The sequence below is a fragment of the Micromonospora sp. URMC 106 genome (assembly GCF_051386395.1).
Taxonomy (GTDB): Bacteria; Actinomycetota; Actinomycetes; order Mycobacteriales; family Micromonosporaceae; genus Micromonospora.
In genome coordinates, this window is sequence record NZ_JBPQTP010000039.1 from 1 (window position 1) to 52798 (window position 52798).

At 71.2% G+C, this 52798-nt stretch carries 54 protein-coding genes, 4 tRNA genes and 1 pseudogene; 34 read left to right on the forward strand and 25 right to left on the reverse strand.

Annotated elements, in window-relative coordinates:
• Nucleotides 1-266: pseudogene (locus tag ACSNOB_RS14560) on the forward strand (hypothetical protein); the annotation flags it as partial.
• On the forward strand, nucleotides 266-1228 hold the full coding sequence (locus ACSNOB_RS14565) for a complex I subunit 1/NuoH family protein (protein ID WP_436687132.1): 963 nt from the start codon (nucleotides 266-268) through the stop codon (nucleotides 1226-1228). The pseudogene ACSNOB_RS14560 and the gene ACSNOB_RS14565, both read left to right, overlap by 1 nt.
• A 49-nt stretch (nucleotides 1229-1277) precedes the next feature.
• Here ACSNOB_RS14565 and ACSNOB_RS14570 read toward each other — a convergent pair whose 3' ends face one another.
• Nucleotides 1278-2297 (reverse strand): glutathione S-transferase family protein, encoded by a 1020-nt coding sequence (locus ACSNOB_RS14570; RefSeq protein WP_436687175.1) that lies wholly within the window; start codon nucleotides 2295-2297, stop codon nucleotides 1278-1280.
• A 215-nt stretch (nucleotides 2298-2512) separates the two neighbouring features.
• On the opposite strand from ACSNOB_RS14570, the gene ACSNOB_RS14575 reads away from it, so the two are divergent.
• Entirely contained in the window at nucleotides 2513-2947 is a 435-nt protein-coding gene (locus ACSNOB_RS14575) for an ester cyclase (protein ID WP_436687133.1), read from the forward strand.
• On the opposite strand, the gene ACSNOB_RS14580 is transcribed toward ACSNOB_RS14575, so the two are convergent.
• A complete protein-coding gene (locus tag ACSNOB_RS14580) occupies nucleotides 2928-3143 on the reverse strand; it encodes a hypothetical protein (RefSeq protein WP_436687134.1) in 216 nt (71 codons plus the stop codon). The two genes, ACSNOB_RS14575 and ACSNOB_RS14580, sit on opposite strands and share 20 nt — an antisense overlap.
• 8 nt (nucleotides 3144-3151) lie before the next feature.
• Between ACSNOB_RS14580 and ACSNOB_RS14585 the strand changes: the two genes are divergently transcribed.
• From ACSNOB_RS14585 to ACSNOB_RS14620, 8 genes are all read left to right on the forward strand, one after another.
• Nucleotides 3152-3778, forward strand: a complete 627-nt coding sequence (locus ACSNOB_RS14585; protein WP_436687135.1) for a 4Fe-4S binding protein — start codon at nucleotides 3152-3154, stop codon at nucleotides 3776-3778.
• Nucleotides 3775-4401, forward strand: a complete 627-nt coding sequence (locus ACSNOB_RS14590; RefSeq protein WP_436687136.1) for an NADH-quinone oxidoreductase subunit J family protein — start codon at nucleotides 3775-3777, stop codon at nucleotides 4399-4401. Before ACSNOB_RS14585 ends, ACSNOB_RS14590 begins: the two co-directional genes overlap by 4 nt.
• On the forward strand, nucleotides 4398-4781 hold the full coding sequence (gene nuoK / locus ACSNOB_RS14595; protein WP_436687137.1) for an NADH-quinone oxidoreductase subunit NuoK: 384 nt from the start codon (nucleotides 4398-4400) through the stop codon (nucleotides 4779-4781). Before ACSNOB_RS14590 ends, nuoK begins: the two co-directional genes overlap by 4 nt.
• The gene (locus ACSNOB_RS14600; protein ID WP_436687138.1) at nucleotides 4778-6715 is read left to right on the forward strand and encodes an NADH-quinone oxidoreductase subunit 5 family protein; all 1938 of its coding nucleotides are present in this window, start codon (nucleotides 4778-4780) and stop codon (nucleotides 6713-6715) included. The genes nuoK and ACSNOB_RS14600 overlap by 4 nt, the downstream gene beginning before the upstream one ends.
• Nucleotides 6712-8217, forward strand: a complete 1506-nt coding sequence (locus ACSNOB_RS14605; RefSeq protein ID WP_436687139.1) for a complex I subunit 4 family protein — start codon at nucleotides 6712-6714, stop codon at nucleotides 8215-8217. The genes ACSNOB_RS14600 and ACSNOB_RS14605 overlap by 4 nt, the downstream gene beginning before the upstream one ends.
• A 40-nt stretch (nucleotides 8218-8257) precedes the next feature.
• Nucleotides 8258-9739 (forward strand): NADH-quinone oxidoreductase subunit N, encoded by a 1482-nt coding sequence (locus tag ACSNOB_RS14610; protein WP_436687140.1) that lies wholly within the window; start codon nucleotides 8258-8260, stop codon nucleotides 9737-9739.
• 175 nt (nucleotides 9740-9914) lie between these two features.
• A complete protein-coding gene (htpX, locus tag ACSNOB_RS14615; protein ID WP_436687141.1) occupies nucleotides 9915-10790 on the forward strand; it encodes a zinc metalloprotease HtpX in 876 nt (291 codons plus the stop codon).
• Nucleotides 10791-10935: 145 nt separating this feature from the next.
• On the forward strand, nucleotides 10936-12195 hold the full coding sequence (locus tag ACSNOB_RS14620; protein WP_393105701.1) for an MFS transporter: 1260 nt from the start codon (nucleotides 10936-10938) through the stop codon (nucleotides 12193-12195).
• A gap of 97 nt (nucleotides 12196-12292) precedes the next feature.
• Here ACSNOB_RS14620 and ACSNOB_RS14625 read toward each other — a convergent pair whose 3' ends face one another.
• Nucleotides 12293-12736 carry a MarR family winged helix-turn-helix transcriptional regulator gene (locus ACSNOB_RS14625; protein WP_436687142.1) on the reverse strand — a complete coding sequence of 148 codons (444 nt, stop codon included), beginning with the start codon at nucleotides 12734-12736 and terminating at the stop codon, nucleotides 12293-12295.
• Nucleotides 12737-12812: 76 nt separating this feature from the next.
• Between ACSNOB_RS14625 and ACSNOB_RS14630 the strand changes: the two genes are divergently transcribed.
• On the forward strand, nucleotides 12813-14063 hold the full coding sequence (locus tag ACSNOB_RS14630) for a multidrug effflux MFS transporter (RefSeq protein WP_436687143.1): 1251 nt from the start codon (nucleotides 12813-12815) through the stop codon (nucleotides 14061-14063).
• 36 nt (nucleotides 14064-14099) lie between these two features.
• Here ACSNOB_RS14630 and ACSNOB_RS14635 read toward each other — a convergent pair whose 3' ends face one another.
• Both ACSNOB_RS14635 and ACSNOB_RS14640 read right to left on the reverse strand, forming a co-directional pair.
• Nucleotides 14100-14552: a DUF1877 family protein gene (locus ACSNOB_RS14635; protein ID WP_436687144.1), complete on the reverse strand. Its 453-nt coding sequence runs from the start codon at nucleotides 14550-14552 to the stop codon at nucleotides 14100-14102.
• 250 nt (nucleotides 14553-14802) lie between these two features.
• Nucleotides 14803-15441 carry a hypothetical protein gene (locus tag ACSNOB_RS14640; protein ID WP_436687145.1) on the reverse strand — a complete coding sequence of 213 codons (639 nt, stop codon included), beginning with the start codon at nucleotides 15439-15441 and terminating at the stop codon, nucleotides 14803-14805.
• A gap of 94 nt (nucleotides 15442-15535) precedes the next feature.
• Here ACSNOB_RS14640 and ACSNOB_RS14645 point away from each other — a divergent pair, with 94 nt between their 5' ends.
• Entirely contained in the window at nucleotides 15536-15673 is a 138-nt protein-coding gene (locus ACSNOB_RS14645; protein WP_436687146.1) for a hypothetical protein, read from the forward strand.
• A gap of 427 nt (nucleotides 15674-16100) precedes the next feature.
• Here ACSNOB_RS14645 and ACSNOB_RS14650 read toward each other — a convergent pair whose 3' ends face one another.
• Nucleotides 16101-16595: a YajQ family cyclic di-GMP-binding protein gene (locus ACSNOB_RS14650; protein WP_350681660.1), complete on the reverse strand. Its 495-nt coding sequence runs from the start codon at nucleotides 16593-16595 to the stop codon at nucleotides 16101-16103.
• 148 nt (nucleotides 16596-16743) lie between these two features.
• Here ACSNOB_RS14650 and ACSNOB_RS14655 point away from each other — a divergent pair.
• Nucleotides 16744-16827, forward strand: a tRNA-Tyr gene (locus ACSNOB_RS14655).
• A 649-nt stretch (nucleotides 16828-17476) separates the two neighbouring features.
• Here the strand turns inward: ACSNOB_RS14655 and ACSNOB_RS14660 are convergent.
• The 13 genes from ACSNOB_RS14660 to ACSNOB_RS14720 form a co-directional block, all read right to left on the reverse strand.
• A complete protein-coding gene (locus ACSNOB_RS14660; RefSeq protein WP_436687147.1) occupies nucleotides 17477-18868 on the reverse strand; it encodes a tyrosine-type recombinase/integrase in 1392 nt (463 codons plus the stop codon).
• Complete coding sequence (locus tag ACSNOB_RS14665) at nucleotides 18865-19065, reverse strand: helix-turn-helix transcriptional regulator (RefSeq protein ID WP_436687148.1); 201 nt, start codon at nucleotides 19063-19065, stop codon at nucleotides 18865-18867. Before ACSNOB_RS14665 ends, ACSNOB_RS14660 begins: the two co-directional genes overlap by 4 nt.
• A gap of 546 nt (nucleotides 19066-19611) precedes the next feature.
• Complete coding sequence (locus ACSNOB_RS14670; RefSeq protein ID WP_436687149.1) at nucleotides 19612-21195, reverse strand: YfjI family protein; 1584 nt, start codon at nucleotides 21193-21195, stop codon at nucleotides 19612-19614.
• 4 nt (nucleotides 21196-21199) lie between these two features.
• Nucleotides 21200-21907 carry a DNA cytosine methyltransferase gene (locus ACSNOB_RS14675; protein WP_436687150.1) on the reverse strand — a complete coding sequence of 236 codons (708 nt, stop codon included), beginning with the start codon at nucleotides 21905-21907 and terminating at the stop codon, nucleotides 21200-21202.
• Nucleotides 21904-22812 (reverse strand): bifunctional DNA primase/polymerase, encoded by a 909-nt coding sequence (locus ACSNOB_RS14680; protein ID WP_436687151.1) that lies wholly within the window; start codon nucleotides 22810-22812, stop codon nucleotides 21904-21906. Before ACSNOB_RS14680 ends, ACSNOB_RS14675 begins: the two co-directional genes overlap by 4 nt.
• A gap of 179 nt (nucleotides 22813-22991) precedes the next feature.
• The gene (locus ACSNOB_RS14685) at nucleotides 22992-23324 is read right to left on the reverse strand and encodes a MazG-like family protein (RefSeq protein WP_436687152.1); all 333 of its coding nucleotides are present in this window, start codon (nucleotides 23322-23324) and stop codon (nucleotides 22992-22994) included.
• Nucleotides 23321-23620, reverse strand: coding sequence for a hypothetical protein (locus ACSNOB_RS14690; RefSeq protein ID WP_436687153.1), 300 nt, complete (start codon nucleotides 23618-23620; stop codon nucleotides 23321-23323). The genes ACSNOB_RS14685 and ACSNOB_RS14690 overlap by 4 nt, the downstream gene beginning before the upstream one ends.
• Nucleotides 23621-24002: 382 nt before the next feature.
• Nucleotides 24003-26216, reverse strand: a complete 2214-nt coding sequence (locus ACSNOB_RS14695; RefSeq protein ID WP_436687154.1) for a cell division protein FtsK — start codon at nucleotides 26214-26216, stop codon at nucleotides 24003-24005.
• Nucleotides 26217-26312: 96 nt separating this feature from the next.
• Nucleotides 26313-26483, reverse strand: a complete 171-nt coding sequence (locus ACSNOB_RS14700) for a hypothetical protein (protein ID WP_436687155.1) — start codon at nucleotides 26481-26483, stop codon at nucleotides 26313-26315.
• 89 nt (nucleotides 26484-26572) lie between these two features.
• Nucleotides 26573-27040, reverse strand: a complete 468-nt coding sequence (locus ACSNOB_RS14705; RefSeq protein WP_436687156.1) for a DUF3307 domain-containing protein — start codon at nucleotides 27038-27040, stop codon at nucleotides 26573-26575.
• 95 nt (nucleotides 27041-27135) lie between these two features.
• Complete coding sequence (locus tag ACSNOB_RS14710) at nucleotides 27136-28005, reverse strand: ABC transporter permease (protein ID WP_436687157.1); 870 nt, start codon at nucleotides 28003-28005, stop codon at nucleotides 27136-27138.
• Complete coding sequence (locus ACSNOB_RS14715) at nucleotides 28002-28376, reverse strand: RRQRL motif-containing zinc-binding protein (RefSeq protein WP_436687158.1); 375 nt, start codon at nucleotides 28374-28376, stop codon at nucleotides 28002-28004. Before ACSNOB_RS14715 ends, ACSNOB_RS14710 begins: the two co-directional genes overlap by 4 nt.
• The gene (locus ACSNOB_RS14720; protein ID WP_436687159.1) at nucleotides 28376-28627 is read right to left on the reverse strand and encodes a DUF6284 family protein; all 252 of its coding nucleotides are present in this window, start codon (nucleotides 28625-28627) and stop codon (nucleotides 28376-28378) included. Before ACSNOB_RS14720 ends, ACSNOB_RS14715 begins: the two co-directional genes overlap by 1 nt.
• Nucleotides 28628-28962: 335 nt before the next feature.
• On the opposite strand from ACSNOB_RS14720, the gene ACSNOB_RS14725 reads away from it, so the two are divergent.
• Together ACSNOB_RS14725 and ACSNOB_RS14730 are read left to right on the forward strand one after the other, a co-directional pair.
• Entirely contained in the window at nucleotides 28963-29826 is an 864-nt protein-coding gene (locus ACSNOB_RS14725) for a GntR family transcriptional regulator (RefSeq protein WP_436687160.1), read from the forward strand.
• Nucleotides 29826-30524: an HAD family hydrolase gene (locus tag ACSNOB_RS14730; protein WP_436687161.1), complete on the forward strand. Its 699-nt coding sequence runs from the start codon at nucleotides 29826-29828 to the stop codon at nucleotides 30522-30524. Before ACSNOB_RS14725 ends, ACSNOB_RS14730 begins: the two co-directional genes overlap by 1 nt.
• A 94-nt stretch (nucleotides 30525-30618) precedes the next feature.
• Here ACSNOB_RS14730 and ACSNOB_RS14735 read toward each other — a convergent pair whose 3' ends face one another.
• The 4 genes from ACSNOB_RS14735 to ACSNOB_RS14750 all read right to left on the reverse strand — a co-directional run bounded on the left by ACSNOB_RS14735 (nucleotide 30619) and on the right by ACSNOB_RS14750 (nucleotide 34940).
• Nucleotides 30619-31227 carry a DUF4145 domain-containing protein gene (locus ACSNOB_RS14735; RefSeq protein WP_436687162.1) on the reverse strand — a complete coding sequence of 203 codons (609 nt, stop codon included), beginning with the start codon at nucleotides 31225-31227 and terminating at the stop codon, nucleotides 30619-30621.
• 157 nt (nucleotides 31228-31384) lie between these two features.
• On the reverse strand, nucleotides 31385-32092 hold the full coding sequence (locus ACSNOB_RS14740; RefSeq protein ID WP_436687163.1) for a hypothetical protein: 708 nt from the start codon (nucleotides 32090-32092) through the stop codon (nucleotides 31385-31387).
• Between the two features lie 496 nt (nucleotides 32093-32588).
• Entirely contained in the window at nucleotides 32589-33257 is a 669-nt protein-coding gene (locus ACSNOB_RS14745; protein ID WP_436687164.1) for a hypothetical protein, read from the reverse strand.
• Between the two features lie 222 nt (nucleotides 33258-33479).
• Nucleotides 33480-34940: an MrcB family domain-containing protein gene (locus ACSNOB_RS14750; protein WP_436687165.1), complete on the reverse strand. Its 1461-nt coding sequence runs from the start codon at nucleotides 34938-34940 to the stop codon at nucleotides 33480-33482.
• 367 nt (nucleotides 34941-35307) lie between these two features.
• Here ACSNOB_RS14750 and ACSNOB_RS14755 point away from each other — a divergent pair, with 367 nt between their 5' ends.
• Nucleotides 35308-36066: a tyrosine-type recombinase/integrase gene (locus ACSNOB_RS14755; protein ID WP_436687166.1), complete on the forward strand. Its 759-nt coding sequence runs from the start codon at nucleotides 35308-35310 to the stop codon at nucleotides 36064-36066.
• A 44-nt stretch (nucleotides 36067-36110) separates the two neighbouring features.
• Here the strand turns inward: ACSNOB_RS14755 and ACSNOB_RS14760 are convergent, their stop codons facing one another.
• Together ACSNOB_RS14760 and ACSNOB_RS14765 are read right to left on the reverse strand one after the other, a co-directional pair.
• Nucleotides 36111-36362: a hypothetical protein gene (locus tag ACSNOB_RS14760; protein ID WP_436687167.1), complete on the reverse strand. Its 252-nt coding sequence runs from the start codon at nucleotides 36360-36362 to the stop codon at nucleotides 36111-36113.
• A gap of 960 nt (nucleotides 36363-37322) precedes the next feature.
• Entirely contained in the window at nucleotides 37323-37994 is a 672-nt protein-coding gene (locus tag ACSNOB_RS14765; RefSeq protein ID WP_436687168.1) for a hypothetical protein, read from the reverse strand.
• 543 nt (nucleotides 37995-38537) lie between these two features.
• Here ACSNOB_RS14765 and ACSNOB_RS14770 point away from each other — a divergent pair.
• From ACSNOB_RS14770 to rpoB, 17 genes are all read left to right on the forward strand, one after another.
• A complete protein-coding gene (locus tag ACSNOB_RS14770; protein ID WP_393105642.1) occupies nucleotides 38538-38678 on the forward strand; it encodes a hypothetical protein in 141 nt (46 codons plus the stop codon).
• Between the two features lie 52 nt (nucleotides 38679-38730).
• Nucleotides 38731-41259 (forward strand): putative bifunctional diguanylate cyclase/phosphodiesterase, encoded by a 2529-nt coding sequence (locus ACSNOB_RS14775; protein ID WP_436687169.1) that lies wholly within the window; start codon nucleotides 38731-38733, stop codon nucleotides 41257-41259.
• A gap of 96 nt (nucleotides 41260-41355) precedes the next feature.
• A tRNA-Thr gene (locus ACSNOB_RS14780) sits at nucleotides 41356-41428 on the forward strand.
• Nucleotides 41429-41453: 25 nt separating this feature from the next.
• Nucleotides 41454-41526, forward strand: a tRNA-Met gene (locus ACSNOB_RS14785).
• 131 nt (nucleotides 41527-41657) lie between these two features.
• Complete coding sequence (rpmG, locus tag ACSNOB_RS14790; RefSeq protein ID WP_013288652.1) at nucleotides 41658-41825, forward strand: 50S ribosomal protein L33; 168 nt, start codon at nucleotides 41658-41660, stop codon at nucleotides 41823-41825.
• A 125-nt stretch (nucleotides 41826-41950) separates the two neighbouring features.
• On the forward strand, nucleotides 41951-42397 hold the full coding sequence (locus ACSNOB_RS14795) for an FAS1-like dehydratase domain-containing protein (protein ID WP_436687170.1): 447 nt from the start codon (nucleotides 41951-41953) through the stop codon (nucleotides 42395-42397).
• Between the two features lies 1 nt (nucleotide 42398).
• Complete coding sequence (locus tag ACSNOB_RS14800; protein WP_436687171.1) at nucleotides 42399-42791, forward strand: MaoC family dehydratase; 393 nt, start codon at nucleotides 42399-42401, stop codon at nucleotides 42789-42791.
• A 126-nt stretch (nucleotides 42792-42917) separates the two neighbouring features.
• Nucleotides 42918-42990: transfer RNA gene (locus ACSNOB_RS14805), tRNA-Trp, on the forward strand.
• A 211-nt stretch (nucleotides 42991-43201) separates the two neighbouring features.
• Nucleotides 43202-43594 (forward strand): preprotein translocase subunit SecE, encoded by a 393-nt coding sequence (gene secE / locus ACSNOB_RS14810; RefSeq protein ID WP_393105634.1) that lies wholly within the window; start codon nucleotides 43202-43204, stop codon nucleotides 43592-43594.
• 38 nt (nucleotides 43595-43632) lie between these two features.
• Nucleotides 43633-44355: a transcription termination/antitermination protein NusG gene (gene nusG / locus ACSNOB_RS14815; RefSeq protein WP_393105632.1), complete on the forward strand. Its 723-nt coding sequence runs from the start codon at nucleotides 43633-43635 to the stop codon at nucleotides 44353-44355.
• A gap of 183 nt (nucleotides 44356-44538) precedes the next feature.
• Complete coding sequence (rplK, locus tag ACSNOB_RS14820; protein ID WP_350681614.1) at nucleotides 44539-44970, forward strand: 50S ribosomal protein L11; 432 nt, start codon at nucleotides 44539-44541, stop codon at nucleotides 44968-44970.
• Nucleotides 44971-45053: 83 nt separating this feature from the next.
• Complete coding sequence (gene rplA / locus ACSNOB_RS14825) at nucleotides 45054-45770, forward strand: 50S ribosomal protein L1 (RefSeq protein ID WP_393105630.1); 717 nt, start codon at nucleotides 45054-45056, stop codon at nucleotides 45768-45770.
• 76 nt (nucleotides 45771-45846) lie between these two features.
• Nucleotides 45847-46674: an ABC transporter ATP-binding protein gene (locus ACSNOB_RS14830; RefSeq protein WP_436687172.1), complete on the forward strand. Its 828-nt coding sequence runs from the start codon at nucleotides 45847-45849 to the stop codon at nucleotides 46672-46674.
• Entirely contained in the window at nucleotides 46671-47360 is a 690-nt protein-coding gene (locus ACSNOB_RS14835) for a hypothetical protein (protein ID WP_436687173.1), read from the forward strand. The genes ACSNOB_RS14830 and ACSNOB_RS14835 overlap by 4 nt, the downstream gene beginning before the upstream one ends.
• 409 nt (nucleotides 47361-47769) lie before the next feature.
• On the forward strand, nucleotides 47770-48315 hold the full coding sequence (gene rplJ, locus ACSNOB_RS14840; protein WP_393105624.1) for a 50S ribosomal protein L10: 546 nt from the start codon (nucleotides 47770-47772) through the stop codon (nucleotides 48313-48315).
• Nucleotides 48316-48369: 54 nt separating this feature from the next.
• Nucleotides 48370-48756: a 50S ribosomal protein L7/L12 gene (gene rplL, locus ACSNOB_RS14845; protein ID WP_393105622.1), complete on the forward strand. Its 387-nt coding sequence runs from the start codon at nucleotides 48370-48372 to the stop codon at nucleotides 48754-48756.
• Between the two features lie 570 nt (nucleotides 48757-49326).
• Nucleotides 49327-52758, forward strand: coding sequence for a DNA-directed RNA polymerase subunit beta (rpoB, locus tag ACSNOB_RS14850; RefSeq protein WP_436687174.1), 3432 nt, complete (start codon nucleotides 49327-49329; stop codon nucleotides 52756-52758).
• The last annotated feature ends 40 nt before the right edge of the window (nucleotides 52759-52798 follow it).

Genomic DNA, 52798 nt, shown 5'->3' on the forward strand with positions numbered 1-52798 from the left:
CGCGGAGGGCGTCCGACCAGGCCCCCGGGGCCCGTCCGACCCGTACCGCCCGGCCCGCCGGCGCCGCCGACGGCCCGGCACCGGCCGCCCCGACCGCCGCCGACGGCGCGGCGCCCGCCGGCCCGACCGCCGCTGAGGCTGGTCCGCTGCCGGGCGCGCCGGGTGGGCGCGGCGAGGGGACCGCCCGCTCCGGCCCGCCGGCCGACCGGCCGTCGCGGGAGGGACCGGCCGCGACCGAGCGGACCGACGACGGAGGTACGCCCTGATGCCGCTGTGGTTGGAGCTGGTGATCCGGGTGGGCGGCGTGCTGGTCGCCTTCCTCACCCTGCCGCTGCTGGTCGGCCAGGTCGAGCACAAGGTGATGGCGCACATGCAGGGCCGGCTCGGCCCGATGTACGCGGGCGGCTTCCACGGCTGGGCCCAGCTGATCGCCGACGGCGTGAAGTTCGTGCAGAAGGAGGACGTCACGCCCCGCGAGGCGGACCGGGCCGTCTTCCGGCTCGCCCCGGCGGTCGCGCTCGTGCCCTACCTGCTGGTCCTGCTGGTGATCCCGCTCGGCCCGGGCGACCTGGTCGGGCAGCCGCTGGACATCGGCCTGTTCTTCGTGCTCGCCGTCGTTGGGGTGGGCGTGGTGGCGGTGCTGATGTCGGCGTGGGCGTCGGCCAACAAGTACAGCCTGCTCGGCGGGCTGCGCGGGGCGGCCCAGCTGCTCGGGTACGAGCTGCCGCTGGTGCTGGCCGCCGCGTCGGTGGCGATGGCCGCCGGCACGCTCAGCCTCTCCGGGATCGTGTCGGCGTGGCAGCCGTGGTGGCTGCTCTGGCAGGCCCCCGCCATGGTCGTCTTCTTCCTCGCCGGGCTCGCCGAGATCCGCCGGCCGCCGTTCGACATGCCGGTCGCCGACTCGGAGCTGGTCTTCGGCTACATGACGGAGTACACGGGCCTGCGGTTCGCCTTCTTCCTGCTCGCCGAGTACGTCGGCATCGTGGTGATCGCCGCGCTCACCACCGTGCTCTTCCTGGGCGGCTGGCAGGGCCCGTTCGCCGACGCGCAGCTCGGCTGGCTGTGGACCCTGCTGAAGGTCTTCGCCGTCTCGTTCCTGATCATCTGGCTCCGGGTCTCCTACCCCCGGCTGCGCGAGGACCAGCTCCAGCGCCTCTGCTGGCTGGTCCTGGTCCCCGTCTCCCTCGGCCAGCTGGTCCTCACGGCCGCCGTCCGCGTGGCCCTGTGAGGCAGGGGGCGCCGGGCGCCCTTGCCCTCCCCCGCCAGCGGGCGCGCCGTCAGCGCAGCGGGGTGTGGGCGGGGTCGACCCGCTCGGCGGCCGGAGGTGGCGGGGGCGGCGTGCCGTCGCCGAAGGGCCGGCCGCCGAGGGCCTCCCGACCGTGCGGCGTGAGCCAGTTCGCCAGATCCGGCCCGAGCGGCACCACCCCGGTCGGGTTGATGTCGCGGTGCACCTCGTAGTAGTGCCGCTTGATGTGGTCGAAGTCGACGGTGTCGCCGAAGCCGGGGGTCTGGAACAGGTCCCGGGCGTACGCCCACAGCACCGGCATCTCCGTCAGCTTGCTGCGGTTGCACTTGAAGTGGCCGTGGTAGACCGGGTCGAAGCGGACCAGCGTGGTGAACAGCCGCACGTCGGCCTCGGTGATGGTGTCCCCGACGAGGTAGCGCTGCCCGGCCAGCCGCTCGCTCAGCCAGTCCAGCCGGTCGAAGAGCCGGTGGTACGCCTTCTCGTACGCCCCCTGGTCGCCGGCGAAGCCGCACCGGTAGACGCCGTTGTTGACGTCCCGGAACAGCACCGCGCTCACCTCGTCGATCTCGTCGCGCAGCCGTTCCGGGTAGAGCTGCGGCGCGCCCGCCCGGTGGTACGCCGTCCACTCGGTGGAGAGGTCGAGGCTCATCCGCCCGAAGTCGTTCGTGACCACCTGCCCGGTCGGCACGTCCACGATCGCGGGCACGGTGATGCCCCGCTCGTACCCGGGGAACCGGGCGAAGTACGCCTCGGCCAGCCGCTCGATGCCGAGCACCGGGTCGCGCCCGCCCGGGTCCAGGTCGAACGTCCAGCTCCGCCTGTCGTGGGTCGGCCCGGCCACGGCCATCGAGATCGCGTCCTCCAGCCCGAGCAGCCGGCGGACGATGATCAGCCGGTTCGCCCACGGGCAGGCGCGGCTGACCGCCAGCCGGTACCGGCCGGGCTGTACCGGCCAGCCGTCCCGGCCGTCGGCGGTGATCCGGGTGGCGATGTAGCGCTGGTCCCGGGTGAACTCGCCGCCCGGCTCGACGTACTTGCCGCCGGTCCGCATCAGCACCTCGTCGCCGCTGCCCGCCGGGCCGCCGCCCGTCGTACCGCCCTCGGTCGTGCCGCCCACGCCCCGCCCCTTCCGCCGTCACCTGTCGCTCGTCCCATCATGGCGGCTCCGCCGTCCGGCGGCGCACCGAGCGCCGACCTCCGCCGGGCGCCTCGCCGGTGGTCGGGCGCCCCCGCCCGAGTCGGCCGGTCGGCGGCTACGCTGCCGCGATGACCGATCTGGGGGCGGTGGCCCGCCGCTTCGTCGCCGACGTGTGGAACGCCGCGCGGGAGGAGTCCGCGTACGAGCTGGTCGCGCCGGAGTGCCCCGGGCTGGGCGGCGCCGGCCCGGAGGCGACGCTGGCCTGGCACCGGGACCGCCGCGCCGCCTTCCCGGACCTGCGCTACAAGATCGTGGACGTGGTGGCCGCCGGGGACCGGGTCGCGGTGCGCTGGCGGGCCGCCGGCACCCAGGCCGGCCAGTTCGGGCCGGTGCCGCCGACCGGGCAGGTGGTCAGCTACTCGGGGGCGACGTTCCTGCGCTTCGACGACGCGGGCCGGATCGTCGACGTGTGGAGCTGCAACGAGCTGTTCCAGCTCCTCCAGCAGCTCGGTGTCGAGATGCTTCCGCCCGCGGCGGGTGGGATCAGCGGGACCGGGGCGTGATCCCGCTGAGCCGGATGCCGATCTCCCACGGCTCCGGGACGAGGATCCCGTCGGTCATCCGGGCCTGCCCGACGTAGACCCGCTTCGCCGGGTCGAGCTTGTGGCATGCACGCCCCGACTTCTCGGTGCGCCGTTCTCTCCGGAGGCACGGTACCGCCGGCAGACCCCGGGTGGTGGTCGCGCGCGCCGGGGCCACAGGGCAGGATGGTCGGCATGACCGACCGCAGCGAGCGCAGCGAGCCGGGCGGCGCCGGCGGAGACCGTGGCCTGCCGGGCGCGGGCCTGGTCAAGGGGCTCGCCGTCACGTTGAAGACGATGACCCGGCGCACGACCACCCAGCAGTACCCGGACGTCGCCCCCGAGCTGCCGCCCCGCTCGCGCGGGGTGATCGCGCTGCTGGAGGAGAACTGCACGGTCTGCATGCTCTGCGCCCGCGAGTGTCCGGACTGGTGCATCTACATCGACTCGCACAAGGAGGAGGTGGCGGTGCCCGGCGCCGCCCGCCCCCGCCAGCGCAACGTGCTCGACCGGTTCGACATCGACTTCTCGCTCTGCATGTACTGCGGCATCTGTGTCGAGGTCTGCCCCTTCGACGCGCTCTACTGGTCACCGGAGTTCGAGTACGCCGAGTACGACATCAAGGACCTGCTGCACGACAAGGACCACCTCGGGCAGTGGATGGGCACCGTCCCGCCGCCGCCCGCGCACGACCCCAACGGCGAGCCGGCCAAGGAGGAGACCACCGCCGCGCGCAAGGCCGCGGTTCCGGCCGCCCCCGCCGCCCGTCCCGCCGCCCCGCCCGTACGCCCCGAGCCCGAGGCCGGCGCATGACCGGTGCGGACGTGCTGCTGCTCGCCCTCGGCGCGGTGGCGGTCGGTTCGGGGGTGCTGGTGGTGGCCACCCGGCACCTGGTCCGGGCCGGCCTCTACCTGGTGGTGTGTCTCGGCGCGCTGGCCGGGATGTACCTGGTGCTCACCGCCGAGCTGGTGGCCTGGGTGCAGGTGCTGATCTACGTCGGCGCGGTGGTGGTGCTGCTGCTCTTCGCGGTGATGCTCACCCGCGCCCCGATCGGCGCCTCCGACGACCTGGACCGGCCGGGCTGGCCGGCCGCGCTGATCGGCGGCGGCACCGGGCTCGGGCTGGCCGCCCTGCTGGTCGACGCCTACCGCTGGACGGCCGTGGAGCTGCCCGACGCGGGCACCGCGGAACGCCTGGGCGACCAGCTCTTCCGCAGCTGGGTGCTCCCGTTCGAGGTGCTCTCGGTGCTGCTGCTGGCCGCCCTGGTCGGCGCGATCGTGCTCTCCCGCCCCGACATCGGCCGGCCGAGGGCAGATCGGCCCGGCGCCGGCCGGTCCGGCACGGGCAAGCCCGGCGCCGGCCGGCCCGCCACGGACCGGTCGGGTACGGCGGTCACCGGGAGCGGACCGGGCGGCGACGGCGGGCGGTCGCGGTGAGGCCGGTCATCCCGTACGTCACCGCCGCGCTGCTGTTCGGCCTCGGCGTCTACGGCGTGCTGCGCCGACGCAACGCGGTGCTGGTGCTGATGGCCGTCGAGTTGATGCTCAACGCGGTCAACCTGATCCTGGTCACCGCCGACACCACCGTACGGGCGCAGTTGCCGCACGGCGGGCAGGTGTTCGCGCTCTTCGTGATCGTGCTGGCGGCCGCCGAGATCGGGGTCGGCCTGGCGATCGTGCTCCAGCTCTACCGGCTGCGGGCCAGCGTCGCCGTCGACGAGGTTCCGCTGACCGAGCGCGCGGCGGAGACGGTCGCGGCCGGGGGCCCCGTGCGGGCCGCCGCCGATCCCGTCGACCGACCGGAGGGGGAACGGTGAGCACGACCACCCTGCTCGGCGCGCTGCTGCCGGCCGTGCCGCTGGCCGCGGGTCTGCTCGGCCTGCTGCTGCCGCCCTCGCCGCGCGGCGCCGGGCCGGGCGGGGACCGGGCCCGGCGGGTGGCGATCGCGCTCGGCGTGGCCGGGGCGGCCGGCGCGCTGGCGCTCGCCGTGGCCCTGCTGGTCACCCTCGACCGGCCCGCGGAGGCGTCCACCACCTGGGTCGACCTGGGCGGGCTGACCGTGACCCTCGGCGTCCGGCTGGACCCGGCCGCCGCGCTGGTCGCCGTCGCGGTCGCCGCGGTGGCCCTGGCCGTGCAGGTCTACTCGATCGGCTACCTGCGCCGGGGCCCGCACGACGACGTCGACACCGACCACCGCTACCCGCCGTACGCGGCGCAGATCAGCCTCTTCACCGCCGCCATGCTGCTGGTGGTGGTCGCCGGCGACCTGATCCTGCTGCTGGTCGGCTGGGAGGTGATGGGCATCTGCTCCTACCTGCTCATCGCCCACGACCGCCGGCTGCCGGAGGCGCCGGCCGCCGCGATGAAGGCGTTCCTGGTCACCCGGGTCGGCGACGTCGGCTTCCTGCTCGGCATCGCGCTGCTCGGCGTCTCGGCCGGCACCTTCCGGATCGGGGACGTGCTCGCCCACGACCACGCCACCGGCACGCTGACCGCCGCCTGCCTGCTGCTGCTCGCCGGGGTCGCCGGCAAGAGCGCCCAGTTCCCGCTGCACACCTGGCTGCCGGACGCGATGGCCGGCCCGACGCCGATCTCGGCGCTGATCCACGCCGCCACCATGGTCGCCGCCGGCGTGTACGCGGTGACCCGGCTCTACCCGCTGTTCGAGGCGACGCCCGTCGCGCTGGCCGTGCTGGGCGTCATGGCCTCGGTCACCCTGCTGCTCGGCGCGTTCGCCGCCACCGCGCAGGACGACCTCAAGCGCGTGCTGGCCTGGTCGACGGTCTCCCAGATCGGCTACATGACCGGCGCCCTGGCGGTCGGCTCCACGCCGGCCGCGCTGTTCCACCTGCTCACCCACGCCGCGTTCAAGGCGCTGCTCTTCCTCGCCGCCGGCGCGGTGATCCACGCCGTCGGCACCACGCTGATGTCCCGCATGGGCGGGTTGCGCCGCAGCATGCCGGTCACCTTCTGGTGCACGGTGGTCGGGCTCGGGGCGCTGGCCGGGGTGCCGCCGCTGTCGGGCTTCTGGAGCAAGGACGGCGTGCTGGCCGCCGCCGGGGAGGCCGCCCTGCACAGCGCCGGCCCGGCACCGTCCTGGGTGGGCTGGCTCGTCTGGCTGGCCGGGCTCGTCGGCGTCGCGGTCACCGCCTGGTACGCCACCCGCCTGCTGCTGCGCACATTCTTCGGCCAGACGCGGATCCCGCTGGCCCACCCGCACGACCCGCCCGCCGTGATGCGCTGGCCGGTGCTGCTGCTCGCCGTGCCCGCCGCCCTGCTCGGCCTCGCCGGCTTCGCCCGGGCCTTCGCCCGCCGGCTGCTGCCCCCGCCCACCGCCGGCGAGCCGACCGGGGAGCAGGCCCTGATCCACGTCGGCCCGGAACTGCTGCTGCCGCTGGCGCTGCTGGTGCTCGGCGCGGGGCTCGCCTGGGCCCGCTGGCGGCGGGACCCGGCCGCCGACCCGGCCACCGCGCTCGGTCCGCTGCGGCCGGTGCTCGCCGCCGCGTTCCGGCTCGACGACGTCCAGCACGCCCTGGTCGTACGCCCGACCAAGGCGCTGGCCCGGGCGGCGCGTACCGCCGACGAGGTGGTGGTGGACGGCGCGGTCGAGGGCAGCGGCCGGGCCGCGCGCGGCCTCGGCGGCGGGCTGGCGGCCCTGCACCGGGCCGCGCTGCCGCGCGCGGCCGCCGGGGTGCTGGCCGGCGCGCTGCTGATCGGGCTGGCGGCCGCGCTGATCGGAGGGGCCGCATGAACCTGGGGGAGTTCCTGCTGGTGGCGGTGCTGGCGCTGCCGGCGTTGGGCGCGCTGGCGGTGGCGGCGACGCCCCGGGACCGGGCGGCGCGGGTGGTCGGCACGGCCGTCGCCGCGCTGACCCTGGTGGCCGCCGCGCTGCTCTTCCTCGGCGACCGCACGTGGACCACGTACGCGGCCGGCGCTCCCGCCGTGCGCCCGTGGCACCGGCTGGACCTGCCCTGGGTGCCCGGCCTGGACCTGCGCTTCCACCTCGGGGTGGACGGCATCTCCTGGCCGCTGGTGGTGCTGACCGCCCTGCTCACGCTGCTCTGCTGCGGCTACACGCTGTGGCGGGCGCCCGAGGGCGGCAGCGGGCGGGCGCTGGTGGCGCTGCTGCTGGTCGTGGAGGTCGGCATCCTCGGCACCTTCCTCGCCCTCGACCTCGTGCTGTTCTTCGTCTTCTTCGAGGTCGTCCTCCTCCCGATGTACGCGGTCATCGCCGGCTGGGGCGGTGCGGACCGGCGGCGGGCGGCCCGCAAGTTCGCCCTCTACACGCTCCTCGGCTCGGTGCTGCTGCTGGTCGGGGTCTACACGGTGGTGGCCGCCGCCGGCACCGCCGACATCGTGGCGCTCACCGGCGGGGCCGGCCTGTCCCGGGGCACCCAGCTCGCCGCCTTCACCCTGCTCGGGCTGGCCTTCGCGGTGAAGAGCCCGCTCTGGCCGCTGCACTCCTGGCTGCCCGACGCGCACACCCAGGCGCCCACCGTCGGCAGCGTGATCCTCGCCGGGGTGCTGCTCAAGATGGGCACGTACGGGCTGATCCGGATCGCGGTCGGGGTGACGCCGGAGGGCGCCCGCTGGGCCGCCCCGGTGCTCGGCGTGCTCGCGGTCGCGGCCATCCTGGTCGGCTCGCTGGTCTGCCTCGCGCAGCGCGAGCTGAAGCGGCTGATCGCGTACTCCAGCGTCGGGCACATGGGCTTCGTGCTGCTCGGGGTGGCCACGCTCACCGCCACCGGCATCCAGGCGGCCCTGATCGGCAACGTGGCGCACGGGGTGATCACCGGCCTGCTCTTCTTCCTCGCCGGGGCGATCAAGGACCGTACGCACACCGGGTCGCTGGACGAGCTGTCGGGGCTGCGGGAGACCGCGCCCCGGCTCGCCGGGCTGCTCGGCTTCGCCGCCGTCGCCTCGCTCGGCCTGCCCGGGCTGGCCGGCTTCTGGGGCGAGGCGTTCGCGGTGGTGGCCGCCGTCGAGGTCGGCGGGGCGCTCTGGACCACCCTCGGCGTGCTGGCCGCGGTCGGCGGGGCGCTCACCGCGGCGTACCTGCTGCGGCTGTTGCGGCGGGTGACGCACGGGCGGCCCAGCCCGGCGGTCGGGCGACTGGCCCCCGGCCTGGCCCGCGCGGAACTGGTCGCGTGGGCGCCGCTGGTGCTGCTCGCGCTCGCGGTCGGCCTGGCCCCGACCCTGGTGCTCGGCGTCGCCGAGGCCCCGGTCGACGCCCTGGTGGAGGTGCTGCGATGAGCGAGGCGGGCCGGCGGAGCGGACGCGGCGAGGTGCCGGCGTGAGCGTGGTGCAAAGCGTCGACAACGTGGCGCTGCTCCCGGCGTACCTGGCCGCCGGGACGGCCGTGCTGGTGCTGCTCGCCGACCTGCTGGTCGCCCGGGCCCGGGTCACGCTGGCGACGGCCGCCGCCGGCGCGGTGGCCACGGCCCTCGGCGCGGCCCTGGTGGGCGCCGGGGAGGAGCGGCGCACGTTCTGCGTCGGCCCCGACTGTTCGTACGTCTTCGGGGGCCGGGCCGCCCTGGTCGCCGTCGTCGTCGCCCTGCTCACCCTCGGCGTGCTCGCGCTGTCGGGGCCGCTGCTGCGGGCGGGGCAGTCGCCGGCGGGGGAGTACGCCTTCCTCCTCGCCTGCTCGATGACGGGCGGCGTGGTGCTCGGCGCGGCCGGCGACCTGATCACCCTGATCGTGGCGCTGGAGACGCTCACCCTGCCGCTCTACGTCCTGGTCGGCCTGCGCCGGGACAGCCTGGCCAGCGCCGAGGCGGCCGTCACGTTCTTCGTGGTCAGCGTGGTCGCCACGACGCTGACCCTGCTCGGGGCGGCGCTGCTCTACGCGGCCACCGGCGGGCTGCACCTGGGCCGGATCGGCGCGCTCCTCGCCGACCGGCCGGACCTGCTGGATCTGCCGCTGACCACCGCCGCCGTGGCGCTGGTCGTGCTGGGGCTGGCGTTCAAGGTGGCCGCGGTGCCGTTCCACGCCTGGGTCCCGGCCACCTACGACGGCGCGCCCCTGCCGGTGGCGGCCTACCTGTCCACCGCCTCCAAGCTGGGTGGCGTGGTGGCCCTGCTCGCCGTCGTGCGGCACGCGCTGCCGGCCGACGTGACCGGCCCGGTGCTCGCCCTGCTCGCGGTGCTGACGATGACCGTCGGCAACCTGGTGGCGCTGCGCCAGCGGCGTACGGTCCGGCTGCTCGCCTGGTCCTCGGTGGCCCAGGCCGGCTACATCCTCGCCCCGCTCGGCGCGCTGGCGCTGGCCGCCGGGCGCACCACCGACGCCCGCGACGCCGCGTACGCGGCCGCCGTCGCGTACGCCGTCTTCTTCGTGGTGCTGGAGCTGGCGGCCTTCGCGGCCGTGGTGGCGCTGCGCCCGGCGGGCGCGGACGGCGGCACGGTGGCCGACCTGCGCGGCGCGGGCCGGCGGCACCCGTGGCGCGCGGCGGCGCTCGGGCTGGCGCTGATCGGGCTCGCCGGGCTGCCGCCGGGCCTGGCGGGCCTCTTCGCCAAGGTGACCGTGGTCCGTTCGCTGCTGGACGGTGGCGCGGGTTGGCTGGCCGTGGTGGTGGCCGTGAACGCGGTGATCGGCCTCGCCTACTACCTGCGCCTCACCGCCGCCCTCTGGGCAGCCCCGGCCGCCTCGCCCGCGTCTCCGGCCGCCCCGGTCGTGCGCGCGCGGACGGTCGGCGCGGTGCTGGTCGTGGCGACGGTGGTCGCCGTGGTGATCGGCTTCGCCCCGCAGCTCGTGCTCGACGTCGCCGCCCGCTGAGCGCTCCCGGCAACCGGCTCCCGCGCCCGGATTCCCGGTGTTCGCGGCGGTAATCGCCGGTGGGCGACTCCGGACATCCCAGGCAACTCACAGTCATGAGACGGATGGTTGGCGGGTACCGGGTTGTTGAACCGGTCAGCGGATCCCGCGTGGTCCGTGCACCGAAGGAGTGACCGTGCATCACAACCGTCTGAAGACCGCCGCGCTGCTCGGCCTGCTCACCTCGCTGATCCTGGCGGTGGGCTACTGGTTCGGCGGCAGTGGCGGACTGGTCATCGCCGTCGTCCTCTCGCTGGCGATGAACGGCGTCACCTACTTCTACTCCGACAAGCTCGCGCTGCGCTCGATGCGGGCGCAACCGGTCAGCGAGGCGGAGTTCCCCGAGCTGTACCGGATGGTCCGCGAGCTGGCCACCGAGGCCGGCCAGCCGATGCCGCGCCTCTACGTGAGCCCGACGTCCCAGCCCAACGCGTTCGCGACCGGGCGGAACCCGCAGCACGCGGCCGTCTGCGTCACGCAGGGGATCACGGAGATCCTCGACCAGCGCGAGCTGCGCGGGGTGATCGGGCACGAGCTGTCGCACGTCTACAACCGGGACATCCTCATCTCCAGCGTGGCGGCCGGTCTGGCCGGCATCGTCACCACGCTGGCGAACATCGCCTGGTTCATCCCGCTCGGCGGCGGCGACGACGAGGACGCCCCGAACCCGGCCGTGCTGCTGCTCACCATCATCCTGGGCCCGATCGCCGCGACGATCATCCAGCTCGCGATCAGCCGCAGCCGGGAGTTCCAGGCGGACGCCTCCGGCGCCGCGCTGACCCGCGACCCGCTGGCGCTGGCCAGCGCCCTGCGGAAGATCCACATGGGCACCCAGCGCCGGCCACTGCCGGCTCAGGGGCAGCTCACCAGCACCGCCCACCTGATGATCGACAACCCGTTCCGGGGCGGCGGCGTGGCCGCCCTCTTCTCCACCCACCCGCGGATGGAGGAGCGGGTCGCCCGCCTGGAGCAGTTGGCCGTGAGCGGCGGCCCGGCGCGGTTCCCGCGCTGAGGCGCTGATCACCCGGTCCGCCCGTGCCCGGTCTCCCGGGCGCGGGCGGACCGCTGTGTGACCGCGTTAACCGTTTCGCCCGCCCGGCGCGCGGCGTTAGGGTCGAAACGTTTCCCGCTCATTACATGTCCCCTGGAGGTCGACCGTGGCCGCACTGCGCCAGTACCTGGGCGTCTGGCGGATCCCCGGAGCGCCGATGCTGCTGGTCACCGGCATCATCGGTCGGCTCGGGATCGGGATGACGCCGCTGGCGCTGCTGCTGGTCGTCGAGCAGGTCACCGGTCGCTACTCGCTGGCGGCCGTCGCCGGGGGCATCTACGCCCTCGCCGGCGCCGCGCTCAGCCCCGTGGCCGGCCGGATCGCCGACCGGATCGGCCCCAGCCCGGTGCTGCTCGGCACCGCGGTCGCCCACCCGCTGGCCCTGCTCGGCCTGCTCTGGTCCGCCCGCTCCGACGCCGGCAGCCTGGCGCTGGTCTTCGTGGCCTCCGGCGTGGCCGGGGCCACGTACCCGCCGCTGACCGCCGCGATCCGGGGCGCGTGGAACGACCTCACCTCGCCCGCCTCCGGCCGGCGGCACCTGCGCAACACCGCGCTCGCGGCCGAGACCACCCTCTTCGAGATCGTCTTCGTGCTCGGCCCGCTGCTGGTCGCCGGCTTCATCCTGGTCGCGGACGCCGGGGCGGCCCTGGTCGGTTCGGCCGTGGTGACCCTCGTCGGCACCACGGCGGTGGCGCTGGGCCGGGTGATGCGCGGCTGGCAGCCGCACCCGCGCGAGCACCAGACCAGGGGGCTCGGGCCGCTGCGCGTCGCCGGCTTCCCGGCGTTGCTGCTCTGCGTGGGCAGCCTGGGCATCGCCTTCGGGGCGGCCGGCGTGACCGTGCCGGCGTTCGCGACCGACTACACCTCCGACGACCCCGACAGCCTCGCCGGCGTGCTGCTGGCGGTCTGGGGCGTCGGCAGCGCGGTGGGCGGGTTCTGGTTCGGCGTCCGCAAGCCGGCCCGGAACATGACCCGGCAGTTCGCGTGGCTGCTCGCCGCGGTGGCCGCCAGCTTCGCCGTCTTCGCGGTGATGCCCACCCCGGCGGCGCTGGGCACCGCCCTGGTGATCGGCGGCGCCACGATCGCCCCCGCGCTCACCCTGGAGAACACCCTGGTCGGCCGGGTCTCGCCGACGAGCATGCTGAACGAGGCGTACACCTGGGTGGTGACCATGTCGGTGGGCGCCAGCGCCGCCGGCGGCGCGGTGGCCGGCCTGATCGTCGACCACGCCGGCGGGGTGCCCTGGGCGTTCCTCTTCGCCGGGGCGGCGGTCGCCGTCGGGGCCGGGATCGCGGCCCTGCCCGCCGGGCCCATCGCCCGCGCGGAGGCCACCGCGGTACGCGCCGAGGAGCTCGTCCGCGCCTGAGCGGCGGCGAACCCCGTCCCTGACGGCGGCGCCGAACCCGGCCGGTTGCGCCGGCTACGCCGCCGGGCGCGGGCCTGCACCCGCCCGCCGCGACGCCTCAGCGCTGCCGCGTCACCCGGTCGGCCAGGCGACGCAGCGCCGGCACGGCGGCGAGCAGCGCCTCCCGGTCCGGGTCGTCCAGTTCGGTGAGCGCCGCGTCGAGCAGGTCGCGCCGGTGCCGCCCGTACGCGGCGATCCGCTCCCGCGCCGCGTCGGTCAGCTCCAGCCGGACGGTCCGCCGGTCGACCGGGTCGCGTTCGCGGTGCAGCAGCCCGGCGGCCGTCAGCTCGCCGACCAGCGTGCTGACCGTGTTCGGCGCGGTGCCCAACCGATCGGCGGCCGCACGGACGCCGATCCCCGGCTGTCGCTGCACCAACCGGAGCACCTCGACCTGGGCGTCGGGCAGCGCGACCCGGCCGGCCCGCTGGCTGGCCGCCCGCCGCAGCACCCGGTGCAGGTCGCCGAGGGCGGCGCCGAGCTGGTCGACCGTCTCGTCCGTCACAGGGCACTCTCCACGCTTCAACAACTCTGTAGGCAGAGCTATCGTAAGCGGGCCAGCCGTCACCGAGGGGACCTCCATGCCGCACGCCACCGCGCCGCCCGTACGCCCGGACGAGCGCGTCGCCGCGCCGACGGGACGGGCCGCCGCCGTGCTGCTGGTGCTGCTCGGGACGATCACCGCGTTCGGGCCGCTCTCCCTGGACACGTACCTGCCGGCGTTCCCCGAGATGACCCGCGACCTCGCCGCCGGTCAGGCGCAGATCCAGCTCTCCCTGACCACCTGCCTGATCGGCATGGCGCTCGGCCAACTGGTCACCGGGCCGCTCAGCGACCGCTGGGGGCGGCGCCGGCCGGTGCTCGTCGGCGTCGGGGCGTACACCCTGCTGTCGCTGGTCTGCGCGGCGGCGCCGTCGGCCGAGGCGCTCGCCGCGGCGCGCTTCGCCCAGGGCTTCGCCGGCGGCATGGGCGTGGTGGTCGCCCGCGCCGTCGTCCGGGACCTCTACGCCGGGCGGGACGCCGCGAAGTACTTCTCCCGGCTCACCCTGGTCTTCGGCATCGCCCCGATGGCCGCGCCGGCCTTCGGCAGCCTGGTGCTGCGCTTCGGCTCCTGGCGTACCGTCTTCGTCGCCCTCGCGGTGATCGGCGCACTGCTCGCCGCCGCCGTCGCGTGGCGGCTGCCGGAGACGCTGCCCGCGACGCGGCGCAGCACCGGCGGCCTCGCCGCCACGGCCGCCGCCGGCCGCGCGCTCTTCACCGACCGGATCTTCCTGGGGTACGCGCTGGCGCAGGGCCTCGCCTTCGCCGGGCTGTTCGCCTACATCTCGGGGTCGTCCTTCGTCTTCCAGGACGTCTTCGGCGTCTCGGCCGGCACCTTCAGCCTGATCTTCGGTGTCAACGCGCTCGCCCTGGTCGCCGTCGGCCAGGTCAACGCCCGCCTGCTGGACCGCTTCGAGCCCCGCAGGCTGCTGCTCACGCCGCTGGGGGTGGGAGTGCTGGCCGCCGTCGGGGTGCTCGCGGGCGCACTGCTCGACGCCCTGCCGCTGGTCGTGGTGGCACTGTTCGTCTTCGTCGGGTCGCTCGGCATGGTGACGCCGAACGGCACCGCGCTCGCCCTGGATCGGCACGCCGCCCACGCGGGCACCGCAGCCGCCCTGCTGGGCGCCATCCAGTCGGTGGTCGGAGCGGCGGCGGCGCCGCTGGTCGGACTGGGCGGCGAGGGCAGCGACGTCCCGATGGCGGTGGTGATCACCGGCGCGGCGGCCGCCTCCCTCGCCGTCGTCCTCACCCTGGCACGCGCGCCCCGGCCGGCCACCCCCGCCGCGGGCTGACGGTCGCCGCGCCGCGCGCTCCCCGCGCCGGCGGCGTCAGAAGTTGAAGTACCGGATCGCGGCGTCGCCCGAGGCGGCCGTCGCCGCGAAGAACTCGACCAACTCGGCGTGGTGGTGCTCCAGGTAGTCGAGGTCATCGTCGTCCCAGAGTTGGGGGTAGACCTTCCGCTCGGTCATCCGCTCCGGGTCGAAGTGACGGGCCAGCACCTCGAACGGCGCCGCGCTCAGCGCCCGAGCGGCGTCGGCGACCATGCCGGCGTCCCACGCGAGGAGGGTGCACTCCTCGTCGATGACGTCGCCGTCCTCGTAGAGGTCGACTCTCACCCCCGCCGCGTCCAGCAGGAACTGGATGCCGGCCCAGGCCTTGTCGAGGTAGCAATCCGGCCGGTCCTCGTCGTCGACCACCCGCTCCATCGCCCACTCCGGGTCCGCCATCGCCCGGTCCAGTTCCTCCGGGGTCACCCGGATGAACGACAGGACACTGCCCATGGATCCACCACTCTCGCGTCGGCCGGTCGAACGGCGGCCATTCTGGCAGCCTCCTCCGACAACCCCGGCTGCAGCGACCTCGGCCAAGGTCCCGAACCAGCAGTTCACCGACGAACGGGGGCACCGATCGGCGCGTCTGCCTTGCCGGCGTCTCGACTCGCCGCCGTCGAGGGGTGCGGGCGCGAGCAGCACTCCGCAGGCCGGGACGAGCCGACCACCGCCGCCGACGACCACGTGGCGAGGTCTCACCTCACCCCGGGGGCCGCATGCCGGATCCGACGAGGCTCTCTGCCGCCAGGCAGGCCAACTCCCCTGGCTGCGTCTGGACGTCGGCAGGGTGCCATGCCTCCACCCTCCCGGTGCGGATACGCGCGAAGACGCATCCGTACCGCCCACTCTCTTCAAGCGGGAAGCGCAACGCCACGCCCACTGCCCCGCTCCCCGTCGCCACGTCGACCCGGACTGTGGCGTCGACGGAGAGCCTGGCGAGCGCCGCGCGTACGCCGGCCTCGTCAGCGGCGGTCGCCGAGAGCGCAGCACGCAACTCGTCCGGCGATGGCACCCTCGGCCTGGCAGGCGGGGGGAAATCCAGCCTGGCGGCGGGCGAGGGGCAGGGGACGCTCGGTGGGGACGTCGGAGCGGTGGGGGCGAAGCGCAACTCGAAGCAGAAGTCCTCGACGACCCACTCCGGTTCCAGCCACGAGCCGTCCGTGCCCCTGCCGGCGATTCGGAGCACGGCGGTGACGCCGCCAGGACGGGCGGTGTCCGATCCCGAAATCGCTATCAGGTCGGCCTCCGAACGACCAGCCAGTGTCCGGCCGATCTCGTCGGCCGTACGTGGGTGGGAGTTGGGTCGGACCTGGAGATCGGCGACGACCTGGGCAACCACGTCCCGGGCGTTCGCTTCAGCCTCGGCGGTGCGTGCGGGTGAATCCTCTGAGACGCCGCATCCCGCCATGACTCCGGCAAGAACCGCCGTCCCCGTGACGACGCTCCATCCGCGCCATGTCGAGATCGACAGCCGATCGCATCGGCGCGGGCCGAACGGCCACCTCGGCGCCAAAGCGGTGACCTTCGTGCTGGGCGAGTGTGGCCGGCTGCTCAAGGTAGGCAGCCGGTAGCTTGCAGCGGCACCGCTGACCTGGAGATCAGCTCGCCATCGATGGAAGGCACGAGGGCAGGATCTCGTAGGTCCCACCCGGCCGCACGAGTACCGCTACCCATCCCGTACCGGTCGGCTGGACTGCTCGTGCTTGACGCAGCGGTCGACACCGGCGCATGGAGATCCGCCACGCAGAGCGTGGCCGTCCCGCCGGTGCCTCGACCGCCAGCCGACACCGAGCCTGAGGCCGAGATCCGTGTCCGGTCCCAAGCTCATGTCAGCCGTCCGGCCGTGCTGGCGGAGTCTGCTCGTGGACAGCGTCAGCCCAGGCCGCCGCCAGGGTCGTCGAACGTCAGCCAGGGCATGACGAACGACGACCGGCGGCGAACATGTTCGCGTACGTCACGGGGCGTAACCAGGTTTCTGGCCAGCGCCACGCCTCACGACTACCTGTAGTTGGTGAACTGGAGGGCGACGCCGAAGTCCTCACCCTTGAGCAGCGCGATGACGGCCTGGAGGTCGTCCTTCTTCTTGCCGGTGACCCGGAGCTGGTCGCCCTGGATCTGCGCCTGGACGCCCTTCGGGCCCTCGTCGCGGATCTTCTTGCTGATCGCCTTGGCCTTGTCCGAGTCGATGCCCTGGATGACCTTGCAGTCGATCTTGAAAGTCTTGCCCGACGAGCGCGGGTCGCCGGCGTCCAGCGACTTGAGCGAGATGTTCCGCTTGACCAGCTTCTCCTTGAACACCTCCAACGCCGCCCGCACCCGCTCCTCGGTCTCCGCCTGGAGGCTGATCGCCTCCTCGCCCGACCAGGAGATCTCGGCGCCGGTGCCCCGGAAGTCGAACCGCGTCGCGAGCTCCTTCTCCGCCTGGCGGAGGGCGTTGTCGACCTCCTGGCGGTCGACCTTGCTCACGATGTCGAACGACGGGTTGGCTGCCATGCTCATGCTCCTGCTGTCCGGCGGTTTGTGGTCGTGTGTCCCCCGCTGACCAGCGGTACGACCCCCTGACGGTACCCGGTTGCGCTCCTGCCGGGGGGAGCCGCTATCCTTGCTTCCGCCGCCGCGTTGCGACGCGGTGGGGTGCCCTGGCGGGTTGCCCGAGCGGCCAATGGGAGCGGACTGTAAATCCGTCGCGAAAGCTACAGAGGTTCGAATCCTCTACCCGCCACCAGGTGCAGAAAGAGGCCCTTGACCAGCGCGAACGCCGGTCAAGGGCCTCTTTCGTGAGTCTCACTCGGTCCTGCTCCAGCCCGCTCAATCTCGCTGGCTGTGTCGCATGCGTGTCGCCGACCGGTAGCTAGAGGAACAGCCGCAGGAGACCGGTCACGGCCCCGATCACCATGGCGAGGCCGGTGAGTGCTCCCGGTAGCGCCTTCACCCAGTCGGTCGGGTGGCTACACCGTCTCTTGCTCCGGCGACGCTGCACATTGCTTCGTGTCACCGGTCTTGCTAGCTTCGCCACGCGGCCTCCTTGCTCTCATGACCTCACCAGGGCATTTCGAAGCAGAGAGCCGGAGCGGCATCCGGGGTCCAGCCGGGTGCCGCTTTTCGTGGTCGAAGCCTTGCCGACTCTCCGCGTCGCCCATTGATTGGAGCGCGCCAGGCCACGCGTTGCAAGCACGGAGAGTTATATAGCGCGCTATAGAAGTGCACGGAGAGTTACCGAGGCCCGTCCGATTTCGACGGATATTCATCGCCGATTACCGCTTTACAGGCGCTGCCGCGATGCGAACGCTTCGCTGCATTGCGGCAGCATAGTTGCCTCGGGGGTCGGGACTCTGAGTGACGCGCTGACAGTCAATAGTGATCTCGGACACATTCTAAAAACCCTCTTTGAGTGCCGCCTCGATTCGTCGGCGCGCGGCCTCCTCCTGGCCGTAGACGCACTTCGCGTACACCCGCATCAGGACGTGCACGCTGTGTCCGGCCCACTCGGCGACCTGGGTAGCCGGTACTCCGGCGTTGAGCCAGAGCGACACGGCGGCGTGCCGAAGGTCGTAGGGACGCCGGGCCAGCGGTGAGCTTTGCTGAGCCGGCGTGAGCACCTTTGCCCGCGCGTCCCGCCACGCCTTGCCGTACGTGTTGTTCGGGATCGGTTGGCCCGCAGTGGGTACGTACCGTCCGCCGGGGCCGCGTCGGGTGACGAACAGCTTGCCGTTCGATCCGGGCGGGTACTCCTTGATGTGGTGATCGAGTAGCCGCACGAGCGGCGGCGGCACCGGCGCATCTCGCGTGGCCGTCTTCGCCCGGTGTTTCAGCCCTCGATCCTCGGCGGTGTCGTCTCCGTCGCCCCAGTCTCGGCCCACGGCCACCGTCGAGCCGGTCAGGTGCAGCACGCCCCACCCCCCACGCTGGGTGGGCCGCTCGTACTCGTCTTCGCGCAGGTGGAGCACTTCCTCGGGCCGCAGCGCGGCGTAGTACATGCATCCGAAGAACGCTTCCAGCTCGGGCACGGCCCGCCCCGCCTCGGCGAGTAGCGCCCGTGCCTGATCGGGGTTGACCACCGCCCGGCGGTCCACCTCATCCGCCGTCTTCGGGGCGGTCCAGCTCACCAGGGACATCGGGTGTGTGTCGAGTAGCCGCAGCTCGACCGCGTACTTGAGTGCGCCGGAGAAGACGGCCCGCTTGCGGGCGATGGTGCTCGGCGAGGCGGGACCGCCGTCCATCCGTAGGGCTAGCGTGTCGAGAGCCTTGCGGACCAACGCGGCGTCGGCGAGCGCGGCCAGGTCGACGGTGTTGCCCTTCAGCCAGCGGACGGCGGCGGCGAGGTCGGCGGGCGGCTCTCCGGCGTCGCGACGGGCCTTGTTGAACACCCACCCGTAGAGCACGGCACGTAGGGCCTTGTCGCTGGGTACGCCCCGGTCGGTCGCGAGCAGGGCCGGCGTGACGGTCGCCAGCGTCTCGGCGATGCCCTTGCGGTGTTTGGCTGACGCGCGCGGCCACTTCATGTCGACATAGGCCACGGCGTGCTCGTACCACGATCGGGTGTTGAGCGCCCGCGCCATCGGCTCGGGCAGGCCGCTGGCCTCATCGAACGCGACGCCTTCCCGCTGGGCTACGACCAGTTTGGATCGGTAGCTCTCGGCCAAGGCGCGGGTCGCGAACGTCTTGCGGAACGCGCGGCCGGCCACCTTCCACCGGACCACGTAGGAGTAGCCCTTGGCGAGTTGGTTCTTGAGGATGCCGTGTACGCGGACGTCGTAGGTGCTCATGCTGCCTCTTCGTGGTCGTTGAGCCAGTTGTCCAGGTCGCGACGGCGGACGTACAGGCTGCCGTTCGGGTACTTGATGGTCTTGGGTGCGCGGCCGGTGGCCTTCCAGCGGAAGAAGGTCGACCGAGGCACGCGGAGTTCGTCCAGGACCTCGGCGAGGGTGAGGAGGTTCCCGGTCGGGGTGCGGCGGGTGGTCATCGGCGGGTGTCCTCCCTCGGGGTGGCGTCGAGGTAGATGCGCTGAAACATTGGGGATCGGCGGTCGGGGTAGGGCCGGGAGACGGAGCGGATGCGCAGCACTCGGGCGATGGCGTCGAGCGCTGCGGCTGTTTCAGCGGGTGTGCCGTGCAGCCTGATTCGCATCGTGGGTGCCTTTCGGGTCGGTGCTGGTTACTTGTGGAGGGTTGGGGAGGCATCGCCGCGAAACGGCGTAGAGCGGGCCGCTGAGAGCGCCGTAGACGCAAGATCTGGGCAGGGTTGGGGTAAGGCATAGGGCCGATCCGTCTGTGTGGCTTTCAGCGGGCCGTTTCCGGGTGCCGGTGGGTGGCCGACGGCTCGGTCGCGGCCGGGAAGGGCCGAGAGGCGGTGACACGGTGACAATCGGTCGGTTGGTCGGGTGTTTGTGCTGGTCAGCCGTGGTTTCGGACTGTCGCCGGGTGGCGGTGACAGGTGTTGACAGCGGTGACAGCCGCCGGGGACTGTCACCGCTGTCACCGCCCTGTCATGGAGGGGTGGTGACAGGGGTTCAGGTGGTGTGAGCTGCGGAAACGTGGCCGGCGGGCGGGGTTGTCACCGTGTCACCGCTGTCACCACCCCCGGCGGTGAGGTCGGCGGCGCGGGGGTGGACCTCATAGGTGCCGGTGCCGGTGGCGCGGATCCAGCCGTGGGCGGTGAGCACGTCCAGGACGGCGGTCACGTCGGCGGCGCGGGGTAGTTGCCGGTGACAGCGGCGGTGCAGCTCGCGGCGGGTGAAGGTGGTCATGCCCTTGGCCGTGACGATGGCCAGGACGCGGCGGGCGGTTTCGGTGGTGGCGTCGGCGCTGATGGTGGCGACGGCGGCCCGGTAGTGGGCGGCGAAGAACTCGGCCAGGCGAACGGCGTCGGCCATGCGGTCGGCGTCGATGGGGCGTCGCCAGGCGTCGGCGGGGTGGTGGGCGACGTGCAGCAGCCCGGCCAGCCGCAGCGTCGCGCCGGAGAGCTTGTTGCCCCACTCCCGCATGTCGTGCAGGCTCCTGCCGGGCCGTAGCTCGGCTTCCACGGCCTCGGCGGCGGCCCGCCGCACCCTGCCGGCGTCCTCGGTGAGGGTGACCACGGCGGGGTCTTCCCACTCGGCGAAGGTGGCGGCCAGGTCGTGAACGCGGTGCCGGTAGCCGGCGGTCACCTGCTCGGGCACCGGGGGCGTGTCGACGGGCCGGTATCCGGCCATCGACGCGGGCAGCGCGAACAGGAACCGGGCGGGAAGTCCTCGGCCAGCGAGGCCGGCGTTGCCGCCGAACTGGCGCAGCACGACCGGTTGCGCCATCACGCACACCGTCAAAGCGGGCTTGTCGATCGACGCACCTTCGCGGGTCTGCCGTTCGTTGCTCATCGGCTGCCCGGCGTGGCCCTTGAGGTAGGGGTCAAGGTTCGGGGCACCGGAGTAGCGGCCGGCGAGGGTGTCGAAGATCCCGCCCTCATCCGAGATGATCGCCATCCGTCCGCCATTGGCGGCCATCAGGCCGATGAGGGCTTCTGGGGTGGCGTCGTCCACGATCAGCCGGGGCAGGCCGGGGACGGTGATGGCCTCGGCGGCGATGGCGGCGGCTACCGCCTCGGCGGCGGCGTCGTCGCGCTTGGCCGGGTCGGTGGCCTTCGCTGCTTGGGCTTTGGCCTGTTCGGCCTGCCGGTCGGCGATGTCCCGCAGCGCTGCGGCCTCGGCGATTCTCGGCCGCATGGCCTCGGCGAGCGTGGACTGTGCCGCGAACAGGGGCGCGGTCATCGCCCGGTGAACGGGTGACTTGCGTTCGCCGGGGCCGGCGATGACGGCGGCGAACACGTTCACCGGCTCGCGCCACCCGGCCACCGGCTCGACCTCTAGGCGGCCACCCGCGCACGCGGACAGGACGGCGACGGCGAGGGTGCCGGCCATTGCGGGATCGGTGGCGGTGAACCGGGCGACGCCGGTCGCCATGTCGCCGAGCCAGCCGGGGAACACGTCGAGCGGGAAAGGCGGTGGCGCGGTGGCAGCGCCGGTCAGGGGCACTGGAACATCCCACAGCGGGCCGCCCGCGGTTTCCTCGCCGGTGGCTTGCGGGTGGTCGGTGACCAGGTGCAGACGTGCTGGTGTCATGGGGTCACCTGCTTTCGTGGTGGTTGAGGATGATGCGGCCGATGCGTTCGGCGACGGCGGGGACGACGGCGTTGCCGAGGGCGGTAACTCGGTCCACCCGGCCGGGAAGCCCATCAACCACTCGACCCACTCGGGGTTCAGTGGGCCACCGGCTCGCTCGGACAGGGGCCGTCCAGGCAGGTTCCAGCCAGCGCCGCGCCGGCCGTCCCTGGCCGTTGGCGTGGGCCAGGACGAACAGCCTTGGTCGTGGGTGTGGGGCGTCCATCTCGCAAGCGCGGACAACGCCGGGGGTGGGGGTGTATCCGAGTCGTTCGAGGTCTCGGAGCACGAAACGAAGTCCCCGGGTGCGGTGGCCGAGGACGTTCTCCCCGATGACGTATCGGGGGCGAATGGCGTGGATGACGCGGGCCATCTCGGGCCAGAGCCACCGTTCGTCGTCGGTGCCGCGCCGTGGCCCGGCCAGGGATTCGGGCTGGCAGGGGTAGCCACCGGCGACGACATCGACGCGCGGCCGGTCGGTGGAGCGCCACCAGGTGATGGCGGTGCGTACGTCGTCATGGCAGGGCACCTCCGGCCAGTGCTTGTGCAGGACGGCTCGGCAGAACGGGTTGATCTCGACGTGACCGACGATCCGCATCCCGGCCCGCTGCAATCCGAGGGACAGCCCGCCGATACCGGCGAAAAGCTCCAACACGTTCAGCGACTCACTCACGCCGCCACCTGCCGAGGACGGCGGGCACCGGCCCTGAACCCTGACGCGATAGTCCGCAGCACCGCCCGGTGCCGCAGCCCCACGGAAATCCCCGCGTGTTCCAGCGCAGTAGACGCCTCGTCGGCGGACAGCGAACCGCCCGCGACAAGCTGACCGAGAGCCACCGACGCCAGGTACAGGGCGTCGTTGTGGTGGTCCGGGGCGGTGGTGACCCGCGCGCACTCCCGCTCCACAGCGGCCCACACGTAGGCGCGTTCCCGGCCACCGGGCAGGGCGACCATGACCGGCCGTTGCGGCGGCAGCGGCGCGGGTGCCAGCAGCGCGGCGAGCCAGGCCGGCAGGGGCGCGGGGTCGGTGTCCAGGTCGACCGTGTACGGGCGACCGGCCACGGTGCTGCCGGCGGCCACCACGTAGCCGCCGGTGGCGCGGGTGTCGACCATCGGGCCGAGGGCGCCGGCGGTGTTGCGCAGTGCCGGCCCGTCGGCGGGGTGCCGGTAGTAGAGGTGCGTGCCGCCCCGCCCGGTGGTCACGGTGTAGGTGGCGTCGATGCCGGCGGCGTGCGCGGCGGCCAGCTCGGCGAGCGTGTCCAGCCCGGTCGGGCCGGTCGGGGCGTTGCCCTTGGGCACGTCCAGGTCGACCACCACGAGCCGGGACGGCCCGCACGCGATGCCGATGCCGTAGGGCCGGGTCGACCACGCCCGCCGGATGCGGTCAGGGTCGCAGGTGGCGCGGGGTTCCCATCCGAGGTGACGGCCGGCGGCGCGGCAGCGCGGGTCGCGGCCGGTGCAGTCGTCGGCGGGGTGGTCGGGGAACGCGGGCCGCTTGTCGTTGGGGCGTAGTGGGAAGACGTGCCAGCCGCGTTCGGCGTGGGCGAGTGCGGCGGTGAGCAGGTCGGCGGTAGGCATGGTGCTCCCTTCCGGTGGGGTCGGGGCGTGCAGTGGTGTCGACGGGGGCTCGGGCCGCCCGGCCAGCGCCGATGGCGTGTGGGCGGGGCAGCGCAGCCCTTGCAGGTAGGGCCGTAGCCCTTCGGTGGTGTGGCAGTAGCGGCCGACGGTGCCGATCCAATGGCCGCAGCGCCGGGAGGTCATCGCGGGGCGGGTGGGCCATAGGCGGTGTCCAGGCGGGCGGCGACCTTGCCCACGCACGCGGTGACGACCTGGCGCGGGTCGTGGCCGATGCTGGCGATGGCGATCAGGGCGGTGAGCACCACGTCGGCCAATTCGCCGGCTACGTCGGCGGTGGTGTGGGTGACGCCCTTGCGGGGGTTTTGGCCGATGGTGCCGATCCACGCGGAGGCAGCCTCGCCCGCCTCTTCTGTGACCTTGAGGATGCGCAGCCCGGTTTCCACGCGGCTGCGGCCGTTGATCGTGTCCAGACGGTCAGCGACCAGGGCGGCGAGGGTGAACAGGTCGGTCATCGGGTGGCCTTTCTCGGTCGGGTCCGGGCCGCGATGGCGGCGCGGGTGACGGCTTGGCGCACGTCGCCGAGCAGCCCGACCAGTTGGCGGCGGGCGGCCAGCTCGCCGGGGGCGAGCGCGACCCTGACGCGCACCTCGGCGTGATCGCGGCCGGCGGCGGTGCGCACCCGCACCAGCACGGCGCGGGCGTGGCCGGCGATGTCGACCACGATTTCGTCGGAGCGGTGCTCGCCGAGGCCGCATCGGTGGTCTCGGCCGCACCAGTCGGTGTGGCCGGCGGCGGTGCGGCGGGTCACTGGTTGCCGGCCCGGTACTCGGTGCGGGCGTGCTCGATGAGGCGGCGGCCGACGCGCACGCGCTTGCCGGTGCCGCCGCAGTGGCGGCAGTCGCGGGTGAGTCGGATGATCCGGCCGCGCCGCTCGCCGGCTCCCTTGCAGCGGCGGCAGCGACCGAACGGGGCCGCGTAGCAGATGATCAGTTACCACGTTGCGTAACCGGCGAGGGCGAGGCTAGCTAGCAGGGCGAGGGTGACCACGATTCGCCTCCTGAGGCCGTTTTCAGGGTGTGGAGGGTCGACGCCGCTAGGGGCTAGGGCGCTGATCAGGTTTCGGATTGGGCGCTAGTGGTGCCGCTAGGTCTAGCGGGGCTGGCCGCTAGACCTAGCGGCAATCGGAGGGGTTAGCCGGCGGCCCGCCCACCCTGCTCGCGGTCACGCTTGGTGATCGCGGTGAGGATGTGCGCGCGGTCGATGCCGCGCCGGTTCGCGCCCTTGCCGGTGGCCGGGTCGGTGCCCCATACCTGGCCGGTGGTGACGCCGTAGGGCTTGAGCGCGGCGGTGAGCTGCTCCCGCGTAAGGCCGGTGTAGACCTCGGGCCGCAGCCCGGTCAGCCGGTCGCAGACCACCTCGGACCACAGCTTCGACTCGCTGTCGGACATGACGGCGGCGATGTCGTCCAGCAGCGTGTCTCGCCGGACCGCCGTGGTGTCGACGGCTTGGCCGGCGGCGTGGCCGGTGAGGGTGCCGGCCTTCTCCCGCAGCGCTCGCGCTCGGCGGATGACCTGCTCTGCGGTCGGGCCGTCGATGTAGAACGTGCGGGTGATGGTCGGGTCGTCGCCCTCACCGGCGAGGTAGCCGATGCCCCGGTCGCGGCGGCTGAACATGGTGGCCTTGATGCCGGACTTGTGCATGGACGTGCCGAGCACCATGTCGTTCTCGGTGTGGCCCATGACCTTGAGGCAGAACCGCAGCACCGCGTTGGCGCTGATGCCGGTGGGCAGGCTCTTGGCGTCGGGCCGCTGGGTGGCGAGGATCAGCGTGATACCGGCGGCCGGACCTCGCTTGATCAGGTCGGTGCAGATTTCCTCGAACTCGTCGCCGTACTTCGGGTGCTCGAACCACACCTGGCACTCGTCAACGCCGATAACGATGGGCTGCAACCCGAGGCGCTTCGTGCTCGCCAGGTCCGGCGTGACCTTGTTCTCCGGGCACAGGTCACGCGGCAACTCCCGAATGACCTTCGTCCGGCGGCGCAGCTCGGCGCGCACCTCGCGCATCGCGGCCAGGCCGTAGGCGATGTCGTCGTCTTCGTCACCGGCCCGGTAGCGGTGGCAGACCGGCTCAAGCGGCGACAGGTCACCCGTGCCCTTGAGGTCGAACGCCAGCACCCACGCACGCGGGTCCAGGGCCGCGCCGAGCATCGCCAGGCGCAGAGAGAACGTCTTGCCCATACGCGGGATCGACCCGACGATCATCGACGCGAACATCAGCGTGAGCGTCACGGCCCGGCCACGCGGGTCGGTGCCGAACGGGAACGGCTTGAACAGGTCCACCGCACCCGACTTGAGCAGCGGCCAGGCACCCTGCTTGCTACGGCTCATGTCCTTGTCGGCGACGAACAGCACCAGGCGGCCGGGGTGCACCTCGGCGTTGGCCTCGGGCCACACGCAGCCCAGAGGCCGGGTGAGCGCGGCGGCCAGCTCCTCACGCTTCTCCACCACCGCCGAAGCGGTGACGCCGCGCGGCAGCTCCACATCGGCGCGCCACCCGGTGCCGTTCTCCCGCGTGATCGGGGCGGGAAACCACCGCTTGCCGGTGTCGCCCCGCCGCAGCGCGGCGTTGATGCCGGAGATGTTCAGGGCGGCCAGGGCGCGCACCACCTCATCCGAGGTCAGCGGCGTAACCGGGTTACGGACCACGGCGGTGTCGAGCAGCGGCCGATCGGCTGGCGCGCCGAGCACCCCGAACACCACCACCGCGACCGTGAGGGCAGCCACCTGGACGGCGGTCGGGGCCAGCAGGACCCCGCCGACACCGGCCAGCAGCACCACGGCGGCCGGCACGGCGGTCAACCCCCGCCACCGCACCCGCCGGTCCCGACGCCGCGACAACATCTCGTACGTCTTCGCTTCCTCAGGCCGGGTGACCGCCGCGCGCACCACGGCCTGCCGGACCGGCTCGCCTTCCAGGTCGAACAGCCACCGCCCGTAGCCGCTCGCCACCCGGTGCACCCCGACCGGGGCGCGCCACGCGAGCTTGCCGGCGTACTTCGGCAGCCGCAGCCCGTGGTACAGCACACCGTGACCGGTCAGCCCGACCGCCCACGCCAGGTTGCCGGCGAACTCCGACCGGGAGCGCAGCCAGCCCGGCAGGATCGGCCGACGCTCCGCGTCACGGAAACCGGCCAGCGTGAACCGCGGGCGTCGCTGCGCTTCGACGCTGTCGACCAGCACCGGCCCGCCGGCCGCGTCGGTCTCGTCCAGGTCGTCAGCGTCAACGCCGGCCCGGCGGGACCGGGCGGCGTCCAAGTCGACCACCTCCGCATCCGGGCCGGCGGTGAGATCGGCTTCTGCGGCCTGCCAGTCGAATCGGTCGTCATCTCGGGGGGACGTCATGATGGGTGTTCCTCCATCTGATCCGTACGGGTCGGGGGATGAGGACCGGCGGCACGGCGCGGTTTCTGAGGCCTGGTGCCGTGCCGCCGGGCCGGGTCAGCGGGTCTGGTTCATGCCGCCGGTGACGGTGCCCATCGAGGTGCCGCCGCTGCTGCGGACCCTCGCGCCGCAGTTGCCACAGGTGGCGGTCTGGTTGCCGTTGCGGTCCTGGCGGGCGTTGCGCCAGTAGCTGTCGTTACCGCAGGTGTGGCAGACGAGCGTGCTCACAGGTGTTCTCCCTCTGTTGTGGCTGCCAGCGGGTCTGGCGGCCTCCGCGCCCCACCGGACCGGGTTCGGGCCGGTGGGGACGGGGGCGGTCAGACCGCGCAGAACAGGGCGGCGACGAACAGGAACGCGATGTGCCACGACTGGTCCAGGGCGTACGCGCCGGTCCCGAGCGAGGGGTTGTCGTCGCGGTCGGGTCGGGGTGCGCCGAGGGCGTGGAACTGGGCTGCGCCGAGGGCGGTGGCGATGCGCTTGAGAGGGGTGCGCCGGTCGGCGATGTAGTGGGACACCGCCGAGATGGTCAGCCCGACCGCCACGCCCCACGGGTCCAGCCGCAGCCCGGTCGCGAGCAGCATGGCGGCTAGGGCGACGACGGCGGTGAGGGTGTAGGTGGCGACGTGGGCGGCGCAGGCGATGCGGCCCGGCCAGCCGGGCTGGCCCTTGCAGTCGGCCTGGTGCTGGGTCTGCACCCAGTGGTCCGCGACCTGGTGGGCGACGTAGAGGGCGACGAACACGGCGGCGAAGGTGGCGGCGTGTGCGCCGGTCGGATCTGCGAACATGGGGGTTCTCTCCTGAGGTCGTTTCGGCTGAGGGGTTGAGGGCCGGCGGCACGGCGCGGGTTTCCAGGCCACGAGGGCCGTGCCGCCGGGCGGGGCTAGTCGTGGGAGCGGACGAGGTGTGCGAGGGCGGCGCCCATGCCGAGCACCGCGACAGGGAGGCACGCGACGGCGGTGGTGATCCACCATGGGGCCGAGGTCATACCGGCCGCGACGAGCAGGTGGTAGGCGACTTGGCCGAGCGCGCCGACCGCGAGGGATGCGATGGCGGACCACTTGGCGAACCGGCGTGCCCGGTCCGGCACCCGCCCGGACAGCCACACATACAGGGCGTACGCGCCGTACGTCTCGACGCCGATCGGGAGGGTGATCGCGGTGTCGATCGTCCAGCCGGACCCGATGCCGGGAAGCAGGTTCACCTTCCCGAATCCGGTGAGTCCGCCGAGGCCAACCCAGCCGCCCCAGATCGCCACGAACGCCGGCAGCGCCAGCAGGATCACCGGCCACACCACCGCCGGACGGGCCGGCGCGGTCGGGGCGGGCGTGTCCGGGTGACCGACCGTCGTGACCTGCCCGGCCGGCTCGGCGGGCACGATCTTCGGCGGGGTGGTCGGGGTCGGGTCGGCCGGCGGGGTGCGCTCGGGTGCGGTCGGCGCGGGGGCCGGGTGCGGGCCGATCGGCTCGGCGTAGTCCAGCGGCACCGGGTCGGGGTCGGTGGGGGGCGTCAGGAGCGCGCCCCGGACGATCATCGCGGTACGGGTCTGCTCGGTGCGGGTGCGCTGCGCGTGCTCGGCCTTGAGCCGGGCGAGCAGTTCGTCAGCCTTCGGCGCGCCGATGCGGAACTCTCGCATGAGCCGGTTGCGCGACGGGAACGTCTGCCCCTCGGGCAGGTCCAGGGCGCGGGCGGCGGGCAACAGCGCGTCGATGGGTTGCGGGTAGCGGGTGCCGTTGATGGTGGGGGCAGTCATGCTGCGTCCTCCTGGGGGAAGGCGCACGCGAGGCATTCGCCCAGCGAGCGCGGGATGTAGTAGGGCCGGACCGTGCCGCAGGTCGGGCAGGTGCGGCGGGCGGTCAGCGCCTTGCCGATGGCGGCGCGTTGGGCGGGGGTGGCGGTGCGCTTGGGGCGGGCCAGGTCGACCCGGTAGAGGTAGGCGGCGCGGGTGCCGCCGACCCCTTGCCAGAGCACCTGAGCGGCGACCGGCTGACCACCGGGCCGTAGGCCGGCGGCGCGGAGTTGGCGGCGGGTGGCGTAGCCGGGCGGGGCACCTCGCCACCAGTAGGTGGGGATGCCGTACCGCGCCCCGTCCGGATCGAAGTAGGCGGCGCGAATACGGGACATCAGGCCGCGCGGTGCGGGCCGGCAAGGTTGCCGGCGGCCAGCTCGGCGGCGGCGCGGGTAACGCGGGCCTCGGCCCGGCGCAGCCGCCTCCAGTCCAGGACGGTCGGGCCGCCGTGGTCCTCGGCGTACAGCATGGTGATTTCGGCGTCGAGCACGTCCAGTTCGGCCGCGATCAGCGGCCACTCCGCCTCGATCTCGGCCAGGTCGGCGGCGGTCGGCTCGGCGGTAAAGAGGGCAAGGCGCTTCCGCACGGGAACCTCCAGCGGTCGGTGCGAGCGGGGGAAGCGCGGCGGCGCGGACCAGGAACGATCCGCGCCGCCGCGCCATGACTAGGGGATGAGATGCACGGATCTGAGCCGTGCGCACCTTTTCGGTGGGAGGTGCGGCCCGATGCAGTTGTCCGGGAACGACCAGACACGGCGGCTCGTAGGCGCGCAGCGCAAAGCGCTGCCATCCCCGGCGTCCGACCGGCTTGTCGGACCTGGCTAGCCAGGTCCGTGAGATGACCGTAGGCCGGCTTGGCTAGCCAGGTCAAGGTGGCGCGGCGAACTTTCCTAACTTGGCTAGTCAGAGCTACCGTGGGCGAGTGAGCGAGAACCTTGATTTCCTCGGTCAGCTAGACCCCGACGACCCGAAACAGGCTTCGCAGCAGATCGCGAACAAGCTGCGCGCGGCCATCCTCACGCGCCGACTTGCCCCCGGTGACAAGCTGCCGTCACAGCCCGAGCTAGCAGCGCGCTACGGCGTGGCGCGAGAAACCGTCAAGCGAGCCCTAGACCTACTTCGGACAGAACGCCTGATCGTGTCCCGGCAGGGAAGCGGCGCGTTCGTCCGCGCGCAGACTCAGCGAGCCGTTGAGCTGCGTCCGCACATCGAGGCCGCGTTTGAGCGGCCCCACGTCACCATCGATTTCGCCGGGTTCTCTGGCGAGACGCTGCGCGACGCACTCGCCGAGGCGCTCGACAAGGTGCGCGTGGGCCGGCTCGCGCCGGAAACGATCGCCGTGCGAGTCCTGATTTCCGACATGACAGTGCCGATGGCGCTGCCCTCACGGGCCGAGACGCAGGCCGACGACCCCGCCGTGCGCGAACGTGCAGACCGGATCACCCGGCGAGCGGCGGACGGCATCATCGATCAGGTCACCGAGCTGGGCGACCTCGGTCTGATCCGATCGGCCACGGTTGAGGTGCGGATGCACCGAGCGTCCCCACTGTTCAAGCTCTACATCCTGAACGGCGAAGAGGTCTTCTATGGCTTCTATCCGGTCGTAGAGCGCACCGTCTCGATCAAGGGCGAGCCGATGGCGATCTACGACCTGATGGGCAAGGACGTGCCGCTGTTCCACTACGCGGTGACCGACGACGACACCTCGCACGGCACGCAGTTCGTACAGGCGTCCCGCCAGTGGTTCGACTCGATGTGGTCGACCATCGCCTACCGGTACGACTGATGACCGCCGACCTCAGCCGACTGCTTGCCGGGGTCGGCGCGGTGCTGCTCGACTTCGACGGGCCGGTGTGCAGCATCTTCGCCGGCTACCCGGCGCCGCAAGTCGCCGCCGAGCTGGTCGACGTGCTCCGGCGGCACGGGGTCGACGTGCCGCCGGACCTCGCCAGCGAGCCGGACCCACTTGAGGTGCTCCGCCGCACCGGCGCGGCCGGCGACCAGGGCGTCACGCGGGTAGTCGAAGACACGCTGTGCGCGGCCGAGCGCCGAGCCGTCGAGACTGCCGAACCAACGCCGTACGGCCGGGAGGTCATCGTGGCGGCACGGCAGGCCGGGATGCCGGTGGCGGTGGTCAGCAACAACACGGCCGGTGCGGTGAGCGCGTACCTGACGGCGCACCGGCTCGCCGCATACGTCTCGCCGGTGGTCGGCCGGGCGTACGCCGACCCGGACCGCATGAAACCCAACCCGGAACCGATCCTGCAAGCCGTACGCGCTGTCGGCGAGCCGGCGAGCCGGTGCATTCTGGTCGGCGACTCGCTCTCGGACATTAACGGAGCGCGGGCGGCCGGAGTGCGGGTGATCGGTTACGCGAATCGGCCGGCCAAGGTCGAGACGTTCCATGCCGCCGGCGCGGACGCGGTGATCACGAGCATGAGCGAGATAGCCGGCGTGCTGATTGAGCGTACCGGTGCAAAATAATGGCCAGGGCCGTTCCGGTAGGCGCTCCACCTTGTTCCCGTTTAGGGGCAAGGTGGAGCGCCTGCAACTACCCACGAGGAGATCGGCAAGCCACTCAAGTAGCGGCTCCGGGTGCCTTGGCAGACCGCTTTTGCCGGGCTCGCTCAACCCTGGCGGGCGACTGAAATACCTCTTCCAACACCTCGCCCATCAAAGTGAGGACAAGTTCCACATCTCCCGAGTCCACTGATTCAACAAAATCGCCGTGTGCCATGTCGTTTCCGAGGTGCCTGACCTCGTGTGCCCCGTCCCTGATGTGCTCACGGATGAAGCTCTGCTTGTGAAGCTCGTCGATTTTTGCCAAGAGGGTCCCCTTGGTGATTCCCTTTTCTTTAGCTGTTGCCTCAATCACGGAACGGGCGAGCAACACTGCGGCTCGGTGTGCCTTGATGCTGAAGCAGCGGTGTGCCTCGTCTGCCGCCTCGGCTATTTGGGCAGGAACGTCTGGGAAACTCTTTCCGCCCACGGTTTCCGGCCACGTACGCTCGATTGTTGACCTTGCCTCATCGAGCACGCCTGAGATCGGTAGACTACAGGCCGCGCATACCAGGGCTGACACGTGCTTGACCTTCGCCGACATGTATCCGCCTAAACGGACCTCGTCGGACCAAACGATCTTGAACAGCGAGTAGGCCGAGCAGTGTGGGCAAACATGGGTGAGCATCAGAGAAGCTTACGGCTCGGCGCGACAGGCGGCACAGCCGAGAGGTGGCGCAGGTCGGCCGCAGCGGCCGAGGGCCTGGCCGACAGCAGTCCCGATCTTTGCGAAGCGGGAGCCATAGACCAGCCGCTGAGGTTGCTCCTCCTCGCGGCGAGGGTTATCAGGCCGACGATTCATCCCAGACGGTGCCTCCTGAGTCGCGCGCCTCTTCGACGAGTGGGTACGGCACCGTCGTCCGCTCCACACCCCCGCTACTTGTCCTTTGCCACGCCTGGTTTGTGTTGTCAATGAAGCAAACGGTGACCAGTGCCTTTTCCTGATGGAACTTGTAGTCGTCTGGTGCCTGAATTCCTACGGAGTAACGCTTGTCGACCGTGTGTCCTTCGCCCGGTCCGATGACGTCATACGGCGGCTGAATCACGTGGTGGAAGCCAGTCGGCAGGGTGACGACGATGGTGACGTTTCGGATCGGATGGGAGCTGTAGTTTCGGATACTGAGACTCACTGAATTGAGGTGCGGGTCAACGTTGACGCCGTAGCCGCCAAACGACGCACCGCTGACGACAACCGCTCGTGCCACGTTGAGAGCGGCCTCGGCGCGTTCCTCCACAATCTGCCGCTCAGCTTTCTCGGCTCGCCTCTGCTCGAACCTGAACAGGAGCCCGGCAGCGGTGGCGGCAAGAAGACCGGCAATCACGCCGCCAACGCTGCCCCACGCCTGGATCCAATCGGTGACCTTCGGGCGGTCGGGTCCGCTCGACGGACTGTTAGCCACTGCCCACGCAGCGATACTGAAGATGATGGCGACGACGGTGCACGCCGCACTGCCGGCGATCAACAGCCAGGTAGTTCGGTCGAACTTCTTCACCCGGGCATCTTGCCGCAATACGAGAGAGCGGACACTCAACCACGCGGATGAACCGAGTCGGCCGAGGAAGAGTTTTGTGCCGTATCCGTGTCGGAGAGTGGGGCGCTCGATCGCGTATCAGCAGGCCACGGCCGCGAGCTTTGTGGTCTCGAAAGTCAGGGCCGTCGAGCCGTCGGACCGCTGCGTCCTCGATGGCGACTGGCTGTCAGGCATCGAGGGAGTCGGGACAGCCCTGGTGCGAGTGATCGGTTACGCGAACCCGCCCTGGAAGGTTGAGGCGTTACGAGCGGCAGTAGCGGGCGCGGTCACCAGCATGGGGCGATAGCCGGGGTGCTCCTGGCATGGCCGGCAATTGAAGTCAACCTTGGAGTCTGGGCTTGGCGCTGCAGTGCTATGACATCCGTTGCTCAGCTCCGGCCGGACAATCATTCGACGGGCCGGAGGCATATTTCGCAGGCATCCTGGTGGCTGGACGTGCGTGATTGGCTCTTGCCTGCTAGGAGACCATATTCACCCAAAGGCCAATGGGTACAGATATTAGCACGAGACCGAGTGCCACCAACCGTCTAGTTCCTGATGGTTGTGCCCCCTCGCCTAAAACTTCGAAGCGAGGGAAAAACCAGTTCCTGACGGACTCGCCAAGGAATAAGAATGCCGTCAACAAGAGGGCGATCACTCCAGCGAGAAACGTCTTTGCCTCGATCTCCTTGAGGGGTGCGGCAAGCGCGACACCTGCGGCAAGAAGGCCGGAGGTGAGCGAGCATGTTAAGAGGGTTGGCGTTGCCTGCTCTTGCATGTAGGCCCAGCGCGGTACGCCCTTGTCTATCTCGTCGGCCAGCTCGGAGAACGCTTGACGAGTCCACCCAGGGTCGGTCGATTCCACTATCACCTGCGCCGCACCGTAATAGCTGTCTTCCCTGGAGAGGGTGACCATGATTCTTTCCTTGGGAGTTACTGCGCCAATGAACGAGATTTTTCGAACGCTCCTTCGATCGATTTCGGGCATCAGTTCGGCGATCGCTCCCGTAGCCTTATCCTCGTGCTCCAGCTTCATTACGAGAGATGGCAAGATTTCGTAGTCTCCCCCGCGCTGCTCGACGAATGTGATGTGGACATCTCTTTCGGCAGAGATGTTGTGGATGTTGCGGATCTGCTGCTCAAGCACCTCCGTGGACCTATCTTCGCCTGACTCATCAATGCGAAGAGACGCCAGCCTTGCCTGGTAAAGGCGCTCCACGGTCTCGGCGATTCTCCGGATTTCAGCGATGTCCCCTGACCATGCCGGCCATCGTTTTCCTCGCTGAGAACTCCGCTGCACCGACGGCACTCACGCCTCCTCGGAGTTGGGGCTTCTTGAATTAAGACTGCTGACGCACTGTCAAGCTGTCTACTCTGGCTTCTCCTGTGACGGCGGCCGGTAGGCGTACTTGGTTGGGGTTAGAGCCTCGGTGTCAATAACCCAAGGCCAGATGCATCGCCCTTCTCCGCCGAACGCCTGAACGGCTGGGGTGCGCCGCAGTTGAATATTGGACACGACGTAGAGGGCGTGTTCGGCTTCGCAGCCTTCGGCAAGTTGGTTGTGGCGGACCTCGTTCGGGGTAAGGACTATTTCCTCCCCGAGCGACTGCGTGCCCTTCACCTCGACGTGCAGCCTCCGGCCGTCTGGGTGCCAGCATTCAAGGTCATATCCGCGGTTGAGCGGGCCAACCCTCTTGACGGACCAGTCTCGCTCTTGGAGATAGGACTCTGCGATGTCTTCGGCATGCACCTCGATAGCTTTGCGAGCAACCGGGTCCAACTGCCTGCCCTGAGCCCGCCCACGCGCCCGCTTTGCGATCTTGACGATGTCATCGCCAGCATCGCCCTGCTCTTCCGGGATTCCCGCCGCAATCTCTGGCCTGGCTACGGACCCGTAGAGACACGCGAGCAGGGGCAACATGGTGGCAATGTCGCCGAGCAACTGTCTGTCCGTCGGTACTTGGCCGGACTCATAGAGGCGGGCTGCGATGTTTCCGTCCTCGTAGTTGCGGATGCGAACCTTGCTTTCCCGGCCTACCGAAGTGAGGCTAGACCAGGCCAGGTCGAGCGTCAGCCTGGAAGTCGCGTCGGGTAGAGCCTCGCCAAAGTCTTCCAACCGGCGGCGGGCCTCCGCAGCCCGGGACAGGAGAACTGACCGGTCGTTGACTGGTCTCATGGCCCCCGAGCGGTACTCGCTGGTGCCTTGGTTCAAGGATAGATAGAACCGGGAACCGTCTGCAGCAAACAGGTAGACCAGGTAGAAGCCTTCCATCGCGGTTGGAGAGTGCTGCTTCGAGTAGAGGCGGACCCATGGAACAGGGCTATAGTTCGCTTGCCGCCCGCCGGTCTGAACTCGGACGTCAAGGTCTCCAAGCCCTAGCTCCTCAGAGAGTGGTCCGACGAGCGTCTTGAAGACACCAGCTAGCTCTTTGGACCGAGCGTCCCGATCCGCCATCTCAGGCGTGGAGTCCTTGGAGTAGTGGGCTGCAAGATCGAGGATGGCTTGGCATGCGTGCTGCAAGCCGGCTATCTCCTGCGGTTGCCTTGGGCTCGGGACCTCTCCTCGGCGCTCGACAGTAAACCCCAAGCCCTCAAGCCGGGGTACTACGGTCTGCTCTCCTCCGCTGAACGGCTTCAGCACCGTCCCGGTGGCATATCGGTGGGCCACGCCCGCGATCGCCTTTGAGTCGTACCGGCGGCCCTCGTGTACCAAGTCGTACAAACGGGCCGGACCAAAGCCATAGTGGTTTAGGAAGGGTTCCCGGCCAAGTCGGTCGTGCTCCGCTATCGCAGCGAGAACGGCATCGCGGGTTAGGTCAGCAAGTCCCACGGGGGCAGCATAGGCGCCGAGGCTGACCAGAGTGGACCGCCGGCGGGACGCGACCGAGGCGATCTGCCGTCGGCCTACCTCGCGCCAGCGATCAACTTGCATCAGTGCCAAGCCAGTGCCGGCTCCGTTATCCCGCTCCCGTGTCGCATATGTGTCGCCGTACCCCTGCTGACCCGCGTTCGCGCTGGTGGCAGGCTTGGGTGTGGCGCTCTGTAAATCCGTCGCGAAAGCTACAGAGGTTCGAATCCTCTACCCGCCACCAGGGAACGGCAAGGCCCTTGACCTGCGGAAACGCAAGTCAAGGGCCTTCGTTGTCTCTTGCTGCTCACGACCGCCGTTACCCCTGATTGACCATCCGATCGGGCACGTGACGGGCACGGAGGGTCCATGTGTGGGCCTACTCCAGCTGGGGAGGAATCTGTGTCGGGGTGTCAAGCTGCCTCGGCTGCCTGAGCCGAACCCGACCATTCTCACCGCCGAGCACGTCGACCAGCTCGTGGCTGAGCTCTCCCCGCCGGATGACCTCCTGGTCCTGGTCCTCGCCTACGGCGGGCTGCGGATCGGGGAGACGCTCTGCTTGCGGCGTCGGCATGTCGACGTGGCAGACGGCCGTATGACCGTCGCCGAGTCGGTCGCCCAGCTCCCCGGCGGCCCGGTGATCGACACCCCCAAGAGTCACCAGCGCCGGGAACTCGCCCTGCCGGCCTTCGTGGTCGACCGGCTCCGACGGCACCTCGCCGAGCTACCCGAGGACCCGGATGCCTTCCTCTTCCCCGGCCGACAGCGGCGGACCGCCGGCCGGCCGCAAAGCTACAACGGCTGGAAGTACCGATTCGACCGCGCTGTCGAGCGGGCCGGCCTGACCGACCTGATCCCCCACGACCTTCGGGCGACGCACGGTAGCTGGGTAGCTGATTCGCAGGGCGTCCTGGTCGACGCCCGCCGGCTGGGTCAATCCAACGCCAGCGTCACGACTCGGCACTACGCCCGAGCGGTCGACGGCCGGGATGCCGAGGTGGCGGCCTTCCTCCACCGGGCGCGAAAGGGCGAGGACCCTTCCAATCTGGCCCGCAACGGCCACAGGGGTAAGACCAAGCCCTCCCGTGACTCGCCGCAGCGATCCTGACCGGGGCTCGGATTGGGGTGCGGTGCGCGGGGACGAGCCCTGGCCTATCCCTCCTCGCTTTGGCGTCCCTCGCGCCAGAGTTCGTGTTCCCTCAGCACCCATGCCAGCCAGTAAAGGCCGAACGAGATGACAAAGATGGCGAAGAACAGCACCGCCAGCAGCGTGACGCCGCTCAGGAAGCTCCTGTTCGAGACGCCCTGCGCAGCGCACACGAACACCACGCCGAAGAAGAGGGAGGTCAGCATCAGCGACCGGAACACCGGCTGTTCGACTGGATGCTTGGGCGGGTCCGCCATGAATGCTCCTTTGCGTGGTCGGCTCATCTTCACAATCTGCGGCAACCCCAGCAATGGGTTGATCATGCAATCGGGCGCGCCGGGCGGCCGGCACCTCCAAGGGGCACGCAACGGGCACGCGGGGGAGTGCGTCCGGACCAGCGATAGGGGAGAACGGCCCTGACCTGGGCGAGCTTTCACCGACAACCTTGATAACGGGCGAAAGCTATAAATCCGTCGCGAAAGCTACAGAGGTTCGAATCCTCCACCCGCCACCAGGAGCACCAACGGCCCCTGATCAGCAGGAATGCTGATCGGGGGCCGTTGTCGTTTGTCTGGCCAAGTCGAGCTGCGTCCAGCCGCTGACGACTGGTGTGAGCAGAACGCGGGCGGGTCGGTCTTGCCGCTGAGCTCCTCCGGGCCTGCGCTTTTTGATGTTGGCACCGGTTGCCGGGCTGGCGCGGGCCGTAGTGCGTAGGGACCGGCTGAGGGCTCCGCGCTGGCGTGTCGCTGGTTACGGAAGGCAGGCCGGGGCAAGCCAGTCCCGGGGTCGGACTGGCGCGGCGGTCGGAAGCCTCGACCACGACGGAGGCTGGCGGCGGCTTCCGTAGCGTGCCTCGTGGTCCAACCCTGGAGGGGTGGGCCGAGCGGGTGCCGGAGATGCTTGCGCGCCTAGGGGAGCTGGGCCCGGTTGGGACGCGGGTGAGCCCCTCGACCCCCGACCTTCGACCACCGGGCGCCCGGTCTCCGAGGCCAGAACCAGGAACCCCACGATCTGGTACGCGTAGCCACGCGTACGTGAGGTGAGGTGACTCCGGGCGGCGGCCGAGCCCCCGGCGCTCGATCGCCGAGGCGCTGACCTCGATCACGGTGTCCCTGCCGCCGCCCGACCACGCGGGACCGACCGGATGCCGCCCTGCTCCGGGAGGCGCCTGCCGCCACGGGCTGAACCAGCGTCTCTCATACGCTGAAGAACCGGGCTCAGCGGCAGCCGACCTCGTGCAGCGCCGGCCACACGGGGTCACCGCCACGACCGCTGACGGTCAGCACGCCGCCGTCGGTGCCCCACGTCAGCTCGTACGTGCCGGAGGCGATCGGGCGGTAGCCGTCGTCGGCGGTCCACGAGCCCACCCGTCGGCCGATCCCCAGGGGGCCCACCTCGTACACCGCACCGCTGCCCGCGAAGAGGAACGACGTCTCCCGCGCGACGGCCCGGCAGCCGCCGGGGCCGTCCGGCGTCAGGACGTGGTAGGTCGCGGAGAGATCGTTCAGCGCGCCGAGCGCGCCGGCCAGCGCCGTACCGACGGTCAACAGCGTCAGCGCCCACCGGGGCCCGCGGCCCGCGCCGCGCGGCCCGGGCGCCGGCTCGCGTACGCGGCGCCGGAACAGCCCGAGCGTCAACGAGGCGACGAGCAGGGCGCCACCCAGTGCCCACCCGGGCACGACGCGCCCGCCGACCACCAGCAGCAGGCCGCTCCAACCCGCGGCGACGACCACGGCGGCCAGCACCCTGCATCCCACCGCCACGGAGGGGTGGGACACCTCGCGGCGCGCCCCGGCCGGCGTACCGGCTCGGTCCGCCACGGCGCCGGTCCGTGCGCCCGCCGCGACGTGGTCGGTCGTTCCGTCGTGTCCGCCGGCGTCCCCCGTCACGGGGCTCATCGTACGAAGGTGCAGCGCACCGCGATCGCGCCGCTGAGGACGCGGGCGCCCGGGTCCGGGCCGCCGCCCTGTCCGGGCCGGGCGACGGATACGACTCACACCGTCCGCGCCGCGCATTGATTTGTCCGGATCCGCCAATCTGGCCGGGGTGCCCTCCGTCGATCGGACGCATGGCGTCGCGGCACTGGCGCGTCGGCCAAGACCGGGTATGGTGGTCGATGCCCGGGCGCGTGTCCCGACGGGCGGGCGCGGGCCCCGGGCGGCCGATGGACGGTGGCCGTACGGGGCGACACATCCCCGGTACCGGGCTGCCGAGCGGTATGCGTCGAAGGTCGTATTCGGCACTGTACGAAGTGGTCGGTGGCCTCCGCAGGCGCGTGATCTGGCCCGGTGCGACGAGGGTGGTGGTCCGAACGGCGGAACGTCACCGACGCTCGGGTCGGCGGTGCACGCACCGCTTTTCTGGGTACCTGCCTTGTGGCACGATCGTGGAACCTCCACCATCCTCGTGACACTTTCTCGACAGGAGCAAACATGTCTGGTCGAAGGCTGGGCCGGCTGCTTGGCTCGTTTCTCGCACTCGGCGCGCTCGCGGGCGGCGTCTTCGTCGGCGACGTCTGGGACCTCGGGGACGCGCAGACGATGGACTTCATCTGGAACATGCCTGCGCGCTGACGTTCCACGACTTCGATGATGTGAAGCCGGCGCGGCCGGTGAGGGGAGCGGCATGGCGGGTCGAGGCCGCACCGGTCCCCGCTCGACGGAGTACGCCTGGCTGATCACCGGGCCGCTGGCGCTGCTCGCCGTCGTCTGCGCGACGGTGGTCGGCCTGGTCGCTCCGGAGCCCTTCGGGGAATGGCCACTGGCGGCGCTGCTGCTGGTGGCCATGGTGGCTGCCGGCATGCCGGTGCTGAACTTCACGGTCCGGCGTCAGTCGATCGGGATGACGCTCAACGAGATCCCGCTCGTCCTGGCGTTCTTCCTCGTCCGACCGCTCACCGTCGTCACGATCTACACGCTCGCGGCGGTCATCACCCACGTCCGGCACCGCTTCGGCGCCACCAAGTTCTGGTTCAACGTCGCCCGGGCCGCCGCGGGTTCGTCGCTGGCCGTGCTGGTGCTCCAGGCGTTCCCGCCGCTGGACGACGTCGGTCCCGCCACCTGGTTCACCATGATCGCCGCGGCGAGCATGGTCATCCTGGTGAGTCTCACCGCGATCGCCGGTGTGCACACGCTGTTGCAGGGATGGCAGGCCGGCCGGGAGGTGTTCCGGAAGTCCGTTCCCGGGCTCCTGGCCGCGGCGATCAACATCGTCTGCGGGATGATCGTCCTGATCCTGATCGCCGCCACCTGGTGGTCGCTGCTGCTCCTGGCGGTCCTGGTCGCGGCGCTGGCCCTCGTCTACCGGGCCTACGCGCAGTTCTTCCGGCAGCACCGCACCCTCACCGACATGTACGAGCTGAGCCGCGCGGTCAGCGAGAGCGGCCAGTACGGCACCCTGCCCGACGCCCTCCTCGGGCGCGTGCGGGCCCTGATGCAGGCGGAGTACGCCACGCTCTGGCTGCCCGCCCAGGGACGGCATCCCGAGGTGCTGCTGACCGCGCGCAACGACGACCCGGGTCTGCTCGACTTCGCCAAGACCCCGCCCGCGCTGCGGGAACGCGCCCGGGACCAGGGCCGTACGGTGGCCGTGGGGCGGGGCATGACGACCGACGGCGACCTGCGTGCGGCGCTCTCGGCGCAGCGCGTCAAGGACGTGATCGTCATCCCGCTGCGGTCCGGTCAGGCGGTCATCGGCACGCTGGAGGTGGCCAACCGCCTGGGCGACAGCAACTACTTCGTCCGCACCGACGTGCCCCTGTTCGAGACGGTGGCGGCGCACGCGGCGGTGGCGCTGGAGAATTCCCGGCTGGTCGACCGGCTGCGGCACGACGCGTACCACGACACGCTGACCAAGCTGCCCAACCGGCGGCGGATCAGCGGCGCGCTGGACGAGGCCGTCAAGATCCGGGCGCCCGGCGAGGTGGTGGCGCTGCTCCTCTTCGACGTCGACCGGCTGCGTCAGGTCAACGAGTCGCTCGGGCACGCCGCCGGCGACAAGGTCCTGGTCGAGGTCGCCGACCGGCTGCGCGCCTGCGCCCCGTCGTCGGCCCTGGTCGGCCGGGCCGGCGGGGACGAGTTCCTCGTCACGCTGCGGCTGGAGAGCGCCGAGGCGGCGGTGGAACTGGCCGCGCAGCTGCGCGAGCAGATCCGCGACGAGATGGTCTTCGACGCGCTCACCCTGGACGTGGACACGGCGGTCGGTGTCGCCGTACACCCGGATCACGGCAGCGACGCCGCCTCCCTGCTGCAACGGGTGGACCTGGCGGCGACGGCGGCCAAGTCCGTGCCGGGCAGCGTGCAACTGTTCAACCCGGCGCTGGAGTCCCGGTCGCTGCGGCGGCTCGGGCTCGCCGGGGACCTGCGGCGGGCGCTGGACGACGGCGAGCTGGAGGTCTACTTCCAGCCGAAGGTGACGCTGCGGGACCGCCGGCTCGTCGGCGTGGAGTGCCTGGCCCGCTGGGAGCACCCGGCCCACGGGTCGGTCGCCCCGGAGGACTTCGTCGCGGTGGCCGAGCACACCGGCCAGCTCGCCCGGTTCACCGAGTTCGTGCTCCGCGAGGGGCTGCGGCGCAGCCGGGACTGGTCGCACGCCGGCCAGCCGCTCGCCGTCGCGGTCAACCTCTCCGCCCGTACGCTCACCGACCAGCACTTCCCGGCCCGCGTGCAGGAGCTGCTCGACGAGTACGACGTGCCGCCGCAGCGGCTCACGCTCGAGATCAAGGAGGCCGGGGTGCTGGACGGCACCGACCGGCCCATCCCGACCCTGCGGCGGCTGCGGGACCTCGGCGTACGGCTGTCGGTCGACGACTTCGGCACCGGGGATTCCTCCCTGGCCCACCTGCGCCGGCTGCCCGTGCACGAGGTGAAGGTCGACCGCTCCTTCGTGCAGGGCATGGCGACGGATCCGGGCGATCTGGCGATCGTGAACGCGGTGGTCACCCTCTCCCAGCAGTTCGGCCTGGCCGTGGTCGCCGAGGGCGTGGAGAGCGAGCTGACCCTGGAGCTGCTCCAGGACATCGGCTGCGAGATCGGCCAGGGCTTCCTGTTCAGCCGGCCGCTGCCGTACGAGCGGCTGGAGGCGTGGTTCGGCGCCCAGGTGGATCCGGAGACGATCTCCGCCGGGGAGCTGCCCAGGCTGCGGGTCGTGCCCTGACCTGCGGGGACACGGCAGTGGGGGATCCGATTTCATCTCCGCCGCGGGGCCGTGTAATGTATCCCCTGCGCGTCACCCCCCGGGGAGATCGCGCAGGCCCCCTTAGCTCAGTCGGCAGAGCGTCTCCATGGTAAGGAGAAGGTCTACGGTTCGATTCCGTAAGGGGGCTCAGAGGGTCCGGCTGGACCCGCCACGGCGGTGTAGCTCAGATGGTAGAGCAAGCGGCTCATAATCGCTGTGTCGCCGGTTCAAGTCCGGCCACCGCTACTCTCGTCCACCGGGCCGGTCCCGGCGGCCGGTGGGATGGGCGCCACAGGCGCCCACTTTGCATGTCCGCGTCGTCAGCGCGTAGGCTGACGCGCTGTAGTTGTTACCCGTAGCGAGGAAGGCACTCCGCCGTGGCGAAGGCGACCGATGTCCGGCCGAAGATCACTTTGGCGTGTGTGGAGTGCAAGGAGCGCAACTACATCACGCGCAAGAACCGCCGTAACGACCCGGACCGCATCGAGCTGAAGAAGTTCTGCCCGCGGGACGGCAAGCACACGGTCCACCGCGAGACCCGCTGACCCACGGCCGGCTCCGCCGGCCCGGTCCCTGGCACTTCCCGATCGCCGATCCGCACGGACGGCGCGGCTCCGGCCGCCGCCGCCCGCACGGATCGGCGATTGTTTTTTGCGTGTAGGTTCGCGGCATGTCCCTGGACCCGTCCTTCGTCGGCCGGACGTATCCGCCGACCGCCCCCTACCAGGTGGGCCGAGAAAAGATCCGTGAGTTCGCGACGGCGATCGGCGCCGCCGACCCGGCCCACCACGACCCGGAGGCCGCCCGCGCGCTCGGCCACCCGGACGTGGTCGCCCCACCGACCTTCCCCGTGGTGGTCAGCATGGCCGCCAGTCAGCAGATCATCGACGACCCGGCCCTGGGCGTCGACTACAGCCGGGTCGTCCACGGCGACCAGCGCTTCGCCTACACCCGCCCGGTGGTGGCGGGGGACGAGCTGGTCTGCGTCTGCGTCGTCGAGGACGTCAGCAGCCGTGGCGGGCACGACTTCCTGACCATCCGCACGGAGGTCGCCACGCCGGCCGGGGAGCCGGTGGTGACCGTCTGGTCGAAGATCGTCGTACGCGGGGAGGGCTGAGATGGAGCTGCCAGCCAAGACGTTCCGGGTGACGCGCGCGGACCTGGTCCGCTACGCCGGCGCCTCGGGGGACTTCAACCCGATCCACTGGAGCGACCGGTTCGCGACCAAGGTGGGTCTGCCGGGCGTGATCGCCCACGGCATGTTCACCATGGCGCTGGTGGGCCGCGCGCTGACGGAGTGGGCCGGCAGGCCCGACGCCGTCGTCGACTACAACGTCCGCTTCACCCGGCCGGTGGTCGTGCCCGACGACGACGAGGGCACCGAGATCGCGGTCACGGCGGTCGTCCGCGAGATCACCGAGGAGGGCCTGACCAGGCTCGACGTGACCGCGACCTGCCACGGCGAAAAGGTGCTCTCGCAGGCCCGGGCGACCGTCCGGACGGCCGGCTGACCGGGCTCGCGACGCGCGATGGGCAGACCGGTTGGGAAAGTCGCGGGACTACCCGTACACTGGTCCGCCGTGGGGCAAGTGACCCCTGCGCGGTCCTGTGACCGGGCGGGGCGAGCGTTGCCGCACAGGGGTGTAGCTCAATTGGCAGAGCAGCGGTCTCCAAAACCGCAGGCTGCAGGTTCAAGTCCTGTCACCCCTGCGCCTCAGGCCTGACCGTTCCCGTGGGTCGCGCCGCCGCAGGGCGGCGTCCGGCCCGTGGTGGTGGCATCGGCGGGGTGGTTCCGAGGCATTCGGGCCGTCCGGCCGATCCGCCGGCCGCGGCCCGTCGCGGGACGGTTGGTCCGGCCGGCGTGACCAAGCGCTGCGCACGCCGACGGCGTGCGACCCGACATCCCGCGACGGAGGGCGAAGTGGCCGACAAGAAGCGGCGCGGCGAGGACGCCGGCGACGATCGTCTGAACGACGAGATCGTCGACGACGTGGCCGACGACGACGCCACCGACGCCGAGGAGCCGGTCTCCCGCGGCGGCACCGCGACGCGGTCCCGGGCGAAGGCCGAGTCGGCCGACAGCCGGCCGAAGACCAAGGCGGACACCGACCGCGTGGGCCTGTTCGGCCGCATCGCCCGATTCATCCGCGAGGTCGTGGCCGAGCTGCGTAAGGTCATCTGGCCGACCCGCAAGGAGCTGCTGACCTACACGGCCGTGGTGGTCGCGTTCGTCGCGGTGATGCTGACGATCGTGGCCGGCCTTGACTTCGCCTTCGCGAAGGGCGTGCTGTGGGTCTTCGGCAACCCCAGCTGACCGGCCGACTGAGCCGATAGTGACGGAAGTGAGCGAGCGTGCCTGAGTACGACGAGACCGCCGAGACCACGGACGAGCAGTCCACGGTGGCGACGGCGGCTGGTGACGAGTCGGTCGAGGCCGCCAGCGAGCCGGAGTTCCCCACCACCGAGCCCGCCCCGGACGAGGACTACGACCCGGTCGCCGAGCTGCGGCAGAAGCTGCGCTACGCGCCGGGCGACTGGTACGTGGTGCACTCGTACGCCGGCTACGAGAACAAGGTCAAGACCAACCTCGAGACCCGGATCACGAGCCTCGACATGGAGGACTACATCTACCAGGTCGAGGTGCCGACCCGGGAAGAGGTCGAGGTCAAGAACGGGAAGCGGTCGCAGGTCCAGGCCAAGGTCTTCCCGGGCTACATCCTGGTCCGGATGGAGCTGACCGCGGAGTCCTACTCCTGCGTGCGCAACACGCCGGGCGTGACGGGCTTCGTCGGCGCGACCGACCGGGCCGACCGGCCGGCCCCGCTCTCCCTCGACGAGGTGCTGAAGTGGCTGGCGCCGGCCGTCGAGACCGAGCAGAAGAAGGCCAAGCCCGAGATCAAGGTCCTCGACTTCGAGGTCGGCGACTCGGTCACGGTCACCGACGGCGCCTTCGCCTCGCTGCCGGCGACGATCAGCGAGATCAACGCCGACCAGCAGAAGCTCAAGGTGCTCGTGTCGATCTTCGGCCGCGAGACGCCCGTGGAGCTCAACTTCAACCAGGTCACCAAGATCTGACGTACGGTCGCCGGCGGTGGGCGGCGGCCCGCCGCCGGCGTACCCGTTCCGGCTGCCCGCTCGACCTCGGCGGGAGGGGCGGCGGGACGCTGCGCTACCCTAGAACGTCGCCGCTGTCGCATCGCGCTGACCGTGCGCGCCCGCGGCCGGCACCTTTCCCAGTTTCAAGCCCCAGGAAGAGACATGCCTCCGAAGAAGAAGCTCGTCAAGACGTTCACGCTTCAGCTGCCGGCGGGCCAGGCCACCCCGGCGCCGCCGGTCGGCCCCGCGCTCGGCCAGCACGGCGTGAACATCATGGAGTTCTGCAAGTCCTACAACGCGCAGACCGAGTCCCAGCGGGGCGACATCGTCCCCGCCGAGATCAGCGTCTACGAGGACCGCAGCTTCACGTTCGTGCTGAAGACCCCGCCCGCCGCCCGGCTGCTGATCAAGGCCGCCGGCGTGCAGAAGGGCTCGGGCGTCCCGCACAAGGAGAAGGTCGGTTCGGTCACCCGCGCCCAGGTGCGCGAGATCGCCGAGAAGAAGATGGCCGACCTCAACGCCAACGACATCGACCAGGCTGAGAAGATCATCGCCGGCACCGCCCGGTCGATGGGCCTCAACGTCACCGACTGACCCCCCGGTCACCGCCAGATCCAGTTCGTGGGAGGGCGCGCGGGAAGTCGCGGCCCGCCATAGACCACAGGAGTTACAGGAACATGCAGCGCAGCAAGAGCTACCGCAAGGCCGCCGAGGTCATCGACCGGTCCAAGCTCTACACCCCCGCCGAGGCCGTGAAGCTGGCCAAGGAGACCACCAACGTCAAGTTCGACGCCACGGTCGAGGTCGCGATGCGCCTCGGCGTCGACCCCCGCAAGGCGGACCAGATGGTCCGCGGCACGGTCAACCTGCCGCACGGCACCGGTAAGACCGCCCGCGTGATCGTCTTCGCCGCCGGCGCGAAGGCCGAGGAGGCCGCCGCCGCCGGTGCGGACGAGGTGGGCACCGACGAGCTGGTCGCCCGGATCCAGGGCGGTTGGCTCGACTTCGACGCGGCGATCGCCACGCCGGACCAGATGGCCAAGATCGGTCGGATCGCGCGGATCCTGGGCCCGCGCGGTCTCATGCCGAACCCGAAGACCGGCACGGTGACCATGGACGTCACCAAGGCCGTCGCGGACATCAAGGGCGGTAAGATCACCTTCCGGGTGGACAAGCACTCCAACCTGCACCTGATCATCGGCAAGGCCTCGTTCTCCGAGACCCAGCTGATCGACAACTACGCGGCGGTCCTCGACGAGGTCCTGCGGGCCAAGCCGTCCGCCGCGAAGGGCAAGTACCTCAAGAAGGTCACCCTCACCACCACCATGGGCCCGGGCGTTCCGGTCGACCCGAACCTGGTGAAGAACCTGCAGGAGGGCTCGGCCGAGGGCTGAGCAACCGCACCCGTGACGGGGCGTCGCCACACTGTGGCGGCGCCCCGTTCCCTTTCCGTTGTGGCATGCTCGGCCGGTGCGGCTGGAAGACGTCTGGCTGCGGTACCGACGGCGCGGGCCGTGGGTGCTGCGGGCAACCGATGCGCGGGTCGGCCCCGGTGAGGTCGTGGTCGTGCTCGGCCGCAACGGCGTGGGCAAGTCGACGCTGCTCCAGGTGGCGGCCGGGGTGCTGCGGCCGAGCCGGGGGCGGGTGACCGACCGGCCCCGCCACGTCGGGTGGGTCCCGGAGCGCTTCCCGGCCGACCAGCCCTTCACCGTCGAGCGTTACCTGACCGCCATGGGGCGCGTCGCCGGCCTCGATCCGGCGGCGACCGGTCGGGCGGTCGACCACTGGACCGACCGGCTGGGCCTGACCGGGTTCCGCCGGGTCCGGCTGCCGGAGCTGTCCAAGGGCACCGCCCAGAAGGTCGGCCTGGCCCAGGCGATGCTGCGTCCCCCCGGCCTGCTGGTGCTCGACGAGCCCTGGGAGGGCCTCGACGCCGCCACCCGGGAACTGGTGCCCGCGGTGATCGACGAGGTGCTGGCCGCAGGCGGGTCGGTGCTGGTCAGCGACCACCGCGGCGAGATCGCCCGGCTGCCCGGCGCCCGGCGCTGGACGGTGGCCGACGGCACCGTCACCGAGGGCTCGCCGCCGACCGACGAGGCGATGGCGGTGGTCGAGATCGCCGTGCCAGCCGCGCGGGTCGCCGGCACCGTCGCGCGGTTGCGCGCCGAGGGGCATCACATCCTTCGCGTACGCCCCGAGGCGCCCCCGGCGGCCCGGACCGCCGAGGGGACGTCGGCGGGGACCGTGGAGGTCGGCGCGGCGGAGCCGAGCGGTCCGGTGCCCGGGGGAGCGCGGTGACCGCGCTGCTCCGGCTGCGGCTGGCCGGGTTCCTGCGTACGGGACGGGCGCTGGCGCCGCTGCTCGCCGGCCTGGTGGCCCTCGGCGTCCTCTACGGCGGCGGCCGGGCCCAGCCGGGGGAGGCGTACGGCGTCTCGGCGGTGGTGCTCTTCCCGGTGCTGGCCTGGCAGACCAAGGTGCTGCTGGACGTCGAGCCGGACGTGCAGCGCCGGCTGGCCCAGGCGCTGGTCGGGGCGCGCCGGGAGCGGCTCGCCGGCCTGCTCGCCGCTGGCGCCGCCGGCCTGGGCACGGTGGCCGTCGCGCTGGTCTTCCCCTGGCTGGTCGGCGGGGTCACCGGCCCGGTGGAGCCGGGCGACCGCTCGGTGCCCCTCGGCATCGCCGTGGGGCTGTGGGCGCACCTGCTGGCCGTACCGGCGGCGGTGGCGCTCGGGGCGCTGGCCAGCCGCGCCTCGGCGGGCAGTGCCGGCTACGGCGTCGCGGTGCTCGCGCTCGGCGGGGTCGGCGCGGTCGTCCTCGGCCTGAGCGGGTCGGTGGCGCCGTGGCTGGCGCCGCCGGTGATGGCGACCGCGCGGGCCGCCGCCGGCGACCTGGCCGCGTCGACCGTCGCGCTGCTGACCGTCTGGGCCGCGGCCTGGAGCGCGGCGGCCGGCGCGGCCTACCTCTGGCGGCGCCGCCATCGGCCCTGACCACCGGGTCGCCACCGGTCCTGACCGCGGTGCGGCCACCGGTCCTGACCGCGGTGCGGCCACCGGTCCTGACCGCGGTGCGGCCACCGGCCCCGGGGGCGTGACCCGGCCCACCACGGGCGATTTGGTGGTCGGGGCACTCCTCGCGTAACCTTGGCCGCGAAGTTCCACCCAGAGACCGCTGGTCACCGTGCCCCGGCACGGTCGAAGGTCCCGCGACGACGGGCGACCCGCGCAGGGCGGTAAGCGAAAATCGGTGCTGAGCACGGTCCGCCGACTGTGCCTCCTGTTCCGGCCCTCGCCCCGTGCGCCCTGCGCCGGGGCTTTCTCGTTCTCGTGATGCCTCCGCTCCCGTCGAAAGCTCCGGCCGACGACGGTGACCAGCCTCGAGCAACGAGAGAGGAGGGACATGGCGGACAAGCCGATCCGGGCCGACAAGGCCACGGCCGTCGCTGAGCTGACCGAGAGCTTCCGCAACGCGGGCGCCACGGTGCTGACCGAGTACCGCGGTCTGACGGTTTCCCAGCTCACCCAGCTGCGACGCTCGCTCGGCCAGGAGACCAGCTACACGGTCGCGAAGAACACGCTCGCGAAGCGTGCCGCGTCCGACGCTGGCATCTCCGGTCTCGACGAGATGTTCACCGGTCCTACCGCGCTGACTTTCGTTTCGGGCGACGTCGTCGAGGCGGCGAAGGGGCTTCGCGACTTCGCGAAGGCCAACCCGAAGCTCGTCATCAAGGGCGGTGTCTTCGAGGGCAAGGCCATTTCCGCGGCCGAGGTCACGAAGCTCGCCGACCTGGAGTCCCGTGAGGTGCTGCTGGCCAAGCTGGCCGGCGCGATGAAGGGCAACCTGAGCAAGGCCGCGGCCCTGTTCCAGGCTCCGCTCTCCAAGGCCGCCCGTGCGGCGGCCGCTCTGGCGGACAAGCGCGAGAAGGAGGGCGCCGAGGCGGCCTGAGGCCCCGCGGCGCACCCAGTTCTTACCTAACAGATTCAGGAAAGGACGCCAGACATGGCGAAGCTCAGCACCGACGAGCTGCTCGACGCGTTCAAGGAGATGACGCTGATCGAGCTCTCCGAGTTCGTGAAGCAGTTCGAGGAGACCTTCGAGGTCACCGCCGCGGCTCCGGTCGCCGTTGCCGCCGCTGGTGGCGCTGCCCCGGCCGCCGCCGAGGCCGAGCCGGAGAAGGACGAGTTCGACGTCATCCTCGAGGCTGACGGCGGCAAGAAGATCCAGGTCATCAAGGTCGTGCGCGAGCTGACCGGCCTGGGCCTCAAGGAGGCCAAGGACCTGGTCGAGGCCGCTCCGAAGGCCGTCCTGGAGAAGGCCAACAAGGAGACCGCCGACAAGGCCAAGGCCAAGCTCGAGGGTGAGGGCGCCAAGGTCACCCTCAAGTGACCTGAGGTCGACCAGGCGCGCGTCCGGCTCACGTGAGCCGGGGCACACCGCGTCACGGCGGGCGGTGATCCGACAGCGGATCGCCGCCCGCCGTCTTGGTGGCCCCGGCGGCAGGGCGGTGAGCAGGGCGTCCGCGTCCGGTGTCGGCGAGTGCGCGCTGCGCGGCGCTAGCCCGTGGGTGGGAAAGACGGGGCGACCCGGTTGCCGGCCCTTGACGCGGCCCTGGGATGACAGGCACGCTGACACCAGCAAGACCTTCCGCGCTTGCAACGGCCACCACTTGGGTAATGGCAGCGGCAGCACCATCCGCCGCGACACCCGAGCGGCCCGGCAGGAACGTCGCGTTCCGAGCGGCCCGGCGAGACCCGGTTCGAGGGTCCCGAGGCACGTTCCGCGACGACCTGTGGGGTGGGCTGGACAGCGGTTAGCCTCTCGGCTACACTGCTAGTTTGCGCTGCCTTCCGACTTGACCCCTGCTCGGAAATGTCCGTTTGTGGATATTTCTGGTGGGGTCATTGGAGTGCACGCGTACCAGCCGTTCTGCAGCACCGGTCCTCGGAAGGACGCATCTTGGCAGCTTCCCGCCCTGCGAAGACCAGTCGTACGTCGAGCGCATTCGCTCCCCGCCGAGTTTCATTCGGCAGGATCACCGAACACCTCGAGGTCCCCAACCTCCTCGCCATCCAGAACGAGTCCTTCGACTGGCTCGTCGGCAACGAGGCTTGGCAGGGCCGGTCGGCGGACGACCCGCACGCACGCTCGGGTCTCGCGGAGATCCTCGACGAGATCAGTCCCATTGAGGACTTCTCCGGCACCATGTCGCTCTCCTTCTCGGCTCCGCGCTTCGACGAGGTCAAGGCCTCGATCGAGGAGTGCAAGGAGAAGGACCTGACCTACTGCGCCCCGCTGTTCGTGACCGCGGAGTTCACCAACAACACCACCGGCGAGATCAAGAGCCAGACGGTGTTCATGGGTGACTTCCCGATGATGACGCCGAAGGGCACCTTCATCATCAACGGCACCGAGCGCGTCGTGGTCAGCCAGCTCGTCCGGTCCCCGGGCGTCTACTTCGACAAGCAGCCGGACAAGACCTCCGACCGCGACCTCTCCAGCGTCAAGGTCATCCCGAGTCGGGGTGCCTGGCTGGAGTTCGACATCGACAAGCGCGAGACGGTCGGCGTTCGCATCGACCGCAAGCGCCGGCAGGCCGTCACGGTGCTGCTCAAGGCCATCGGTTGGTCGGCCGAGCGCATCCGCGAGCGGTTCGGCTGGTCCGAGCTGATGATGACCACGCTCGAGAAGGACCACATCGCCGGCCAGGACGAGGCGCTCCTCGACATCTACCGGAAGCTCCGCCCTGGCGAGCCGCCGACCCGCGAGAACGCCCAGACCCTGCTCGACAACCTCTTCTTCAACCCGAAGCGGTACGACGTCGCCAAGGTCGGTCGTTACAAGTTCAACAAGAAGCTCGAGCTGGACGTGCCGATCACCACCGGCACGCTGACCGAGGACGACATCGTCGCCACCGTGGAATACCTCTGCCGGCTGCACGCCGGTGAGGAGGGCTACGAGGCCGACGACATCGACCACTTCGGCAACCGGCGCCTGCGTACCGTGGGCGAGCTGATCCAGAACCAGGTCCGGGTCGGTCTGTCCCGGATGGAGCGGGTCGTCCGCGAGCGGATGACCACCCAGGACGTCGAGGCGATCACGCCGCAGACCCTGATCAACATCCGCCCGGTGGTGGCGGCGATCAAGGAGTTCTTCGGCACCTCGCAGCTGTCCCAGTTCATGGACCAGACCAACCCGCTGGCGGGCCTGACCCACCGGCGCCGGCTGAGCGCGCTCGGCCCGGGCGGTCTGTCCCGGGAGCGGGCCGGCTTCGAGGTCCGCGACGTGCACCCGTCCCACTACGGCCGGATGTGCCCGATCGAGACGCCGGAAGGCCCGAACATCGGCCTGATCGGCGCGCTGTCCACCTTCGCCCGGGTCAACCCGTTCGGCTTCATCGAGACGCCGTACCGGAAGGTCGTCGACGGTCGGGTCACCGACCAGATCGACTACCTGACCGCGGACGAGGAGGACCGGTTCGTCAAGGCGCAGGCCAACGCGCCGCTGAAGGCCGATGGCACGTTCGCCGAGGACCGCGTCCTGGTCCGCCGTAAGGGCGGCGAGACCGAGGACGTCCCGCCGGCGGCCGTGGACTACATGGACGTGTCGCCGCGGCAGATGACCTCGGTCGCGACCGCGATGATCCCGTTCCTCGAGCACGACGACGCCAACCGGGCGCTGATGGGCGCGAACATGCAGCGCCAGGCGGTGCCGCTGGTCAAGGCCGAGTCCCCGCTGGTCGGCACCGGCATGGAGTACCGTGCCGCGGTCGACGCCGGTGACGTGGTCGTCGCCGAGGTCGGTGGCGTCATCGAGGATCTCTGCGCCGACTACATCACCATCCACCAGGACGACGGCCACCGCCGCACGTACCTGCTGCACAAGTTCCGCCGCTCCAACGCCGGCTCCTGCGTCAACCAGAAGCCGGTGGTCTTCGAGGGCGACCGCGTCGAGGCCGGTCAGGTCATCGCCGACGGACCGTGCACCGACGAGGGCGAGATGGCGCTCGGGCGCAACCTGCTGGTGGCGTTCATGTGCTGGGAGGGCCACAACTACGAGGACGCGATCATCCTGTCGCAGCGCCTCGTGCAGCAGGACGTGCTCACCTCGATCCACATCGAGGAGCACGAGGTCGACGCCCGGGACACCAAGCTGGGTCCGGAGGAGATCACCCGCGACATCCCGAACGTCAGCGAGGAGATGCTCGCCGACCTCGACGAGCGCGGCATCATCCGGATCGGCGCCGAGGTCGTCCCCGGTGACATCCTGGTCGGCAAGGTCACGCCCAAGGGCGAGACCGAGCTGACCCCGGAGGAGCGGCTGCTCCGCGCGATCTTCGGTGAGAAGGCGCGCGAGGTTCGCGACACCTCGCTGAAGGTTCCGCACGGCGAGACCGGCACGGTCATCGGCGTGCGTACCTTCTCCCGCGAGGACGGCGACGAGCTGCCGCCGGGCGTCAACGAGCTGGTCCGGGTCTACGTCGCCCAGAAGCGGAAGATCCAGGACGGTGACAAGCTCGCCGGCCGGCACGGTAACAAGGGCGTCATCTCCAAGATCCTGCCGGTCGAGGACATGCCGTTCCTGGAGGACGGCACGCCGGTCGACATCGTGCTCAACCCGCTCGGTGTGCCGAGCCGGATGAACATCGGCCAGGTGTTGGAGACGCACCTCGGCTGGGTGGCCAAGACCGGTTGGAAGGTCGAGGGCGACGACGCCGAGTGGAAGCGTCAGCTCCGCTCGATCGAGGCGCACGAGTCCGAGCCGGACACCAACGTGGCCACGCCGGTCTTCGACGGCGCCCGCGAGGAGGAGATCTCCGGCCTGCTGGCGTCGACCCTGCCCAACCGGGACGGCAAGCAGCTGATCGGCTCCAGCGGCAAGGCGCAGCTGTTCGACGGCCGCTCCGGCGAGCCGCTGCCGGACCCGATCGCGGTCGGCTACATCTACATCCTGAAGCTCAACCACCTGGTCGACGACAAGATCCACGCCCGGTCGACCGGCCCGTACTCGATGATCACGCAGCAGCCGCTGGGTGGTAAGGCGCAGTTCGGTGGCCAGCGCTTCGGTGAGATGGAGTGCTGGGCGATGCAGGCGTACGGCGCCGCGTACGCCCTGCAGGAGCTGTTGACGATCAAGTCCGACGACGTCCTGGGCCGGGTCAAGGTCTACGAGGCGATCGTCAAGGGCGAGAACATCCCCGAGCCGGGCATCCCCGAGTCGTTCAAGGTGCTGCTCAAGGAGCTGCAGTCGCTGTGCCTCAACGTCGAGGTGCTCTCCAGCGACGGTGTGGCCCTGGAGATGCGCGAGACCGACGACGAGGTGTTCCGGGCCGCGGAGGAGCTGGGCATCGACCTGTCCCGGCGCGAGCCGAGCTCGGTCGAAGAGGTCTGAGGTGAGCGGTGGGGGGGGGGGGGGGGGGGGGGGGGGGGGG

What these genes read in the sequence shown, in the direction of transcription:
- ACSNOB_RS14565 (WP_436687132.1), top strand. Translation starts at nt 266, where the DNA reads ATGCCGCTGTGGTTGGAGCTGGTGATCCGGGTGGGCGGCGTGCTGGTC.
- ACSNOB_RS14570 (WP_436687175.1), bottom strand. Translation starts at nt 2,297, where the DNA reads ATGCGGACCGGCGGCAAGTACGTCGAGCCGGGCGGCGAGTTCACCCGG.
- ACSNOB_RS14575 (WP_436687133.1), top strand. Translation starts at nt 2,513, where the DNA reads ATGACCGATCTGGGGGCGGTGGCCCGCCGCTTCGTCGCCGACGTGTGG.
- ACSNOB_RS14585 (WP_436687135.1), top strand. Translation starts at nt 3,152, where the DNA reads ATGGTCGGCATGACCGACCGCAGCGAGCGCAGCGAGCCGGGCGGCGCC.
- ACSNOB_RS14590 (WP_436687136.1), top strand. Translation starts at nt 3,775, where the DNA reads ATGACCGGTGCGGACGTGCTGCTGCTCGCCCTCGGCGCGGTGGCGGTC.
- ACSNOB_RS14605 (WP_436687139.1), top strand. Translation starts at nt 6,712, where the DNA reads ATGAACCTGGGGGAGTTCCTGCTGGTGGCGGTGCTGGCGCTGCCGGCG.
- ACSNOB_RS14630 (WP_436687143.1), top strand. Translation starts at nt 12,813, where the DNA reads ATGCCGCACGCCACCGCGCCGCCCGTACGCCCGGACGAGCGCGTCGCC.
- ACSNOB_RS14635 (WP_436687144.1), bottom strand. Translation starts at nt 14,552, where the DNA reads ATGGGCAGTGTCCTGTCGTTCATCCGGGTGACCCCGGAGGAACTGGAC.
- ACSNOB_RS14650 (WP_350681660.1), bottom strand. Translation starts at nt 16,595, where the DNA reads ATGGCAGCCAACCCGTCGTTCGACATCGTGAGCAAGGTCGACCGCCAG.
- ACSNOB_RS14660 (WP_436687147.1), bottom strand. Translation starts at nt 18,868, where the DNA reads ATGAGCACCTACGACGTCCGCGTACACGGCATCCTCAAGAACCAACTC.
- ACSNOB_RS14665 (WP_436687148.1), bottom strand. Translation starts at nt 19,065, where the DNA reads ATGACCACCCGCCGCACCCCGACCGGGAACCTCCTCACCCTCGCCGAG.
- ACSNOB_RS14670 (WP_436687149.1), bottom strand. Translation starts at nt 21,195, where the DNA reads ATGACACCAGCACGTCTGCACCTGGTCACCGACCACCCGCAAGCCACC.
- ACSNOB_RS14680 (WP_436687151.1), bottom strand. Translation starts at nt 22,812, where the DNA reads ATGCCTACCGCCGACCTGCTCACCGCCGCACTCGCCCACGCCGAACGC.
- ACSNOB_RS14685 (WP_436687152.1), bottom strand. Translation starts at nt 23,324, where the DNA reads ATGACCGACCTGTTCACCCTCGCCGCCCTGGTCGCTGACCGTCTGGAC.
- ACSNOB_RS14695 (WP_436687154.1), bottom strand. Translation starts at nt 26,216, where the DNA reads ATGACGTCCCCCCGAGATGACGACCGATTCGACTGGCAGGCCGCAGAA.
- ACSNOB_RS14705 (WP_436687156.1), bottom strand. Translation starts at nt 27,040, where the DNA reads ATGTTCGCAGATCCGACCGGCGCACACGCCGCCACCTTCGCCGCCGTG.
- ACSNOB_RS14710 (WP_436687157.1), bottom strand. Translation starts at nt 28,005, where the DNA reads ATGACTGCCCCCACCATCAACGGCACCCGCTACCCGCAACCCATCGAC.
- ACSNOB_RS14715 (WP_436687158.1), bottom strand. Translation starts at nt 28,376, where the DNA reads ATGTCCCGTATTCGCGCCGCCTACTTCGATCCGGACGGGGCGCGGTAC.
- ACSNOB_RS14730 (WP_436687161.1), top strand. Translation starts at nt 29,826, where the DNA reads ATGACCGCCGACCTCAGCCGACTGCTTGCCGGGGTCGGCGCGGTGCTG.
- ACSNOB_RS14735 (WP_436687162.1), bottom strand. Translation starts at nt 31,227, where the DNA reads ATGCTCACCCATGTTTGCCCACACTGCTCGGCCTACTCGCTGTTCAAG.
- ACSNOB_RS14760 (WP_436687167.1), bottom strand. Translation starts at nt 36,362, where the DNA reads ATGGCGGACCCGCCCAAGCATCCAGTCGAACAGCCGGTGTTCCGGTCG.
- ACSNOB_RS14770 (WP_393105642.1), top strand. Translation starts at nt 38,538, where the DNA reads ATGTCTGGTCGAAGGCTGGGCCGGCTGCTTGGCTCGTTTCTCGCACTC.
- ACSNOB_RS14775 (WP_436687169.1), top strand. Translation starts at nt 38,731, where the DNA reads ATGGCGGGTCGAGGCCGCACCGGTCCCCGCTCGACGGAGTACGCCTGG.
- ACSNOB_RS14795 (WP_436687170.1), top strand. Translation starts at nt 41,951, where the DNA reads ATGTCCCTGGACCCGTCCTTCGTCGGCCGGACGTATCCGCCGACCGCC.
- ACSNOB_RS14800 (WP_436687171.1), top strand. Translation starts at nt 42,399, where the DNA reads ATGGAGCTGCCAGCCAAGACGTTCCGGGTGACGCGCGCGGACCTGGTC.
- rplK (WP_350681614.1), top strand. Translation starts at nt 44,539, where the DNA reads ATGCCTCCGAAGAAGAAGCTCGTCAAGACGTTCACGCTTCAGCTGCCG.
- rplA (WP_393105630.1), top strand. Translation starts at nt 45,054, where the DNA reads ATGCAGCGCAGCAAGAGCTACCGCAAGGCCGCCGAGGTCATCGACCGG.
- rplJ (WP_393105624.1), top strand. Translation starts at nt 47,770, where the DNA reads ATGGCGGACAAGCCGATCCGGGCCGACAAGGCCACGGCCGTCGCTGAG.
- rplL (WP_393105622.1), top strand. Translation starts at nt 48,370, where the DNA reads ATGGCGAAGCTCAGCACCGACGAGCTGCTCGACGCGTTCAAGGAGATG.